Here is a 55,312-nt window from a genome sequence, read left to right on the forward strand (position 1 = left end):
CCCCGGTGCTCGTACCGGTCCGCGACTCGCCCGCCGAGGTGGTTGCCGACCGCCATGCCGAGGCCGAAGACGGCCAGGGCGACGGGGATGAGCGCGGCGTCCCGCCGCGCCGCGTCGGTGACGAAGGGGCCGATGAACGTGTAGACGGCGAAGATGCTGGAGATGCCGAGCGAGGCGACGGCGACCATCAGCCAGACGTTGATCCGGCGCAGGCCGTTCAGCTCGCTCCTGACGGGGCTGCCGTGCAGGTCGTCGGTACGGGGCAACCAGGCGACCAGTGCGATGCCGGCCAGCAGGCCGACGGCGACCACGGTCCAGTACATGACACGCCACCCGGCGTGCTGGCCGATGAAGGTACCGAGCGGCGACCCGGCGATGGTGGCGACGGTGAGTCCCCCCATCACGGTGGCGAACGCCTTGCCGCCCTTGCCCGGCCCGTACACGTACGCGGCGACGACCGCCCCGGCGCCGAAGAACGCCCCCTGCACGCTGCCCGCGACAAAGCGGAAGACGACGAGCAGCACGATGTTCGGCGCCAGCGCGGACAGCCCATTGCCCACCAGGAAGAGCACGACCAGGCCGAGCAGCAGCGTTCGCCGGTTGACCCGGGCGGCGAGCAGAGTGATCAGCGGAGAACCGATCACCACCCCGAAGGCGTAGGCGGTGATCGCGTACGTGGCGACCGGGATCGACACGTCCAGGTCGGCGGCGAAGAGCTGGATGATGCCGTTGCTGCCGAACTCGCCGGTGCCGATCGCGAAGGTGCCCAGTGCCAGCGCGAACAGAGCGAGCCTGGGGTTGACGGCGGGCTTCTCGGCGGAGGTGCGCCGTTTCTCCTCGGCGGCGCACTGGCCTTCGTACGCGCGGACGAACATGGTCAGCGGGCTGCGCGCTTGATGAGGCCGGCGGTCACGGCGGGTTGGGAGATCATCGCGACGTGCGAGGAACCGACCTCGCGCACCTGCGACCCGGCCCGCCGCGCCATGAACCGCTGCGCCTCGGCGGGCAGCACCTGGTCGTTCCTGGCGACGAGGTAGTAGGAGGGAATGGTCTTCCACGCCGGAGCTCCAGAGGGCTCCCCGAGCGTGCGCGCGTCAGCGGGCCGCTGGCCGGCGTGCATCAGGTCGGTGGTCGATTTCGGTACGTCACCGGCGAAGACGTCGTGGAAGAACTCCTTCTTGATGTAGCCGTCGACGAGGCCCTCACCGTAGGGGCGGAAGTCCAGCGCCGCCTCGTCGAGCTTGCTGCCGGGGAATTTCGTCTGCAGTTGCAGCAGCGAATCGCCCTCGTCGGGGGCGAACGCGGCCACGTAGACGAGTGCTTTCACGTTCGGGTTGCCGGCCGCGGCGTTCGTGGCGACGATCCCGCCGTAGGAGTGCGCAGCCACGACGATCGGGCCACTGAGGGTGGCGAGAACACTGGCCAGGTAGGCCGAGTCGGTGGCCACGCTGCGCAGCGGGTTCGCGGGCGCGATGACCGGATAGCCGTCGCGGATGAGCTTGGCGGCGACGTCGTTCCAGCCGGAAGCGTCGGCGAACGCGCCGTGCACAAGGACCACGGTGGGTTTGGGCTTGGCTTCCGTATGGGAATGTGCCTGCGCCTCGGACGTTCCCAGCAGCGTGCCGGTTACGACCGCGGCGGATCCGGCCAACACGGCTCGGCGAGTTGTCGTCATGATGTTGCACCTTTCACCTCGAATTGCGGTCAATGTTGATTCCGGGCACTTGACGATCACTGAACGAGCGATTCAATCGTCGTCCAGTACGCCGATCTAGCCTGCGGCCATGAAATCGGCGAAAAGCGCAAGCGCCCGGATCTGGGGCCTGCGCTTCCATCTGCTCTTCTACGTCCTGAGCAATCTGGCCCAGGTCATCGTGTGGTGGGTCTACGACCCCGGCCACTTTTTCTGGCCTCTGTGGTCGATCGTCTTCTGGGGCGTCGGGCTGGCCTTTCATTTCTGGGGTGTCTACTCGCCGCCCAAATCCAGAATCGAGTACTGAGCCGTGTCGTTCTTCGCCGAGTTCGTGCGCGCCCCCATGACGGTCGGGGCGGTCGTGCCGAGCGGTCCGGCGCTGGCCATGGCGGCGACGGCGGTGGTGCCCCGGACCGGTTCCCCGGTCGTGGTGGAACTCGGTCCGGGCACCGGCGCCTTCACCGGCGCCATCCAGCGGCGCCTCGCGGGTCGCGGCCGGCACATCGCCGTCGAGATCAACCCACGGTTCGCATGGCGGTTGGCCGAACTCCATCCGGCGGTCGACGTCGTGACCGCGGACGCGGCCGGCCTTGCCACGGTGCTGACGCAGCGCGGGCTCAACGAGGCCGATGTCGTGGTCAGCGGCCTTCCCTGGGCGGCGTTCACCGAGAACAGGCAGCATGACGTGCTGTCATCGGTGTCCGCCGCGCTGCCGCCGCACGGCGTGTTCACCACCTTCGCGTACGTGCACGCCCGATGGGCACCACCCGCGCGGGCGCTGCTGCGATCCCTGCGGTCACGCTTCGACGAGGTCGTCGTCAGCCGGACGGTGTGGGCCAACCTCCCACCCGCGCTGGTCTACTACTGCCGTCGCCCCAACACCCGCTGAGCGGTCAGGTCGGCGAGCAGTCACTCGTCGCGGTGTGCGAACGGGTGCGCCTCACGTTCGACGGACGACGTCCGGGCCCGTTCGGGAGCGGCTCGGACGGCGAGGAAAGGGCGCCGCTCGCCCGTATAAGCCACGGAGTCTTGATCGCGCTCCGCATCGTTGCGTTGTCTGGATCAGCCGACCTGGAGCAAAGGCAGGCTGCTCCGCACGGAATGCCAAAACTTGTCAGCATGCCCCAGAATGTCCGCCATGGATTCCCCCTTGGTTCTGGCCAGTCTGCCTTACGCTCTCGGCATCGTCATGCTCGGCCTGGGTCTCGGCCTGACCCTGGACGACTTCCGGCGGGTGGGCCAGTATCCGAAGGCGGCCGTGGTTGCGCTGCTGTGCCAGGTCGTGCTGCTGCCGGCGATCTGCTTCGGCCTGGTGGTGGCGTTCCGGCTCCCGCCGGAACTGGCGGTCGGGATGATGGTGGTCGCGGCGTCGCCCGGTGGCCCCACGGCCAACCTGTTCAGCCACCTGTTCGGCGGGAACGTCGCGCTGAATGTCACGCTCACCGCGGTCAACTCGGTGCTGGTTGTGGTCACCCTGCCGATCGTGGTGAACCTCTCGGCCGGGTACTTCCTCCCCGGCGGGGCCACCCTCGGGCTGCAGTTTGACAAGTTGCAGCAGGTCTTCGTGATGGTGCTCGGGCCGGTCGCGATCGGGATGCTCGTGCGCGCGCTGGCACCGCGGGTGGCGCAGCGGCTCAACCTCCCCGTCCGGGTGCTGTCAGTTGTGGTCCTGGTCACGGTCATCTCCGCCGTGCTGTACGGGGCGCGGGAGAACCTCGTCGACTATTTCGTCTCGGTCGGGCTGGCCGTGCTGGCTTTCAACATCGTGAGCCTGCTGATCGGCTACGGCGTGCCGCGCCTGGCCGGCGTCGACCACCGCGCGGCCACCGCGGCCGGGTTCGAGATCGGCATCCACAACACCGCGCTCGCCATCACGATCGCGCTGAGCCCGGCGCTGTTGAACAGTGCCGAGATCGCCATCCCGGGCGCGGTGTACGGCATTGTCATGTTCTTCACGGCGCCCGGGTTCGGCTGGTTGATCAGCCGTCGAACTCGGACGAGCTCCGCCCTGTGACCCTTCTCGGCCGTGCGGCCTGATGTCGTGACCTGACACCGAAGGCGGTTCCCCGCGACGGTGTCGCTCGTGCTGAGCAGTGCGATCAAAGCTCGGCAAGGAAGCTCTCTGCGCGGCGGGCGAAGAGGTGGGACTCACGTTCGTTGGACTGGTCGCGGGCCTTTTCCGCAGCGGCTCGTACGACTTCGGCGGGTTCGCCGCGGGCGTGGAGCAGGCGTGCCCGCAGCAGCAGCACAAGTCCTTCGGCGTAGCGTTGGCCGTAGGCCTCCAGTGCCTGGTCCGCTCGGTCGAGGGCGATGGCCGCCTTGTCCGGCCTACCGGCGGCCAACCACATCTCGGCGAGCAGTCCGTGGTGGTACGCGACGCCCCACCGCGGCGGGTCGACCAGCGTCCCGGCCACGAGCTGTTCGGCCTCCGCCGCGATACCGGCCGGGTCATCGCCGGTGAGGGCACGGGCCCAGTACCAGTTCAGCCGGATGTAGTGCTCCTGCTGGATGGCGGCACGGCCGGTGCCAACGGCCGTCCACCGGTCGATCGTGCGCATCACCCAGCCCGCGTCACCGGCCATCGAGGCGATGATGGTGATGTAGTAGGCCCAGGTCGCGACCGCATACGAGTCGTCGGGGCCGTTCCACTTGTCGATCATGACCCCCGCCGTCTCGACGTCACCATGTAGCGCCGTAATGACGGCCAGCCAGCCGGGCCACTCACCCGAGACGTCACGCCGGATCGGGGTCTCGCTGTGCGAGGAGACGACCCCGTCGAGAAGAGCGGGGTTGTTCTCGCTGAAGCACCGGTATGCCTCGCCGATGTTGCCGATGTCCCACTGGTGCAGGCCCCAGGCTTGCCGGCCGTACACTCGGACGACCAGATCGGAGGACGCCTCCCCTTGGTCGTACAGCCGGCGGACCAGACGAACGCGGTCCCACTCCAGGAAGGTGTAGGCCCCGAACAGGCGAGCGAAGAGGAGGCCCGCGGCCTCTACCTCCCGGCCGAGTTGGCGGGCCAGAAGTTCCGCACGCTCCAGCAGATCGAAGGTCGTGCCGCCGAACCCGGCTTGCCGACGCGGGGCGATGGCGAGGAGCGACAGGGCGGAGAGCTCGAGTTCCGGAAGCCCGGCGGTCCGCGCGATCTGGGCGGCAGATTCCAGGTGCCGATCTGCGGCGGCGAACGCGAGCTTGGCCGCCGCGCGACGACCTGCGCGCTTCAGCGCCTCTGCGATACGAACCGGGTCGGCGAGGTGCCTGGCGGCCCACAGGTGGAAGGCGAGGCGTTCGGTGATGGACTCGTCGTCCGCTTGGCTTTCTTCGAGCGCGTCCGCGACCCGCAGGTGCAGCCGGGTGGCACGCCCGTGCGCCATGGTCTCCGTGACCGATTCGCGAACCAGGTCGTGCGCGAAGCGCCACGAGAACGGGTCCTCCGGCTCCGATTCGAGCAGGCCGAGCGCGCGCAGCGGTTCGAGGCGTTCGAGACAGTCCGCGACGTCGGCACCGGCGGCGCGGGCGAGCAGGCTGAGGTCTACGTCGCGGCCGATCAGCGCCGCGACCTGCAAAAGGTCGCGAGCGTTGTCGTCGAGGCCGACCATCCGATCGCGGACGACGTCTCGCACGGTGGACGGCACCCCGGCCCGAGCCGATGCGTCACCGTCGCCGAGCGCGCCGCGGTCGCTGAGAAGCCGCGACAGTTCCCGGACGAAGAAAGGATTGCCGGCGGTGCGAACGTGGATGTTGCGGGCGATGTCCGTGCTGGGTTCGTGGCCGGTCTCGCGGCGGATGAGTTCGGCCACGTCGGTCAGGCTGAGCGGACCGAGCCGGATCCTGCGGTGGCTGGGCAGCCGGCTGGCCGCGGCCAGTGCCCGCGAAAGGTCGGAGCCGGGTGTCGGTGCGCGGTCGCGAAGGGCGCCGATGATCGCGGTTCCGGTGGGTAGCCGGCCCACCACGTGGCCGAACAGTTGGAGCGAAGCGGCATCGATCCATTGAAGATCGTCCATGACCAGCAACATCGGCCGTTCCGCCGAAGCCTGGCCGATAACAGTGACGACCTGCTCGAACAGGCGGAACTGGGCACGGCTGCCGGCAACCGGCGGCGCGGCGTCATCGTCTCCGGATTCGAGGAGACGACCGAGTTCGCCGGCCCGCCACTTCTCACGCGCCGACGCGGGCAGGCTGTCGAGGACAACGGTGAGCGCCTGCTCCCATGGCCACATCGATGGTGTTCCGTCGCCTTCCAAACTGGAAGCCCAGACGACGAGCGCGCCACGCCGGTCCGCGACGGCGGCGGCCTCCTCCAGCAGGCGCGTCTTCCCCGCGCCCGGTTCGCCTTCGACGATGGCGAGCCCGGTGCGGCCGGTGAGCGCCGCCTCGATGGCCTGCCGAAGCACGCCGAGTTCCTCGCCCCGGCCGACCAGTCCGGCTGCCTGCCTCGCCGGTGACCGGTCACCCTCACTCTCCGTGCTCGTCACCACCGGCGGCCTCGGGGTCTGCGTCAGGACGCGCAGGTGCGCGGCCTGCAGCGCCGGGCCGGGGTCGATGCCCAGCTCCTCGGCGAGGCGGTCACGGACCGCGTGGAACGCTGACAGCGCCTCCGCCTGCCGTCCAGCGGCGCCGAGCGCGGTGATGAGGCCGGCATGTACGGGTTCGTGGAACAGCGCCATCGACGCGGCCAACTGCAACGGCGGGATCACCCGCTCCGGTCGATGTAACGCCACGGCCAGTTCGGCCGCTGCCGTGCAGGCGGCGTGGAATTCGTCGTCGAGGGCGGCCAAGACCGGCATCGCGATCGATCCATAGGAAAGTCCGTCCCCCGCGGGTCCCTGCCAGAGGCCGAGCGCTGTGACGTAGTGGTCGAGCGCCACTTCGCGTGCTTGCTCGGCGAGGGCGGCCTGGGCGGCTTCGAGGAGTTCCCGGAACGTGACCAGGTCGAGCGTGCCGGGTCTGGCGCTGAACACGTACGCGTCGCCGCGTCGGTGCAGGTATGTACCGGCCGCCCGGGCGGGGACCGCGGGTTCGAGCACCCGCCGCAATGCCCCGATGTATTTCTGGATGATGTTGAGCGCGCTGGCGGGGGCGTCCTCGGCCCAGATCAGGTCGATCAATTCTCGCGTGCTGACCGGACGGCCCACGCGCGCCAGGAGCAGGGCCAACAGCTGCGCCTGCTGTCGGGGGCCGGCGTCCAGTTCGACGCCATCGCGCCACAGCCGCAACGGACCGAGGATCTGCAGGCGCAGCGAACCGGCGCCGACCAACAGACCTTCGCCGTCGGGCCTAACGGGATGGGCTGGCCCAGTCACGTCTGTCGACTCCCAGATGGGCATTGCAGATTTGTCCGCTTGCAACCCGTTTCGGGCCGCAGTGTGCACCGAGTCTACTGGTCCAGGATTGGTCGTAGAAGGTTCGGCGGACACGCCACCTCGAGCCGAGTTGAGTGAACGAGCGGAACGCCGGAAAGGCGTGATCGAGCACGTCTTCCGCCACACCCGTAATGGACCGAGATTCGTTCAGTAGTAGTCAAGTTCGCATTCGTATGTTGAGTCTGGGGCGGCGATGAGGCGCTTCTACGCTCGCCGTGACCTCCATGAAAGCGACGACCCGTCCGCGCAGGCACATGACCTGCCTCCGACACCAGCCCATGCGTAACCCGAGCCATAAGGAGCGTTGGATGCCGACTCGCGTGAACCGGCAGACCGTCGATCTATCCGCCTATCCCGACCTCATGGTCCTGTACCTCGGCATGCGGGTGAATCGTCTGTACGGGATCCGGACCTTCTTCAGCTTCGGCCGGAAGATCAGTGAGTCGGTCGCGGGCAAGCCGGAGGGGCTGCTGCTGCACGAGCCCGTGTACTACTCGTTCTTCCCGATGAACATGGGGATGCGCCAGTACTGGCGGGACCTGCCGTCGCTGCTCACCTTTGCCCGGTCCGAGCCGCATCGGGAGTGGTGGCTGGACTTCCTGCGGGACTCGGGCGGAACCGGTTTCTGGCACGAGACGTACTCGATCAGGGGCGGCATGGAGGCCGTCTACGACGACGTGCCCAAGCCGCTCGGGTTCGGACGGTTCGCCGGGATCCGGCGCGCTCGTGGACCCATGTTCGGTTCCGCGGCTCGCCTGGGACGCACCGAGCACGGCAGCCCGGTCCTGAGTGAGACGGACCTCTACGAGTCCTAGCCGCTCGGGCCACCGTCGATGACCACAGAGTGTCCGCCCTGTGACACCGACCGTCGGCAGAATGCCAAGGGAGCGATTCGAAAGGCCGCCGGCCTCGGCGATGTGCGCTTCCACGACCTGCGGCATACCTGCGTGACGCTCCTGCTCAACCTCGGAGTTCCGCCCCAGGTCGTCCGCGACATCGTCGGCCATAGCGACATCGAGGTGACCATGACCATCTACGCCCACGCCTCCCTCGATGAGAAACGCAAGGCTCTTGGGAAGCTTGGCGGAGTTCTCGACTGATCATCGAAGTGGTCGGCGGGGTATCAGTTTCGCCTGGTGCCCCGCTTTGCCCTGCGCTTCGACGAGGTCGTCATCAGTCGAGCCGAGTGGGCCAACGTCCCACCCGACGTCGTCTACTACTGCCGCCGCCCGTACGCGGCCTGCGCCGATCTCGATGCGTGACGCACGGCGTCAGGTCACGGAACAGGTCCGCCAAGCTCTCGCACCAGTTGCTCAGCCCGGCGGGTGAAGAGGTGAGCTCCCCGCTCGGCGGACAGCACACGTGCCCGCTCGGCGGCTGCCCGGGCCACCTCGACGCGGGCGCCTTCGGCCATCAGCAACCGGGCCCGCAGCAGGAACAGCAACCCCTCGGCGTAGCGCTCGCCGTAGGTTTCGACGACCCGGTCGGCGTGATTGAGGGCAACTGCGGCGGCGTCCGGTCTACCGGCGGCGAGCCACATCTCGCTGATAAGGCCGTACCAGGTGGCGAGGCCGGTGAGCGGCGGGTCGAGCAGCATCGCCGTCAGCAGCGTTTCGGCCTCGGCCGCGGCTCCGGCCGGGTCGAGGCCCGTCACGGCGCGCGCCCAGCACCGAATTATGCGGAGGTGCGCGCCGAAGAAGGCGAAGGAGAATCCGGGGTCCTCGGCGATGCCTCGTTCGGTGGCGCGCAGTGCCCAGGCGGGGTCGTCGGCGAGCGCCGCGATCACCGAGGCGAACGCCGCCCACAGTGTGATCGCGTACGGGTCGGAACCGGCGGCCTCCAACGTGTCGAGCACCGGCCTGGCCGTGTCAAGGTCTCCGTGCAGTGCGGAGATCTCCGCGTGCATCCCGGCCGCGATCAGGTGGAGATCGCGTCGCAGCGGAAACTCGCTGTAGCCGGCGATGTCTTCGAGCAGCGTGCGGTCCGACCGCCTCTGGTATTCGAACGCGCTGCCGATCTCGCCGATGGCCCACCGGTAGATAGCCCACGCGTGCAGGCCATAGGCGCGTAGGACGGGATCGGCCGACGCCTCGGTCTGTTCGAGGAACTGCCGCGCCAACCGTTTGGCGCGGTCGAGCTGCATTCCCTGGCAGTAGGCCGCCTGGCGGGACAGCAGGAAGTTGACGGCCTCCTCCTCGCGGCCGAGTTCGCGGGCCAGATGCTCGGCGCGTTCGAGGAGGTCGGTCGCGGAGCCGACGTATCCGGGCCCCATGCCGATGACAGCGGTGAGCTGTGACAGCGCGGACAGTTCGAGCTCGGCGAGACCCGCCGAGCGGGCCACCTGCGTCGCCGACCGGAGATGCTGTTCGGCCGCTTCGAGAGCGGATTTGGCGACCGCCCGGCGACCGGCACCAATGAGCGCGCTCGCGGTCCGGGACGGGTCCGCGAGGGGGCCGGCGGCCCAGAGATGGTGGGCGACGCGCTCGGCGACGGACTCGACGCTGCTTTCGGTGGCTTCCAGCGCGTCCGCCACGCGGAGATGCAGCCGGATCATCCGGTGCGGTGACGTGGCCGTAGCGACCGACTCGCGGACCAGGTCGTGTGCGAAACGCAGCGAGAACGGGTTCCCGGGAGTCGGCCCGAGCAGGCCGAGGTGGTCGACAGGCTCCAGCCGGTCGAGACAGGTCTGGGTGTCGAGCCCGGCAACGCGGGCGAGCAGGCCGAGGTCGACGTCGCGTCCGATGAGGGCCGCGGCTTGGAGCAGGTCGTGCGCCTCGTCGTCGAGGTGCGAGACGCGGTCGCGCACGACGTCCCGCACGGTCGACGGCACGGCCGCGTCCCCGCTGATGTAGCCCCCCGCGGCGAGCAGCCGGGACAGCTCTCGGACGAAGAACGGGTTGCCGGCCGTGCGCGCGTGGATGCTGCGCACGACGCCGTCCCCGAGGTCGCGGCCGGCCTCGCGGCGGACGAGTTCGGCGACCCCGGCCGGGCCCAGCGGGCCGAGGCGTATGCGGCGATGACCGGACACCCGGCTGGTCACCGCGAGCAGCCGGGACAACTCCGTCCCCGGCGTGGGGGCGCGGTCGCGGAGCGTGCCGATGATCGCGACGCCGCTCGGCAGCCGGACGGCCAAGTGACCGAACAGCTGCAGGGAAGCGACGTCGGCCCACTGGAGATCGTCGATAACGAGCACGACCGGCCGCGCGGCGGAGACCTCGCGGAGCAGCGCGACGACCCGTTCGAACAGGCGGAATTGGCCTCCGGCGTCGGCCTGCTCCGGCTCGGCCGGTGCCCGGTCGTCCGACTCGACGAGGTAGCCGAGCTCGCTGGTCAGCCACTTCTCGCGCGACGCCGGCGCCAGGGCGTCCAGGACCGTGCCGATGGCCCGCACCCACGGCCACATCGACGGTGCGCCGGCGTCCTCCAGGCAGTTGCCCCACACGACGTGTGCGCCTCGCCCGTGGGCCGCATCGGTCACTTCTTCGACCAGCCGTGTCTTGCCGACTCCCGGCTCGCCCTCCACCAGGACGAGCCCGGTGTGGCCGGCCAGAGCGGACTCCACCGCCTGCCACACCACAGCGAGCTCCTCGACCCGGCCGACAAGCCGGGCGGCCGCCAGCGGTGGCTGCCCGGCGTCAATCGGGTCGGCGGCGGCCTGCGGTGGCGGGACGCTGGAACCCAGCACCCACTGGTGGGCGGCCCGTAGCGCCTGACCGGGGTCGATGCCGAGTTCCTCAACCAGCCGCGCGCGGACCTGCAGGTAGGCGGACAACGCCTCGGCCTGGTGTCCGGCAGCCGCCAGGACCGTGACGAGGGCGGCCTGGACCGGCTCGTGCAGGGGGGCCAACGACGCGGCGAGGCGCAGGGGCTGGAGTATGCGCTCCGGCTGGCCCAGCGAGATCGCGAGCTCGGCCGCCGCGGTGCAGGCGTCGAAGAACTCGTGGTCGAGCGCGACGAACGTCGACATGGCGGTAGCCCCGTGATTCCAACCCTCGGCCGTGGACCCGCGCCACAGCCCGAGGGCGTCGACGTAGCAGGCGAGCGCAGCCGTCTGCCGCCCCTCGGCCACGGCGGCCCCGGCCGCCCTCACCCGGCGGCGGAACAGGACGAGATCGAGGGTCTCGGACTCGGCCACGAACAGGTAGCTGTTCCCCCGGCGCTGCAGATAGGACCCGCTCTCCCGCGCCGGCAGCGACGGTTCGAGGAGCCGGCGGAGCGCACCCACGTATTTCTGGACGATGTTGAGCGCGCTGGCCGGCACGTCGTCTTCCCAGATGAGGCCGATCAACTGGTTCGTGCTGACGGGCCGGCCGGCGTGGGCCAGCAGCAGCGCGAACAGGAAGGCCTGTTGCCGCGGGCCGGTATCCAGCTCGACGCCGTCCCGCCAGACCCGCAACGGACCGAGGACCTCGATCCGGAGGGCGCGCTCGTGAGCCACGGCATCGTCCTTCGCAATAATCCGCCGCAGTAGCCCACGGCGAAGTCAGGTTTGTGGATGGCGACGCCGAGGCCCGCCCCGTCAAGTATCCGGAACCGGGCCCAACCTTCAATAGATCGCTCCTCGCCACACCACCCCGGCACGTCTAGCTGGGCACACGCCACGACGCAGTCACGATCACCAGGCCAGCATTGATCAAATCCCGTTCCCATGCTTGGCGTGGGGAGCGGCGGATCCTGCTGTCGACGCTGAACGAGGTCGTCGGTGCGAGCCAGGACAAGCTCAGGGATGCCGCGCGGTACGCGGAGCGGTGGAAGCGACTCGGGGAGCGGCTGCATCCGCACGAGTACTACGAGTAGCCGCACGCAGGGGAGGTGTTCGCGGTCGCGCGTGGCGAGCGCCGGGTACGCAACCTCGCTGGCCGTGCGGAGGCGACGATCCGCGCCGGAGCCATGTTCTCTTGGTTTCGGGCAGTCGCGACCCGTCCGGCGATGGAGCTGCGGCGCGGTCCCGTGACGTGGCTGGCTCCTGGTAACGCTTGTTCGCTTGCCGGCGAACGGGAACGGCGTGAGGGGCGGTAACGGCTGGTATGGGATTCTGTGGCGTGGACTCGGTAACACTGCACGTGGCGGCACGCCGGTATCTAATAGAGCGCTACGACGAGTTGGCTGACCGGTACGTTGAGCTGCCCAACCAGGGGCGGGCGGTGGACGGGTATGACTACAGTCCCGAAGCCTGGCGCATCTTCCCTCGCTACAACGTGGTCGCAGCGATCCTGGAACAGGTGGAGCGGCTTGATCCAGACCGGCTGCCCGAGTTCTCCGGCCTCGTCGACGCTCTGGCAGAGGCGGCCGACACGGCCCAGTCACCGTTCACCCAGCCGGCGTCCCACGAGGTGGAGGCCAAGGCAATGGCTGAGGAACGTCGGCTGTTCCAGTCGACCCTGCATGGCTGGGTTACGCGGGGCGGTCTTCGGGTGACACCGTTGGCGTACCGGCGCGTGTTGACGCCTGCCGAGTCGGCCGAACGGCAGGAACAGCTGCAGCAGCGGTGGGGGCTGGTGGGCAGGTCGTGGCACCCGATGCTCGCCGAGCCAACCCCGCCCGACGCGCTCGTGCTGACGGAGGCATCGATGTGGGATGAGCAGGGACTCGCCCAGGTGCGCGCCACACTGCTCGAGATGAGCGGCAGCCGTGTGACAGAGCTACGCGAGTACGGCGCGGACTACCTCGTTGACGTGGAGATGTTTGCACCCCGGTACACGGGCGCCGAGGGCGTGTGGAGCGATGACGCGCTTACTTGGATCGCGTTCGCCTCCCACGAGGGAACCGTCGCCTTCGGTGGCCAACTCGCCGCCGCCCTCGAAGCGAAGTGGGTCGACCTCGACCGATGGTGCTGGTCAGCCTGAGCCGCTCCGGCTTCGATGGACGCTTGACCTTCTGATCCGTAGCCAGTTCGAGATCGTCTATGGACGACCACCACTGTCACGAATGGCTGCTCAGCGGCTCTTCCTGCTTGATCGGCTTCCAGGTTCGTACACCGGCGTCCAGGCACGTTGTTAGCAACAGCGTTAGCAAGATCCCCGGGCCAGCGCCTCTTCAGGCGACACGTCGGTCGGCGTTGACGTTCATGATCAGCCGAAACGCTGGATCACGGACACGAGCTCGCTCTGAGCCTTGGGAGCCCACCCGATCAACGCCACCACCACGGTGCCACGGGTCGATATGGAGGCTTCCCCATACCGCTAGGGTGTCGCGAAAACGGAGATCATCTTGTCGCGATTAGCCCAACTCGCATGGGCGACCGCCCTAGCCGCCGCAGCGTACTCGACCTGGAGCGCCTGGCAAGTCGAGTACGGGTCCTCCTATGCCGTCCTTGGCTGCGTGGGGTTCTTTGACACCGCTGGCTTTGGCCTCACCAGACTGGCGTCGGCACCCCTGGGGGACGCCTACGAGATCGCGGACCTGGCCCTCCTATGGGGCGTGCCCTCTATCCTCGTCCTCACAGGGTTCCTGATGTCGGCCGCCACCGGGAACGGAGCGATCATCGGTCGCCGGGTGGCCGGCCTGCTCGTCTTTCTCGCGATCGTCGGACCGGCCGCCCCTTCGTACATGGCTGAGGACGGCTGCTCGATGATCCCCGTCCTCAGCAGCGAATGGTTCGCGACCGTGGCGAGCGCCTACGGGCCTGCACAGTCGGCCCTCCTGCTCTCCGCGTTGCTGGTGCTGCTGGCCTCCCGAACCGTGAGGGACACTTGGCCGAGTGGGTTCGCCGAGCGCCGGGCGGTGGCGTTCACCTTCGATTACTTGATCTTCGTCGCCTTACTGAGTCTCTTAGAGGGAGGGCTCAGCAGTTTGGACTACGGCCTCCTGAACTGGTTCAGGGTCAACGAACCGACATCGCTGCTTGTCGCCGTGCCCGCGTTCTTTTACGTCCTGACGGGACGGACGTTCGGCAAGCGGCTGATGCGCATCCGCGTTGTCTCCGCCGACACCGGCCACTGGCCGGGTTGGCGCAGGGCCGCGGTCCGCGCGCTTGTCTTCCCTGTCCTGGTCTGCGTGCCACAGTGCGGGCTGGTCGTGTTCTTGGTGGACGTTCTGTGGTCGGTGGCCGACCCGGCCGCTCGCACCTTGCACGACCGCCTCGCTGGCACTCGGGTCGTGCGCGACCTGCTGTAACTGCGGCGCAGCGGCTCGCGGCACTCGACAAGCCGGCCTGACTCCCGATGATCCGCCTGAGCCGTCGTCCCCTCGCGGACCGGCCGCCCTTTCGGTCGGGGTTTCACGATCGCCCTCTCACCGCTGGTCGGCACCCGGGCCGTCTGTGTCCGCCCCGGCCTTAAATGGTGACATCGTGTTTCGATCTAGGCGCAGCATGAGCGCCTACTTGCAAACGGGAGCCAGTCACGACGTGAGGGCTCCTGCCCCTGGTCACGTGGCAGATGCGGGTTGGTGGCGTGTGATCGTGTGAGACGGTGTTGCTGTATTCGGCTGCTGTACACAGCGCTCTGCCCGGCGACCTGACCCGTCCTGATCCCGACGTCTGCCGTCTCCTTCGATCAGCTCGGTAGCCTGCTGGAGTGAATCTTGTGCAGCGTGCCGTTGGCGCGGTCGTCGGCTCGGCTGTGGGCGACGCGCTGGGCGCTCCATTCGAGTTTGGCCCGGCGGGAGCGTTCTCCTCCCGCTTTCCGGTACCGAGTGCCGGCGGCGAGATGAGTGGAGGCGGCGGCTGGGACGCCGGCGAGGCCACCGACGATACGCAGATGGCCGTTCACGTAGCCGAGTCGCTGCTGGAGTATGGCGGCTTGGACCTGCCGGATATCTTTGCCCGGTTCCAGCGGTGGGCGGCTGATGAGCCCAAAGACATCGGTTTGCAGACCGAAGACGTACTGACCCGCGGCCTGCCCTGGGACCAGGCCGCCGCCGCCCACTACCGGAGCAGCCATCGAGCCGCGGGTAACGGCGCGCTGATGCGAGCCACCCCGTCGGCGGTGTACTTCGCCCGCGACGGCCGGCAGGCCACCATGGACGCCGCTCGGCACGTCGCCGCCCTCACCCACGGCGACCCGGCGGCGTGGGAAGGCACCGCGATCTTTCACGACCTGATACGTGTCGCCCTGTACGGTGCGGACCCCTTGGACGAGCTCTCGCAGACCCTCAATGCCGTCCCACCCGACCATCGTCAGCGCTACACCGCCATCCTCGCAACCGGCTGGCATCCCGACCACGCCACCGAGTTCAACGGCGCCGTCTGGCCCTGTCTCGGCTCAGCCGTGTGGGCTCTGCGCACCACCCGCAGCTATGCGGATGCCATCCGCGCCGCCATCGACCTGGGCGGCGACACCGACACTGTCGCCGCGGTCACCGGTGGCCTGGCCGGAGCCGTGTACGGGCTGGCAGCAATTCCAGCCAACTGGACCGAGCCCTTACATGTTCCGCTACCCGGAAGCGGCGGCCGAACCCTACGCCTGCCCCACTTGCTCGATCTTGCTCGTAACCTCGCAGAGCGTCCGAGTACAGACTGACGACGGAGCCTGGTCCGCCAGAGCGTGACGACCTTCCGCTTTTCAGGCGGACCAATCACCCTGGTCCTCTTCTCCGTCCCGAGGTCAGCGGTGCCGTACGGCTGCCGCCGTGCGCTCATGGTGGCCGACGTTGTCGTCACGGTTGTCGTCAGCCTCATACCCCGTAGTCAGCGGTGAAGACTCGAAGCGTTCAGGGCATCTGGCGGTATCAGCATCCCCAACCCCCGCCGTCCGGGGAAGAGCTCACGTTTATGTCGTACTTCTCTCCCGTCGCATCCGGGAACTCCACCGAGAGGTCAATGTCTCTCCCACCGAAGGATTTGGTGAAGCAGCTCACCCCTTCACCGTCATCGTCCGGAGAGGGCGCCCACCCCTCCTTGATCGCGACGTCCCGGTAGAAGGACAGCGCGTCGGCTCGTGGGCCTGAAAGACGGTAGGTCTGCCAGACGGTCGTTATCCGGTCGTCGCTGTCGCAAGAGCTGCCGCGTCCTTCCTCCAGTGTTGCGCTTGCCGGATGAGCGTCGAGCACACTGAGCGTGGCCAGAGAATCAGCGAGCCGGTCGTCATCAGCGGTGCACCCATACGTCAACACCAGGAAAGCGATAGGAGCAATCGCAACGGCGCCGATCCCCACGCAGACAGCCACGATTACCGCGATCATCGACTGCTTCATGATCAGCAGCTTAGTGTTCCCGCATATTCGCTCAACAGGTATGCCTTGGCTATTCCTGAATGCACCATGATCATGATTCAGCCTGCGATCACTTCATTACGAGTCAACGGCACGTCCCAGGTCGGCAGGCTCATGCCCTGGTCAGATGGTAGATCCGGGTCGGTGAGATGTGATCGTGTAAGACGGTGTTGCTGTACGGGACTGCTGTGCAACAGAGCCAAGGGGTGTCAACGAGACCGCGTGGTCGGAGGCTCGTGAGGCCCAGCGTCAGGAGTCGCTCTCGCCTGTCACCCTCTTTTCGCCGATCGCCTCTTGTCGCTCATCGCCCATGTCACTTCGGTCGATGATGCGCCCGTAGGCCACGCGCCTCCAGTGGAACGCCATCCGACGCGAGTCGCCATATAGTCGGGCCACCAGGAACAGCGCCGATCGAGCGTGATGGGGTCGCATGGGGATCGAGGGGTCGTTCTGGCGTGCTATCGCGGTCTACCGCATCGCCTCCCTGGGCTACGCCGCACTGTTGCTGGCGAGCGCCGGCGGCTACCAGCGTCCCGTCGCGGGCTGGCTTGTCCTCGGCGTGATGGCGGTCTGGACCGCAGCCACCACCATCGCGTACTCGACCGCAAGAAACCGCCCTCTATTGGTGATAGACGTTTTTGTCACTCTCGGCTGCATGCTGGCCTCGCCGTACGTCCAAGGACCTGATGCCGGACCGGCGGGTGTGATGCCGGTCACGGCGACCTGGATCGGGGGACCTGTTCTCGCCTGGGCCGTGTACGGCGGGCGGCGGACGGGCGCGGTCGCAGCGGTCGTGCTGTCGCTCGGCGACCTATGGCTGCGAGGTCTGCACGGATTCGATTTCTCCGTCCCCGTCAACGGAGCCGTGCTGCTGATCCTCGCCGGAACCGTCGTCGGCCACGTGGCCCGGCTCACCAAACAGGCGGAAGAACGACTGCAACGGGCCGTTGAGATAGAGGCGGCTGGCCGAGAACGCGAGCGGCTCGCTCGCGGCATCCATGACTCTGTTCTTCAGGTACTGGCGCTGGTGCAACGCCGCGGGCTAGAGATCGGCGGGGAAGCCGCCGAGCTGGGACGGCTCGCCGGTGAGCAGGAAGCGGCAGTGCGCGAGATGATCCGTAGCCAGCCGACCATGGCTGAGCAGGACAGCGCGGGCCTCGTCGACGTGGGGGCCCATTTACGCCGGTACACCACGGCAATGGTCACCGTGTCGACGCCCGCGACCCCTTTGCCGCTCCCCGCCGGTCAGGCTCGCGAGGTTGTCGCGGCCGTGGGCGCGGCGCTCGACAACGTCCGGTGGCACTGCGGCGAAGACGCGAGGGCCTGGGTCTTCGCCGAGAACGACGGTGTCTCGATAACCATCACAGTGCGCGACGAGGGTCCCGGCATCCCTGCGGGACGCCTTTCGGAGGCGGAGGCAGAGGGCAGGCTCGGCATTGCGCAGTCCATCCGGGGCCGGATCGCCGGCCTCGGTGGCACCGTCAGTTTCACGTCCATGCCCGGCCAGGGAACCGAGGTCGATCTGGTCATCCCCGTCCTCGCACGGCCTCCTGCCCACGAATAGACCCACACCCTAGCGGGACCACGGGCAGGTTTACAGTTACGACATGACCAGCGCTCTGCGGGTGATGGTGGTGGACGACCACCCGATGTGGCGGGACGCAGTTGCCCGCGACCTGGAGAACGCCATGTACGAGGTGGTGGCGACCATGGGCGAGGGCCGCCAGGCGCTTCGCGTCGTCGCCGCCATACGCCCCGATGTAGTTATCCTCGACCTGCGGCTTCCTGACCTGTCCGGTGTGGAGGTGGCTAGAGGGCTGGCCGCATCCGACCACCCGCCCCGCGTACTGGTGCTGTCAGCGAGCGGTGAGCACGAAGACGTGCTCGAGGCGGTCAAGGCCGGGGCCTCCGGCTACCTGGTCAAGTCGGCGAGCCGGGAGGAGTTTCTCGACGCCGTCCGGCGCACAGCCGAAGGGGAACCGGTCTTCACCCCTGGTCTGGCCGGGCTGGTGCTCGGCGAGTATCGCCGCCTCGCCACGCAGAGACCTTCCAACGACGGGCCACACCTCACCGACCGGGAGACCGAGGTGCTGCGCCTCGTCGCCAAGGGCCTATCTTACAAACAGGTCGCCGAACGGCTGGTGCTCAGCCACCGGACCGTGCAGAACCACGTCCAGAACACCTTGAACAAGCTCCAGCTCCACAACCGGGCCGAGCTCGTCCGTTACGCGATCGAGCGGGGACTCGACGAGGCATAGGGCGACCGGAGGGACAGCTCAGAGACTGTCGACCTTGTAGGGGTCGTGCTCGGAGAGCAGTTTGTCAAGGCGCGCCTGGTCGACACGGCTTGACATGCTGCCGAGTTCCTGCCGATCGCGCACGCACTTGGCCAGGCCGAAGGCCGACGTCACCGTGTACAGCACGGCGACCGCGAGAAACGCACGAACCCAGGGATCGACCGGCAGAAAGACGATGCCGAGCGCCACGCTACCGAGCGCCACGCCGAAGGAGATGACACACTGCGCGAAGTAAGCGGCGGTCATGGCGGGCTGGAGTGGTTTGTTCATGCCATCAAGGGTCGGGCACCAGTCAGCCGGACGCCTGAGTACGCGTACCTGCCTTGTCTAAGTACATGAACCGAAGTGGACCCTCGTCAACGTCACGCCTGATGCCGGTCACGGATCCGAGCGGGAACGGTGAGCACCGGTCGCCAGTCACTCCACGACGCCAACAAGTTTCCACCAGCGTCCGAGGAGATAAGAAGAGGAAGCGTCCAACCAAATCTGAACCAACCTGAGGCAGCGCAGGTCGTAGCGGTTCAGCATCCATCAAAGGGCCGGGGTCGAGGCTTCCCCATCCAGTTGCCGTGACCCTCTACGCGATCACCAGCCTGTCCACCTGGCAGGCCGGTCCTGCCGACCTGGCCACCTGGATCCGCGGCCACTGGAGCATCGAAAACCGGCTCCACTACGTCCGCGACGTCACCTACGGTGAAGACCATTCCCAAGCCCACACCGGCAACGCGCCCCGTGTTCCATGCCGCTCAAGGTGAGGACGTAGTTGGGGCTGGTGGTCGTTGCGCGCCGTTTACGGGACATGTTCACCCAGTTGGCCAGCGTGCCTGCGTTGATTCCCAGCTCCCGAGCCACCTGCGCGACCGATTTATCGGTCTCCTCAACGATCCGGACCGCGCCGTCCCGGAAGTCCTGCTCGAACGTCCGTCGTGTTTCTGCCATCGCCGTTTCTCAAGGCGATGTCTCTACGTTACGAGGGGAAGCCCAATCACACCCGGCACCTCATATCCGGGTCCTTCGAGCTGACGGGAGCACCCGCCCATGAACTGAGAGAAGATCATCGCCCACCAGCAGGACCTGCTGACCAAGCTGCGCGGTCACCTCACGCAGATGCACGTCCCGACCTTCCTGACGGCCGACCACAGCGGCCAGCCCTGCCTGGAGATCACCGACCACAACGCCCGCACCCGCCGCGTCTACGTCCAGGTCGTCTTCTACTGGGGCGACCGGCCCGACGAGCGTACCTCGACGATTCACCTGCCGATGGCCGCCGAGGACATCGCCGCCGCGGTCCGGCGCGGCTGGCACGAGGGCGAGCAGGGCACGCTCAACATCAACCTGGGCAACATCTCCGGTGCGCACGGCCGCTGACGCATGACCGACGACATCGACGGGTGGTTGACCGGCAGGCAGGTCTACGACCGGATCGCCGAACGGCTCCGCGCGCAGATCGCCTCCGGTCACTACCCTCCGGCCGGCGCCCTGCCCTCGGAGGCGGCGCTGGCCCAGCGTTTTCACGTGGCCCGCAGTACGGTCCGGCGTGTACTGGCCATCCTGAAGGACGAAGGGCTGATCGACACGATGCCCGGCGCGGGACGCCGGGTGAAGAGCACCGAGCAGCAGGCGGCGCTGTACCGCTACCAGGCGATCGCCGCCGAGTTACGCGAGCGGATCACCACGGGCGCCCTGGAGGAGGGGACGGCTCTGCCGAGTGAGAGCACGCTGCGGCGGCAGCACGGGGCATCGCGCAACACCGTCCGCCACGCCCTGGCAGAACTGGAACGCGAGGGACTGGTCGTGACGCGACGCGGTAAGGGACGTTTCGTCCGCCCTGAAGTGTTTTGAGACGTCCTAGGACGTCTGGCGTCATCTCTGGAAAGGCTCTGGAAACGGTTTCTATGGTGAAGCGCATGGGACAAGCCGAATGGGCACGTGACCTGGCCCGGCAACTGCTGCAAGAAGCATTGCCGCGCCGGTGGGCGCACACCCAGGGAGTGGCCGCGCGCTCGATGTCGCTGGCGCCGATCCTCGGCGCGGAGGCCGACCTGCTGACCGCCGCGGCCTGGCTGCACGACATCGGATACTCACCCACGTTGGTCGACACGGGTTCTCACGCGCTGGACGGCGCCCGCTACCTGCGTGACGTCCACCAGGCCGACGACACGATCGTCCGGCTGGTGGCTCACCACACGTGCGCGGAGTACGAGGCGGCCGAGCGCGGCCTGCTGGACGTGCTGAACACCGAGTTCGACGAGGAACGCCCCGAGCTGGTCGAGGCGCTGACCTACTGCGACATGACCACCAGTCCGGACGGCTTGCCGGTCGAGGCGGAGGCCAGGCTGCTGGAGATCCATTCCCGGTACGGCCCCGAGCACCTGGTCAGCCGGTCGATCACGAAGGCGACTCCGTGCATCACCGCGGCCGTGCACGCCGTACAGGCCGCGTTGGAGCGAAGCTGACCTCTACGGCGGGAGCAATCCAGATCATTTTTCGGGGTCAGTAGCCGCGGCTTTCGGCCTTCCGGCGGATCTTCGCGCTGCCGTACTCCCCACGCCGCAGGCACCTCGGACACGGGCAGGGGACCCTGCCGTGAGCGTTGGGCATGTACCGCCAGCCGGTGACCCGGTTGACGCCGCGGACCCGGTGGATCTCCTTGGCGTCGATCGCCCGGGGGACGAAGACCTCATACCCTCGGGCGTCCTCGCATCCGGCGATCAAAGCAGCGGCCTCGGCGCTGGCGAGCTCGACAGGCTCATGGCCGTAGTGGCCGACACGGACCGGCTCGTCGTCGGGCAGCCGGAAGTCGACGGCGACCATCGTGCGCCGCCCGCCGCGCCGCAACTCCCGGCCCCACTGGTGGGTGAGCTGGTAGGAGGGCAGGATCGGCAGGCAGAACACCCCGGCCGTGCCCTCGTAGTCGCGGCTGCGGGCGCGCACGCCGGCCCGCCGTATCGAGCGGACGTCATCGGCCGAGGTGAGGTGCGTGAACAACGTCATCGGGCGCGCCCTCCGGGCGCCTTCTCCACCATGATCGGCACCTTACGGGCGCCCAGCAAGGCACGGCCACAGGTTTTGGCTCTGGTGCAAAGCCCGTCGGAAGCGGTGCGGTGGCCGCGGCAGCGGGTCAGCTCACCCCGCCCACGATGGCCTTACCCTCTCGTGCCGCCGCCGCGTAGAACGGCCCGAGGTCCTCAAACCCCTCATAAGCGCCCTCTGCCGCGTCCCGTCGAGTGGCGCCGAATCCCCATCCCTCGCTCATCAGGCCCTGCGCGATCGCCGTCACCTGGCCGGGATCGAGGACGAACGCCGGGCCGTAGTCGAACTCGTAGCCGTCCACGTCGTTCTCACCGGTCTCGCCGGTCGCCGCCGCGAGCCAGGGATAACACTCCCGCCACTGCGCACTCTCATGCTCGGCCTCGGCTCTGCCCTGTGCGATGGCATCGAGGGTTCGGTAGTCATCGCCGAACATGTCGGTTTCCGGCTGGAAGCCGACGGGCGCCTGCCCATCGTCGAAGAAGATCGCGCCGATCAGATCAGGGTCCGCCTGTACGGACTCCAGCAGCTCGACATCGATCTTCGCGAGGTTCAACCACATCGACACGATCATGAATGATAGCCGTGCGGACCCAGGCCGAGATACACCTGGCCGAGATCTACTTCCGGTACGGTCCCGGACATCTGGTCAACCGGTCGATTATCAAGGCGGCTCCGTACATCATCGCAACCCTGTACACCGCACAGGCCGTCCTGAAGGCGCGGACCTGACGTTACGCCGGACTGGCGTGGACGGCCAGGATGCGCCAGCCGTGTTCGTCGGTGCGCACCCAGGTGCGGGTGTAGCGCAAGCGTGAGGCGAACGGCGTGCCTGCGAATGTGCCTTCCAGCGTGCCCAGGAAGCAGGTGACGCCGGTGGTGCCCGCGACGAGCACGGTGAGGTCCTCCTGGACGAGCTTGGTCATGACCTGCCTGCGCGAGCGGTGGTTGTCGAGGTCGAGCTGCTTGGCCCGCGGGTGGCACGAGCCGTCCGGCGGTCCGGTGAAGATCAGCCGCTCGTCGAGCAGCCGGTCGAGCTCCTCGACGTCTCCGGCGAGCTGTGCTGCCTGCAGATGGCGTTCGGCCTCGTACAGCTCATCGGTGAAGGTGCGGTCGGTTACGAGGCTGTCTTCCAGGACGAGGGAATGTTCGGGGACGTGTGGGCGCGGGTGCCTCGGGTCGCCGTGCAGCCCGTCGGCGTGAGCGCGTTCACCCGATGTACGGCCCGGCGGCGGTGTCGAGGAAATGCCCGAGTCGCAGCCGCATCGACCGATCCATGGTCAACGCGTCGATCTCGTCGCGGGGCACCCAGCGCACCTCGCGGGACTCGTCGCTGGGTGTCGGCTCACCGCTGACCGGCCGGCCGTGCAGCACGATGGAGAACTCCTGGCGGGCCTCGCCGTTGGAGGTGTAGAGGATCACATGACGAGGGTCGGTGTAGGTGCCGACCAGGCCGGTGATCTCACACGTGATCCCGGTCTCCTCCAGCGTCTCCCGGATGGCCGCCTGCGGCAGGGACTCCCCCAGGTCGATCGCGCCACCGGGCACGGCCCAGTTGTCGTTGTCGCTACGGCGGATCATCAGGATGTCCCCGCCGTCGTTGACGACCACGACGTTCACGGACGGGACGAGGCTGTTGGGCGCGGGGGCGGAAAGGTCGTCGTAGAAGTCGATCCGGCGGGCCGTCATGAGTCAGGACTCTACCGGCCTGGCCCGCTCCCACACGGCCTCGAAGCTGTTGAGATACGTGGTCACCATGGTGCCGCCGGGCACCTTGCGCAGGTGCATGACCGGGGCGTTGGACGCGAAGGTTCCATAGACGTGGGTGTTGACCATGAGCTGGTCATCGGCGCGGTAGATGGAGTTGTACAGCACCGTGTGATGGAACCGGATCTCCACGTTCTCGTGCTCTCGCAGCGTTCGGTAGAACACGAGCGCGGTCTTGATCTGGGCGGCCATGCCGTCGTCGATGCCCTCGTCCGCGCCGCGCTGGGCGATCTCGGGTGAGTCGGGGTCGCCGAGCAGGATCCGCGCCCGCACTCCGGCGTCGGCCCTGTCGGCGAAGGTGCGCGCGATGCCGGTGTCCTGGGCGATGAAGATGCCGCTGTAGACCAGTATGTCGATCTCTTCCCGGGCCGCGGCGAACAGACGTCCCCAGGCGTCCTTGGGCACCGCCCAGCGGTGCGGGTAGACGGTGACGATCTCGCTTTCGGACACGGCGGCGACCTGTGTGGGGGTCAGCGCGTCCGGCCACAGGTAGGCCTCCTCGACGCCGAGGAGCCTGGCGACCGCGAAGCGATGCTTTCGGTACGGCGTGCGCCCCTGGGTGATCCACCGCTCCACGGTCTTGGCATCGACCCGAACGACTTCGGCCACCGCATCCACCGTGGTGCCGTGTTCGAGCAGGGCCGTCCGTAACCGTTCGTTCTCCATCTCACCTGCCTGTAAGAGGAAACGTCCAGGGATCCGGCAATCGTAGACCGGACGTCCCGAACATGTCCCGTCCTGTAGTGATCACGTCCTGACTCGTTGTCGCACCCTCGTAGCGCACGGCACCACCGGCAGCGACGAGAGGAGAGACGACAGTGATCAACCACATCCGGCCGATCGACGAGACCCCCGCCTGCGCGTGCGGCGCAGCTCTGGAGCAGGGACAGTTCCTCTGCCGTAAGCGCCGCGCCCGGGACCGGTGGCTCCGGCGTCAGGCGGCCCGGCGCCGGACCACCAAGCGGCGTGGGCAGACCCGGCGTCCGGCCAACCGCCGGCGGGGCATCGTCGAGGCGGGGGTGATCTGGGCGTGACCGCGATCCCCTTGATCATCGCCCTGATGCTCGGCGTCACCATACTGGTCGGCTATGTGCTGGTGCTGGTCGGGATGCGCCAGGAGGACCGGCGGATGCGCCTGGGTGAGGCACCTCCGAGCCCAGCGGCGGGTCTGGCCCGGCGGGTCACCGGCTGCCACGTGCGCGGATGAACCCGCTACTCCCCCTCCCCCCGATCCTCGCAGCCGGGGTTCCGGTGGATATGACGTTCCACGACCTGCGGCACGCCTTCGCCACCGCAGCCGGATCCACGTGAATGCCTCTCAGGGCTTCGATCTTCCTGAGAGGCTCCGCTACAGGTCAGGGCGGACGAGTCGGCCTGTAGGCCGGGTTTTGTCCTTCACGGATGTGAAGGGGCGACCATCCATCTAGGACCGCCGTTGCCGGCGGCCTCAAGCGGTCTACCCGCGCGACTCGGACGGGCAGCCCTCAAGCGTCGCGCGCGGGACGCTCCGGGGAGCGCCCCTTCTTGACCTTGCTCCGGGTGGGGTTTACCGAGCCGCCCACGTCACCGTGGGCGCTGGTGGTCTCTTACACCACCGTTTCACCCTTACCTCCCTGATGGGAGGCGGTCTGTTTTCTGTGGCACTGTCCCGCGGGTCACCCCGGGTCGGCGTTACCGACCACCCTGCCCTGTGGAGCCCGGACCTTCCTCGGCGGGCCTCCGAAGAGACCCGACGCGGCCGCCCGGCCGACTCGTCCGCCGTGTCTTCGAGTCTATCGGCTCCCAAGTGGTATCCAACCGAGTGGCAAGTCGCCTCCGGTGAAATATGGGGCAGGCGGCCGTCCGGCCGTCGATGTGAGGGTCGCCGGGTCAGCGCAGATGCGAGGTGTCGTTGAACGCCTTGACCACCGCCGGCCCGTCGGCGTAGTACTCGATCAGGGACAGGGCTGACAGGTCGAGATGCATGCGGTAGAGCGCGTCGGGGGGAGCCAGCAACGCGAACCGGATCAGCATCTTGATCGGCGTGACGTGCGAGATCGCGAGGATCGTCTTGCCTTCGTAACGCTCGACCAGCCGGTCCCCGGTCGCCTGGACCCGCCGCGCCGCCTCCTCGAAACTCTCCCCACTCGGCGGCGCGGCGGACGGGTCCGCCAGCCACGCGGCGAGTTCGTCCGGCCAGCGGCGCTGGATCTCGGTGAACGTGTGGCCCTCCCAGTCGCCGAAATTGGTCTCCTTGAGGCCTTCTTCGACGATCACCTCCAGCCCGAGCCGGGCGGCGACGATCTCGGCGGTGACGCGGGCACGCTTGAGCGGCGAGCTGACGACCACCTGGATGTCGTACGGCTTGCGCGACAGTTTGTCGGCGGCGGCATTCGCCTGGGCGATGCCGTTGGGGGTGAGCTCGGGGTCGCCCAGCCCGGAGAACCTGCGCTCCACCGAGAGCGGGGTCTCGCCGTGCCGCAGCAGGAGCAGCGAGGTCGCCACGGCCGTGGGCGCGCGCCAGCCGCTGCCGAGGGTCGCGGGCGTTGCCCTCTCCCCTTCTGAGGACACGGACAGGAGGTCGTCGGAGTCGAAAAGGGAGTCTTGCGTGGAGACGGCGGGGGCGGTGGCCCTCGCCTGGCTCCGGGAGGGCTCGGCGGCGGGGGTGCCGGGAAGCCCGATCCCCGAAGATCCGGAGGGACCCTCGGCCGAGGACCCGGCACCGACGGAGCCGTCAGCCGAGGACCCGGCTCCGAAGGAGCCTGCGGCGGAGGACCCGACCGCAAAGGACCCGGCCGCGGAGGACTCTCCGGGGCGCCAGGGGCGGCCCGCCGCCGCGGCGTCCATGGCCTCGTTGGCCAGACGGTCGGCGATCTTGTTCTGCTCCCTGGGGATCCACCGCCAGGTGACCTTCAGGCGCCGGGCCAGGGCCGCCGCCTCTATCGCGAGCGGCCGCAACCCCTCGTTTTTGATCTTCCAGCGACCGGCCATCTGCTCGATGACCAGCTTGGAGTCCATCCGGATCTCGACGACCGCCCCGTCGCCCGCCACAGCCAGCACCGACCGCAGGCCCGCGATCAACCCGCGGTACTCGGCGACGTTGTTGGTCTGGGTGCCGATCGCCTCGGCGGTCTCGGCCAGCACCTGGCCGTCGGCGGCGTCCTTGACCACGGCGCCGTAACCGGCGGGGCCGGGATTGCCCCGGGACCCGCCGTCGGCCTCGATCACGAAGGAGGTCACAGGCCGGACTCTGGGGTGCGGACCAGGATGCGGCGGCATTCCTCGCAACGGATGACCTCGTCGTGGGAGGCGGCCTTGATTCTGTTGATCTCGGCGATGGACAGGCTGGTGCGGCAGCCGAGGCAACGGGTGCCCTGCAGCATCGCCGCGCCCACCCCGAACTGCTCCTTGAGCTTGCCGTAGAGGCCGAGCAGGTCGGCCGGGATGTCGGAGACGACACCGGCGCGCTTGCCCTGAACCTCGGCGCCCTCCTTGTCGATCTCGGCGAAGGCGGCGTCCCTGCGGTCTTCGGCGAGGTCGCGGGTGGCGGTGAGCTGGTCGCGCTCGGCGACGAGCTTGGTGACCTGCTCGTCGGCCGCCTCACGGCGCTCCATGATCTCCAGCACGACCTCCTCCAGGTCGCTCTGGCGGCGGGTCAGGGAGGCGATCTCGGACTGAAGACTGGCCAGGTCCTTGGGAGAGGAAACCTGACCGGAGTCGAGGCGCTTCTGGTCACGCTCGGCTCGGATGCGGACCGAGTCGACGTCGGCCTCGGCCTTGACCTGCTCGCGGGCCAGGTCGCTCGCCTCGGTCTCGGCGGCGATCGTCTGGGTCGCGAGCCGGGCCACGCGGGCGGAGATCTCATCGATCTCGGCCAGCTCCGGCAGAGTGCGACGGCGATGGGCCAGCCGGTCAAGGGCGGCGTCGAGTTCGGCCAGATCGAGCAGGCGCTTCTGGGCTGCCGGGGCTGCTTTCACTTCAAATCCTCGCACTCTGCTGTTGTCTTCCAGGCGTCCGTGACCGTCTCGGATACGCGTGTCTCAACAGTATTCCCCTTCGCCGCCGACGCGGACGTCAGACGGTGTGCCGCGTCGGCCAGCCAGGGCCATTCGGTGGCCCAGTGGGCGGCGTCGATCAGCGCGGGCCCCTCGGAGGCCTCCATGAGGGAGGCCTCCATGAACTCGCTCGCCGGATGGTGGCGCAGGTCCGCGGTGAGGAAGACGTCCACTCCGGCGGCGCGGGCCGTGCCGAGGAGGGAGTCTCCCGATCCCCCGCTCACCGCGATCCGCTGGACCTGGCGGTCGAGGTCTCCGGCGACCCTCAGGCCGCCCGCCGTACGGGGAAGCCCGCGCGCGGCCTGCCGGGCGAACTCGCGGAGGGAGATCGGGGCGGGCAGCGAGCCGACGCGGCCGAGGCCGCGCCGGGGATCGTCCTGCGAAGGAGACAGGGGCGTCAGCGGGCCGGTCAGTCCCACGGCGCGGGCGAGCGCGTCGGAGACGCCGGGGTCGGCGACGTCGGCGTTGGTGTGGGCGGTGAAGAGGCCGACATCGTTCTTGATCAGTTTGTGGATCAGGCGGCCCTTGAAGGTGGTGGCCGCCACGCTGGTGGTGCCGCGCAGGTAGAGCGGATGGTGCGTGACGATCAGGTCGGCGCCCCACTCGATGGCCTCGTCGGCGACGACCGCCACCGGGTCCACGGCGAACAGGATCTTGCGCACCTGCGCGGAAGGGTCACCGCAGACAAGTCCGACCGCGTCCCACGACTCCGCCCATCTGGGGTCGTAGAACGATTCGAGCTCTTGGACGACGTCCGCAAGAATAGGCACGTGCGCAGAATACCGGCCTATTTCACGGCGCAGGCGGATCGCTTAGTGTAAGTGGATCCTGACACCCGGAGGGCTGGCGTATGAGTCCGACTGTCGCGATCATCGGTGCCGGGTTCGCCGGGCTGTGCATGGCCATCCGGCTACGGAAGGCGGGGATCGACTCCTACACGGTCTTCGAGAAGGGCCCCGGGGTCGGGGGCACCTGGCGGGACAACACCTACCCGGGGGCGGGATGCGACATCCCCTCGCACCTCTACTCCTACTCCTTCGAGAAATACTCCAGCTGGACCCGCCGCTATCCCGGGCAGCCGGAGATCCTCGGCTATCTGGAGATGTGCGCCGACAAGTACGGCCTGCGCCCGCGGATCCGGCTGAACACCGAGGTCACGGCCGCCGCCTTCGACGAGTCCCTGGGCAAGTGGCGGGTGCGCACCTCGGCCGGTGAGGAGCTCTTCGACGTGGTGGTGTCGGGGGTGGGGCAGCTCAACCGGCCCCACCTGCCCGACATCCCCGGGATGCCGGAATTCAAGGGCACGACCTTCCACTCCGCCCGCTGGGACCATTCCCAGGACCTGACCGGCAAGCGGGTGGCGGTGATCGGGAACGGGTCGTCGGCGGCGCAGCTCATCCCCCGGGTGGCCGAGGTGGCCGGGCGGGTGGACGTCTTCCAGCGCACCCCCAACTGGGTGATCCCCAAGCCGGACGCCGTCTTCGGCGACGTCGCCCGGAGCTCCTTCCGCCACGTGCCGTTCCTGCAGAGGTGCTACCGCGAGTGGATCTACCGGTACGCCGAGGGCACCCTCTACCGGGCCCTCGCGAGCGGGTGGAGCGCCGGGCTGCTGCGCAGGCGCGCCCTTGCGCACCTCCGCGCCCAGGTCCCCGACCCGGAGCTGCGCGCCAAGCTCACCCCCGGCTACCCGGTCGGCTGCAGGCGGATCATCATCGACAGCGGGTTCTATCCCGCGCTGACCCGTCCCAACGTGGACGTCGTCACCGACAGGATCGTCCGGATCACCCCCGAGGGCGTCGAGACCACCGCCGGGCTCCGCGAGGCGGACGTGATCATATACGCGACCGGGTTCCGGACCACCGACTTCCTGGCGCCCATCGACATCACCGGCCGGCAGGGGCGGCGTCTCAGCGAGGAGTGGAAGGACGGCGCCGAGGCCTACCTGGGCATCGCGGTTCCCCATTTCCCGAATCTGTTCCTGCTCTACGGGCCCAACACCAACCTCGGCCACAACTCGATCGTCTTCATGATCGAATGCCAGGTCGGCTATGTCATGGGCTGCCTGCCGTACCTCGTGGAGAGGGGGCCGATGGAGGTCAGGCCCGAGGCGATGGACGCGTGGCGGCGGAGCCTGGAGCGGGCCATGGGCGCCATGGTGTGGGAAGCGGGATGCACGAGCTGGTACAAGAACGCGGCGGGCCGGGTGACCAACAACTGGCCGGCGACGACGACGGTCTACCGGCGGATCACCAGGGCGCCCCGGCCGGCGGCGTTCCGCTTCGCCCGCTGACCCGGGCGACGACGCCGGGCTCCCGGCAGCGCGCCGGCGTCCTCGTTTCCTCCCCGGGACTGAAGTCCGGATCTCTGTTCTGGAAGGATTCGGATGTAGGACGACACCACTTGCGAAGAAGGGCCTGCCCGTGTCCGCTGACCTCCATCGTGACGCCGTGGTCGCCGATGCCCACAACGACCTGCTGATGGCCGTCTCGGCACGGCCTCCGCGGCAGTGGGCGTCGTTCTTCCGAGAAAGGTGGCTGCCGCAACTCCACGAGGGCGGAGTGGACCTGCAGGTGCTGCCGGTCTTCATCGATGATCAGTACCGGCCTGAGGGAGCGCTCCGGCAGACGCTCCGCATGATCGAGTGCGCGCACACGCTGGCCGAGGGCAACGCCGACGCGGTACGGCTGTGCACCGACGGCGCGCAGATCGACCAGGCTCTCTCCGACGGCAGGATCGCCCTGGTGCTGGCGCTGGAAAGCGCCCCCGGCCTGGACGCCTCCATCGAGCTGCTGCCCACCCTGTACCGGCTGGGCGTGCGGGTCGCCTCGATCGCGCACTGGGGCCGTACGGCCCTGGCCGACGGCAGCGGCGAGGACGCCACCGGGAGCAGGCTCACCGCGGCCGGGGTGGAGGCGCTCCGGGAGATGGAACGCCTCGGCATCATCTTCGACGTGTCGCACCTGAGCGCCTCCGGCGTGCAGCACGTGCTGGAGCTGGCGACCCGGCCGGTGATGGCCACCCACTCCTCGGCCCGGGCTCTGCGCGACCACCACCGCAACCTCACCGACGACCAGATCCGCGCCATCACCGCGACCGGCGGCGTGGTCTGCGTCAACTTCCTGGCCGGCTTCCTGTCCGACGACCCGGTCGGCTACACCGTGGACCGCCTGGTGGACCACATCGAGCACGTGGTGAGCGTCGGCGGGATCGACCACGTCGGCCTCGGCCCGGACTTCGTCCGCGAGGTCATGCACGACGTCACCCCGCCCTGCTGCGAGGGGTTCAGCTACAGCGGCGTCGACATCATGTCGACCCTCCCCGGCCTGGCGGGCCCCAGCGGGCTGCCCCTGGTCACCGACGCCCTGCTCAAACACGGCTTCGCCGACGACGAGGTCGTCAAAATCCTCGGTGACAACGTCCTGCGGCTGTTCCGCGCCGAGCTGGGAAGGCCCGCGTGAACCTCGACCGGATGCTCCAGGACCTGGAGGAGCTCGTCGTCTGCGAGTCGTTCTCCGCCGACCACGAGGCGGTGGCCCGAAGCGCCGGGGTCGTCGCCGATCAGGGCTACGGGAAGCTCGGCGCACGCCCCGAGACGATCGTGATCGACGGGGTCACCCACCTGCGGTGGGCCTTCGGCACGCCCCGGGTCCTGTTGGTCGGCCACCACGACACGGTCTGGCCGATCGGGACGCTGGAGCGACACCCCTGGTCGCTCGTGGACGGGATCGCCCGCGGACCGGGCGTGTTCGACATGAAGGCCGGGCTGGTCCAGATGTTCCACGCGCTGGCCGCGCTGCCGTCACTGGACGGGGTGTGCGTGCTGGTCACCGGGGACGAGGAGGTCGGCTCACGGTCCTCACGCGCGTTGATCGAGGAGTCGGCGCGCGGGTGCGCCGCCACGTTCGTGCTGGAGGCCGGCGCCGACGGCGGGGCGCTCAAGACCGCGCGGAAGGGCACCTCCAACTACGAGATCACCGTGTACGGCAAGGCGGCCCACGCGGGCCTGGAACCGCACAAGGGTGCCAACGCCGGGATCGAGCTGGCCCACCAGATCCTCGCGCTCAGCACGCTCGCCTCGACGGTGAACGACGGGGCGACGCTGAACGGGCTGGGCCCGACCACGGTCACGCCGACCGTGCTTTCGGGGGGCACCACGACCAACACCGTGCCCGCGCTGGCCAGCGTGGAGGTGGACGTGCGGGTGCCCACCACCGCGGCGCAGGCCCGGGTGGACGAGCTGATGCGGGTGCTCATTCCCCGGGTTCCGGGGACGCGCCTGGAGGTGAGCGGGGGGCCGAACCGGCCTCCGCTGGAGGAGGCGTCCTCGGCGCGCCTGTTCGAACTGGCCTGCCGGATCGCCAAGGATTCAGGTATGGAACCGCTGCGGGGAGTGGCCGTGGGCGGCGCCTCCGACGGGAACTTCACCGCCGGGATCGGCTGCCCGACGCTCGACGGGCTGGGAGCGGTGGGCGGCGGCGCGCACGCGGCGCACGAGCACGTGCTGGTCGCGGAGATGCCCGGCCGGGCGAGGCTGCTCAGCGGGCTGGTCGCCTCGGTGCTGGCGGGAGAAGTCCCATCGACCGGAGAAGTCTGGCCGACGGGAGAGACTTCGCGGGCCGGAGAGGACCCGCGGGCCGGAGAGGCTTCGCTCGCGGGAGAGGCTTCGGCGCCGGGGAGGGAAGACCGCGGATGACGGACTCTCCGCCGGGCGACGAGTGGGCCAAGGCCGCGGCCTGCGCGGGGGTCCGCATCACCGAGCTTTCCGAGCCCGGCGGCTTCGAGGACGTCTTCCGGCTGTTCGACGGCATCTGGCGTCCCGCTCCCGGCAACCCGCCCGTCACGGTGGAGCTCATGCGGGCGCTGTCGCACGCGGGCAACTACGTGGCCGGGGCCTACGAGGAAGACCGCCTGGTCGGCGCCTCGGTGGCGTTCTTCGCGGCCCCGCCCGGGCAGGTGCTGCACTCCCACGTCACCGGCGCCGTCTCCGGCCGGGGCGTCGGGTTCGCGCTCAAACTGCACCAGCGCGCCTGGGCGCTGGCCCGCGGCCTGGACCGGATCACCTGGACCTACGACCCGCTGGTCCGGCGCAACGCCCACTTCAACCTGACCAAGCTCGGCGCCCGGCCCGAGGAGTATCTGCCGTCCTTCTACGGGACCATGAACGACGCGATCAACGCCGGAGACGAATCCGACCGGGTGCTCGCCGTCTGGCACCTGTCGCAGCCCCACGTGCTGACCGCCATCCGGCAACGGCCGCGCCCGCCGCGGGTCCCACCGGAGGCGGTGGTCGCGCTGGCCGACCGAGACGACCGGCCGGTGCCGGGCCGGACCGACGCGCGGACGGTGCTGGTGGCGGTGCCCTCCGACATCGAGGCCCTGCGCCGCACCGATCCCGCGGCGGCCGGGGCCTGGCGGCGGGCCGTACGCGACACGCTGGGCGAGTTGATGCGGCAGGGCGCCCAGGTGACCGGGTTCACCGACCAGGGCCACTACATCGTGGAGCGAACCGGCTGACCGTACCTCGTGGAACGAACCCGCCGGCCGGCGACATCGGCGCGCGAAGCCCGGCGCCCGGCGACCACCCGGCAGTGGGCCCGCCGGCCGGTGGGGATCCGGCATCACACGGCACCATCCGGGCACCATCCTGGAAACGAACCGCCTGACCGGCGGCGCTATCGGAGGGAGAGGCGGCGCGGGCCGCACATCACCATGAAGATCAACGGAATCGAGTTGCGGCGGATCGCGATGCCGCTCACCGCACCGTTTCGCACCTCGTTCGGCACCGAAACCGAACGCGACGTGCTGCTCGTGCGCGCCGTCACCCCCGACGCCGAGGGCTGGGGCGAATGCGTGGCCATGTCCGAACCGCTCTACTCCCCCGAATACGTCGACGGCGCCGCCGAAACCCTGCGCCGCTTCCTCATCCCCGCCCTGCCCACCCACGTCGACGCCGACACCGTAAGCCGCGCCCTGCATCCCTTCAAGGGCCACCGCATGGCCAAAGCCGCCCTGGAAACCGCCGTCCTCGACGCCCAGCTGCGCGCCGGCGGCCAGTCCATGGCCTCCTTCCTGGGCGCCGCCCGCGACCGCGTGCCCTGCGGCGTCTCGGTCGGCATCATGAACTCCATCCCCGAACTGCTCGACGCCGTCGAGGGCTACCTGGCCGAGGGCTACCAGCGCATCAAACTCAAGATCGAGCCAGGCTGGGACCTCGCCCCGGTCCGCGCGGTCCGCGAGCGTTTCGGCCCCGACCTGCTCCTCCAGGTCGACGCCAACGCCGCCTACACCCTCGGCGACGGCCCCCACCTGGCCAAGCTCGACGTCTATGACCTGCTGCTCATCGAGCAGCCGCTGGCCAACGACGACCTGGTCCAGCACGCCCAGCTCGCCCGCCGTCTCGCCACCCCGCTCTGCCTGGACGAGTCCATCGACTCGGCCGAGCACGCCGCGGCCGCCATCACGCTGGGCGCCTGCTCCATCATCAACATCAAGCCCGGCCGGGTCGGCGGCTATCTGGAGGCCCGCCGCATCCACGATCTGGCCCGCGCGCACGGCGTCGCAGTCTGGTGCGGTGGCATGCTGGAGACCGGCATCGGCCGCGCGGCCAACGTCGCGCTGGCCGCGATGCCCGGCTTCACCCTGCCCGGTGACACCTCCGCCTCACGCCGCTACTACACCACCGACATCACCGCGCCCTTCGAACTGCGCGACGGCTGTCTCGACGTGCCCACCGGCCCCGGCATCGGCGTCGACCCCGTCCCGGACATCCTCGACGAGGTCACCACCTCCACCGAATGGATCACGATGTAAAGATCGCCCACCGGGCCGGCGACCGGCGACCTCCTATTCGGAGCCTCCGGACAGGTATTCCTCGCGGACCTTGGAGCGGGAGAGCTTCCCCGTGGGGGTGCGGGGCAGGTCGTCGCGGAACTCGATGACCTTGGGGTGCTTGAAGCGCGCGATGCGGGGGCCGAGGTGGTCCAGCAGTTCTCCCGGGGTGGGCCGGAAGCCGGGCGCCGGCTGGACGAGCGCGACCACGTTGTGGCCCCACTCCTCGTCGGGCACGCCGATCACCGCGACGTCGGCGACCGCCGGGTGCTCCAGCAGCGCCGCCTCGATCTCCGCGGGGTAGATGTTCACCCCGCCGGAGACGATCAGGTCGGTACGGCGGTCGCACAGGAACAGGAAGCCGTCCTTGTCCAGGAAACCGATGTCGCCGGGGGCGTACCACTCGCCACGCATGCTGGAGGCGGTCTTCGCCGGGTCCTTGCGGTACTGGAAGCCGCCGAGACCTGACTTGACGTAGATCATGCCGGGCTCGCCCGGCGGGAGTTCCTCGCCGTCGGCGTCGAGGATCTTCGCCTCGAAGCCCGGGGCGGGGCGGCCGACCGTGCCGGGGTGCTCCAGCCACTCACGTGGCTTGACGAAGAAGGCGATGGTCGACTCGGTGGAGCCGTAGTACTCGTACAGGACCGGGCCCCACCAGTCCATGATCTGCCTCTTGACCGCCACCGGGCAGGCCGCGCCGGTGTGGATCACCTGCCGGAGCGACGACACGTCATGCTTCCTCCGGACCTCCTCGGGCAGCCGCAGCATCCGGTGGAACATCGTCGGGACCATCATGGAGTTGGTCACCCGGTGCTTTTCGACCAGTTCCAGGATGCCGGCCGGTTCGAACCGGGGCGCGATCACCAGGGTGTGCCCCAGGTGCAGGGCGAACATGGTGTGCGCGCACGGCGAGGAGTGATACATCGGCGAGGTCACCAGGTGGACTTCCTCGCCCGGCCTAAGGTCGCAGACCTCGCCGAGGAACCAGGTGACGAGCGGTATCGCCGCCTCCGGCTCGGCACCGGACAGCGGCCGCTGCACGCCCTTGGGGAATCCGGTGGTGCCCGAGGTGTACCACATGACCGCGCCCGCCGACCTGTTGCCGGGGGCGGTCGCCGGTTGCCCCTCGGCCAGCTCGGCGACGCCGGTGAGCCTCCCGCCCACGGGATAGGACGGGTCGGCGGTCACGACCTTGGCGTCGCAGTCGGCCAGGATGTAGGCGACCTCCCCGGCGGCCAGGTGCCAGTTGACCGGCACGTAGTACAGCCCGATCTGCCCGGTGGCCATCAGCATGACCACCGCGTCGACGCCGTTGGGCAGCACTCCCGCGACCACGTCTCCCTCGGCGAGCCCGCGTGCCCGCAGCCCGTGCGAGACCTGGTTGACCCTGCCGAGCAGCTCGCCGAAGGTCGTCACGGTGCCGTCGGTGTCGATCACCGCCCGGCGGTCCGGGTCGGCCTCCGCGATCTGGTAGAAGCCGTGGAGCGTGCTGATGTCGGGCATGGAGTCCCTCCTTCGAAGAGCTCCGGCGAATCGCTTCAGAGCTCCAGCAGATCGGCCAGACGGGTTCGGTGGATCCGTGGCGGGCCGAGGAGCACCTCGTCCGCCTTGGCTCGCCTGTAGTAAAGGTGCGCGTCGTGCTCCCACGTGAAACCAATGCCGCCGTGAAGCAGCAGGTGATCGCGAGTCACCTCGAAACAGGCCCGGCCCACGTAGGCCTGGGCGAGCGCGGCGGCCACGGGCAGCTCGCCAGGGGCCTCGTCGGCCGCCCAGGCCGCGTAGCGCACGATCGACTCGGCCTGCTCCAGCTTGCAGTGCATGTCGGCGAGCTTGTGCTTGACCCCCTGATAGGAACCGATGAAGCGGCCGAAGGCCACCCTGATCTTGCTGTAGGCCACGATCGCGTCGAGCGAGGCTCGCATCACGCCGAGCTGTTCGGCGGCCACCGCCACCGCGAAGAGGTCCCGGGCCCGCGCCACGGCCGTCTCCGACGAGTCGACGAACCGCCATCCTCCCGGCTCCACCAGCGCCTGCCTGCGGGTCAGGTCCAGGGTGGCCAGCGGGGTGCGGGAGGCACTGAGAGAGATCTGGACCCCCGTATCCCTCGGCACCACGATCACATCGGCCTCGACGCCGTTGGGGGCCCGGTCGCCGTCGAGCACCACGGTCGCGATCGTGGTGCCGGCGGCGATGCCCGGCAGGAGTTCCTTCTCGCCCACCTCCGTCAGGAGGATCGCGGCGAGGGTCGTTGCCAGGAACGGGCCCGGCAGCAGCGCCGCGCCGGTCTCCTCCAGGACGACCGCGAGCTCCGCGTAGCCGGCTCCGGCTCCGCCGAACTCCTGCGGGACGATGAGACCGGCGAGGCCGAGCTCGCCAGTGAGGCGCCGGTAGACCTCTGGGTCGTAGCCGGTCTCGGATTCGGCGGCCTGGCGGACCGCGGGCAGCGGTGAGGCGGCCGCGAGAAAGGAGCGGACCGTGGCGCGCAGCTCCCGCTGCTCCTCAGTGAGCACGAGTTTCATCGAAGTCGCCCTTTCTGCGATGATCAGGCCGATCTTTCGACGGCACCCGGCCGTCGGCGGTCGTCCTCCGGCGCGCGGTCGGGCGGGCGGAAACCGGCGTCATGCCGAGCCTCCGCCCGTCTTCAGATCCTTGAACGGCACGGTCTTGTCCACTCGCGGCTCGGGCGGCAGGTTCAGCACCCGGTCGCCGATGATGTTGCGCATGATCTCGTTGGTGCCACCGCCGAGGGACAGGGCCGGGGCGAAGAGCAGCGAGCCCGCCAGCCGCCCGTCGTCCTCGTAGGCCACGGCCTCGGGACCGGCCAGCGAGGTGGCCAGGTCGGACTGGAACAGGACCAGCTCGGCGAGAAGCAGCTTGGCCGCGCTGCCCCGGGCGCCGGGGAAGATCCCGGCCTTGGTCTCCTGAGCGAGCCTCTGGTTGAACAGGGCGAGCGCGCGGGAGCGGATGTAGAGCTCGACGAGCTGGTCTCTCACCAGGGGGTCGCGGGTGTCCGCGGTGTGGCGCAGCGCCTCGAAGGCCACCGGGTTGTCCTTCTGACCGCTCATGCCGACGCCGCTGGAGATCGACAGGCGCTCGTGCAGGAGGGTCGTCACCGCGCAGCTCCAGCCGTCGTTGACCCGGCCGATCAGGTTGCCCGTGGGGATGTGCACGTCGTCGAAGAAGATCTCGTTGAAGTGGGCGCGACCGGTCATGTCCCTCAGCGGCCGGACGGTGACGCCGGGAGCGTGCATGTCGACGATGAACATCGACAGGCCCTTGTGCTTGGGCACGTCCACGTCGGTGCGGGCGAGCAGCAGGCCCCAGTCGGCGTGCTGGGCCACCGAGGTCCAGACCTTCTGGCCGTTGACCACCCAGCCGTCCTCGCTCTCGGTCGCGCGGGTCTGCAGGGCGGCGACGTCGCTGCCGGCGCCGGGCTCGGAGAACAGCTGGCACCAGATCTCCTCGCCCCGCAGCAGCGGCCGGACATGGCGTGCCTTCTGCTCGGGGGTGCCGAGGTCGACCAGGGTCGGCCCGCACATGCCAAGCCCGATGGAGAACACGTAGGTCGGCAGCGTGAAATCCTTGGCCTCTTCGGCGAAGGCCCGTTCCTCGGCCTGGCTGAGCCCCTGCCCGCCCCATTCGGACGGCCAGGCGATCCCCGAATAACCCGCGTCGTAGAGCTTCGCCATGAAGGTTTTCGCGGCGGCGAGCCCGTCGGGATCGGGGCTGCCCTCGGTCCCGACGTCCCGGGCGTTGGCCTCCAGCCAGTTCCGGGCCCGCCTCCGGTACTCCTCAAGATTCATATCCGCTCCAATCAGCGCGCACTTACTCTAACCAGCGCCGCATCAGGCGTACAGAGCAATGATCTACGGCGGATGGTGAGGTGATCTTTGCCCCGGCTTGGCCATGAATTGCCAGGAAGCGGCAATGAATCTGCCTAATGTGATCGTCTGGTCACAGGGGGAGATTGCCGTGATCGCTCAAGGCAGGTGGTCAGTCCGAACCCGGCTGACGCTGATCGCCGTCACCGTCGCCGCCCTGTGCGGCCTCACCCTCACCCTGGCCACGACGCTCTCCCTGTACAACCTGGCAGGCCGTTTCCGGACGGACGAGGTGGCCAGCACCACCCTTGAGGTCATCAACCTCACCAAGCAGGGACGGCTGCCCGCCGTACTGCCGCAGGGGAAGGTCGCCGGCGTCCAGGTCATCGACGCGTCCGGCGAGGTCGTCGCGGCGACCCCGAACCTGAAGGGCGCGCCCCCGATAGCGGCCCTCGTCCCTCCGAAGGGGCAGGTCCGGACCACGGCGACGACCTGCCGCCTCCCGCGGTTCCCCGGCAGGTGCATGGTCGTCGTGGCCTTCCGGGTCCACCAGCCGGACGGTGACTGGGTCATCTACTCCGTCGACGACGTCGTGCCCTGGTACGCCCATCCGGGGTTGTTCGCCCTGCTCCTGGGCGGTTCCCTGGCACTCGTGGCGGTGGCCGGGTTCGGCGCCTACCACATGGTGACCAGGGCGCTGGCCCCGGTGAACGCGATCAGGAGCGAGCTGGCGGAGATCACCGCGACCGACCTCGGCCGCCGGGTGCCGGTGCCGGAGGCGTGGGACGAGGTCAGGGGGCTGGCCGAGACGATCAACGAGACCCTGGACCGGCTGGAGAGCGCCGCGGAGCGGCAGCGCAGGTTCGCCTCCGACGCCTCCCACGACCTGCGCAGCCCGCTCACCGCCATGCGCGCCCAGGTGGAGGAGGCGCTGCACTATCCCGAGGACACCGACTGGAAGGCCAAGGCCCACGCGATGCTCGCCAGCCTGGACCGGCTCCAGGCGATCGTCTCCGATCTGCTGGAGCTGGCCAGGCTCGATTCCGGCGCCCCCGGGAGCGAGGAACCGGTCGACCTGGCCGAGCTGGTCAACGACGAGCTGGACCGCCGCAGGCGCTCCGTCGAGGTGGTGCGGGAGCTGGAACCGGGCGTCACGGTGATCGGCGACCGGCTCCGGCTGGTGCGGCTGCTGACGAACCTGCTGGACAACGCCGAGCGGCACGCCACCTCGCGGGTCACGGTGAAGGTGATGGAGGACAACGGCACGGCCGTGCTGGAGGTGCTCGACGACGGCGGCGGAATCGCCCCCGAGCAGCGGGAGGTGGTCTTCGGCCGGTTCACCCGGCTGGACGCCTCGCGCAACCGGGACGCCGGAGGCACCGGGCTGGGCCTGCCCATCGCCAGGGAGATCGCCGAAGCGCACAACGGAACCCTGACGCTGGAGGACAGCACGCAGGGCGCACGTTTCGTATTGCGTCTGCCCGTGAGCCGCTAGGGTTCCCATGTGGCACGGGGATTTGGGCGACTACGCCGCGAAGATCTGCTCAGGACCGCATGCGATGTCATAGCGCTCCAGGGTTTCGGTCACACACGGACGGCGGACATCGCGCAGGCCGCCGGGGTCAGCCAGGCGTTGCTCTTCTACCACTTCGAGACCAAGGACAAGCTGTTCGCGCAGGCCTTCGCCTATGCGGCCGAACGCGACCTGGAAGGGCTCACCAAGCTGGAGGAGTCGAGCGGTTCCCCCCTGGAGCGGCTGCGGGCCCTGCTCAAGATCTACTCCCCTGTCGGCAGGTCCAAGTCGTGGGCGCTGTGGATCGACGCCTGGGCCGAGTCGATGCGCAACGCCGAGCTGGAGGAGATGTCCCGCAGGATCGACCTGCGCTGGAAGCAGGCGCTACGCACGATCATCGAGGAGGGCGTCGAGGCGGGAGACTTCAGCTGCCCCGACCCCGACGGCTCGACCTGGCGGATCGTCTCGCTCATCGACGGCCTGTCCACCCAGGCGACCGTGCACAGGCGCGTTCTGACCCGGGCCCGGCTGGCCGAACTGGTCCGTACGGCTACCGCCGGCGAGCTGGGCCTGCCCGCGGACGCGCTCTCCTGAGCAGCCCGCCGGGCAGCGCCCTCCCGAGCAGCCTGCCGGGCAGGACGACCAGAAGCATGGCCAGGGCGATCAGCCCTCCGCCGAGGAGGACGCCCCAGGTGAGCGGCTCGCCGTACAGCGTGACGGCCAGGAGGGTCACCCAGAGCGGCTGGGCCGACAGGATCACGGCGGCGGGCACCGGCGGGACGTGGACCTGGCCGAAGGACCGGGCCAGGAACCCCAGGGCGCAGGCCACGATCGACAGGTGGCCGAGGATCGCCCAGTCGCCCGGCGTCCGGGGCAGGGTGAGGCCGTCCGGCGCGGCGAGGATGCCCGTCATCAGCGCGATGGTGCCGAGCTGGATGACCGCGACCGCGTAGGCGTCCCGGCGCGCCCCGGCGAAGTTGCCCAGCACCAGCGTGTGCGCCGAGTACAGCACGGCCGACAGCAGGGTGGCGGCCAGCGCGGGCAGATGGATCTCGCCGCCGCCCCCTCTCATCACGGCGAAGGCCGTCATCGCGACCGTCGCCAGCAGCACCGCGACCCAGGTGCGCCCCGAGACCCTGGCGCGGAGCAGGATCAGCCCGAGGATCGGGGTGATCACCACGTACGAGCCGACGGTGAACCCCGAGACCGACGAGGGGAGGTCGTGCAACGCGACCGCCTGGGCGGTCTGGCCCACCCCGAACAACAGGCCGAGCAGGATGCCGGTCAGCCAGGTGCTCTCGGGCAGCCCCCGCAGGCAGCGCGGGCGGAGCGCGACCAGGACGACCATCGCGATGCCGTACCGCTCGGTGAGCAGGTCGGCCACCGGCATGCGGACGATGAGATCTTTCATCAGCGGGAAAGCCGACCCCCACGCGGCGCTGACGAACAACAGAAGCACGGCTCCCATGAAGGGTCGAGGAGCGAAAACCGCTGCCATACCCCGAAGGATTCCATCACCGCGGGCGACCGGCGGATCACTCATCGGGCGGGGAGTGGTCTGAATACAACCCTGAGTTAAGGACGTCACACCGGCGTGAGAGACCTCATACCCTCGCGGGGACTTCCCTCACTATTAGATGATTCGTACAATTACGGGGCGAGACATCCGATGGGAGTGCAGATGACACCCGCTCCGAACACCACCGCGGACAGAGAGAACGACCAGTCGGTCACGGAGAGGCGCGCCTACGAGGCGGTCATCGAGCGCCTGTCCAAGGCCTCGGTCGACAAGCACTGGGAGCCCTACGTCGACATTCCCTGGGACGACGAGGACTTCCTGATCCACCAGGACGATCCGCGCTGGGAGCTGCCGGGGATCGACAAGCTGGGCGGCCACGCGTGGTACCGCGCCCAGACACCCGAGGTCCGCGCCAGGATCGGGCTGTGGCGGGTGGCGACCGCCATGAAGATCGGCCTGCAGTTCGAGAACCTGCTCAAGCGCGGCCTGCTGAACTACGCCTACCGGTTGCCCAACGGCTCCCCCGAGTTCCGTTACGTCTACCACGAGACCATCGAAGAGGGACATCACGGGATGATGTTCCAGGAGTTCGTGAATCGCACGAAGCTTCCAATAAAGGGGATGCCGGGGCCGCTGAGCCTGCTCTCCCAGATCACTCCCTGGATTCCGCTGATCTCCACCGAGCTGTTCTTCATTTTCGTGCTCGGCGGCGAGGACCCGATCGACCACGTGCAACGCAAAGCCCTCAGGCAGGGCCAGATCCAGCACCCCCTGGAAGAGGTCATCATGCGGATCCACATCGCGGAGGAGGCCAGGCACATCTCCTTCGCTCGGCACTACCTGCGCCGCCGGGTCCCGCGGATGCCCGCCTACCGCCGCTTCGCGCTGGGAATCGCCTCCCCGATCATCCTGGGCATCATGGCCCGGATCATGCTGTCGCCCCCCGGGTCGATGATCAAGGCGTTCCGGATTCCTGAGCACGTCGTCAAGGAGGTCTACGTCGACAACCCCGAGGCGGCCGGAGAGATCCGCGACTCGGTGGGCAGGACCCGCGAGCTCTGCGCCGAGCTGGGCATGACGAACCCGATCCAGCGCGGGGTCTGGAAGGCGATGGGCATCTGGGCGGCGCCGGCCAGGACCGCGGGCCGATGAGGACGGCGATCGTGACGGGCGGCGCGTCCGGCATCGGCCTGGCCATCTGCCGCGAGCTCGGCAGGCGCGGCGTGCACGTCGTGATCGCCGACCTGGACGGCGCCGGGGCCGAGCGGGCCGCCAAGGAACTCGGCTGCTCGGCTGCCGCCCTGGACGTCACCGACGCGCAGGCCGTGCGGGATCTGGTCACGGACGTCGCGGCCGGGAAGGGCCAGCTGGACTTCATGTTCAACAACGCCGGGATCGCGGTCGGCGGCACCGCCGACGAGCTCACCCTCGACCACTGGAACCGCACGATCGATGTGAACCTGCGCGGCGTGGTCCACGGCGTCCACGCCGCCTATCCGATCATGATGCGGCAGGGTTTCGGTCACATCGTGAACACCGCCTCCATGGCGGGCCTCGTCCCCGCTCCCCTGATGACCCCGTACACGGCGACCAAGCACGCGGTGGTCGGGCTGTCACTCGCCCTGCGGGCCGAGGCGTCCGGGCACGGTGTGAGGGTGAGCGTGGTCTGCCCGGGCTTCACCGACACCCCGCTGCTCGACCACGCCAACCCCGGCCTGCCGCAGACCGCGACCGGCAGGGGCGCCCGGCGGTCGGCGACCCGGGCCCAGGGCCGGCTCTACTCCGCCGACTCGCTGGCGGGCGACATCATGAGGGGCCTGTCCCGCGACCGGGCGCTGATCGTGGCCCCGGCCTCGGGGCGGATGGCCTGGCGCGGCGTACGGCTTTCGCCCGCGCTCGCCGTCCGGGTGGCCGCGCTCGCCGTACGACGCCTGGGCGGACGCTGACGGAGCGGGCCTCGTGGGCCGAGGTCTCCTCCGGGCCCGGCGGGGCCCGTGCGATGCTGAGCCATGACTGATCGACACGCGATTGCCGTCACGCGCTGGCGGGGCCGGAGCTCCGCCGCCCCCGCGGGGCTGTCCGAACTGCTGGCCGCCTACCACCTGCAGACCGAGGCCGAGAAGGGCACGGAGGTCGCCGGCGTGGCGGAGCTTCCGGAACGATACCGGGCGGAGGTCCTGGACCCGCGGGCCGCGTTCGCCGGCGACGCCGTGCTGATGGCCTCGACCGGGGACACGGCCGTGGGCTGCGTGGTGGTGGCGGCGCCGCGCGAGGGACGGGCGGAGATCAAGCGGCTGTGGGTGAACCCGGTGTCGCGCGGCCACGGCGTCGCGTCCGCCCTGGTGCGTGCCGCGCTGGACCACGCCCGGGAAGCCGGTGCCGGCACGGTCCGGCTGTCGGTGTGGGACTGGCGGACGAACGCCATCGCCCTGTACGAGAAGCTCGGGTTCACCGTCACGGACTCATGGGACGACCGGGACCGGCTGGTGTGCATGGAGCACCCTGTCTGACCGGCCTCCCGGTGGCCGCGGATCTCCCCGGAAGGCGGAGATGGGAACATGGCCAGGTCATGACGAACACAACGGAAGGCAAAGATCGGTGAGGCGGCTACTCACGGTCCTGCTGTTCGCGTGCGCCGCGCTCCTCGGCGTGGTCACCCCCGCGCAGGCCCACAACGTGCTGATCGGCAGCGACCCCAAGGACGGCGCCCAGCTCGCCACCGGTCCCGAGAAGATCACACTCACCTTCGACCAGCCGGTGCGGCAGGGCTTCGCGCAGATCAGCCTGACCGGTCCCGACGGGACCCGCTGGGAGGACGGCAAGACAGCCGTCAACGGCGAGAAGGTCAGCGTCGCGGTCAGGCCCCTGGGTCCGGCCGGGCAGTACGTCGTGGGATATCGCATCCTGTCCTCCGACGGCCACCCGGTGGCCAGCAAGGTCACCTTCACCCTGACCACCGCGGGCCCGGGTACGGCGTCGCAGCCTGCCCCCGCCTCCTCTGCCGTCGCGTCACAGGCACCCGATCTGAGCGCCCAGGCCGCCGAGGCCTCCCAGAACGGCGGAGCCGGGATGGCCGTGCTGTGGATCGCCGCCGCCCTCGTCGTGCTGGGCGGAGCCACCATCGTGGCGATGCGCCGTACCAAGGGGCAGGGAACCTCCGGATGACCGCGACCATCGAGCGTGCCCCCGAGTCGGGCACCGTCAGGAAGCTGCTGGCCGGGGGGCTCGTTTCGGGCGCCGTGCTCGCCGTGCTGGCCGCGACGGCCTTCACCGCCCAGGAGGCGGTGCCGGGGATCGCCGTACCCGGCCCGCTCGTGGAGTACGGCCTGCCGGCGCTGCGGGTGCTGCTGGATCTGGCGGCGGTGGCCGTGGTCGGCCTGAGCGTGCTGCCCAGGATGCTCGGGTTCGACGACCCGGAGCGGACCGAGCCGGTGATGCGCCGGGCACGGCCGCTGGCGGTGACGTTCGCGTGGGCGTGGGCGGTGCTGGCGCTGGTCGTCATCGTCTTCCAGACGGCCGAGCTGAACCCCGGATCGCTCCCGACTCCGGGAATGATCGCCGACTATGTCGACAGCGTCGGCGCGGGTCAGGGGATGCTCTTCAGCGCCGCCTGCGCGCTCACCTACGCCGGAATCGGGCTTCTGGCCGTGCGGTTCGGCGAGAAGGTCCCCGCCGAGCTGCGGATCGTGATCGCCTTCTTCGGCCTGCTGCCGATCCCGGTCACCGGCCACGCGGTGGACTCGGTCTGGCACGACCCCATCATGATCTCGATGGAACTGCACGTGATGGGCTCGGCGGCCTGGACCGGCGGGCTACTGATGATCATCTCGCTGGTGGCCGGAGACCGCGAGCTGCTGGCCTGGGTCCTGCCGAAGTTCTCCAGGCTGGCGACCCTGGCGCTGGTCCTGGTCAGCGTCTCCGGTCTGGTGAACGGCCTGGCCACGATGGCCCTCACCCCGGGGGTGGAGCTGCCCGGCGCGGTGTTCACCAGCGACTACGGGCTGCTCGTGGTGGCCAAGACCGTGTGTGTGGCGCTGCTGATCCCGTTCGCCGCCCACATCCGCTTCCGCCTGCTGCCGCGCATCGCCGCGCGGGAGGGGACCGCGGTCGCCGCGTGGGCGGCGGCGGAGATCACCGTGATGGGGCTGGCCTACGGCGTCGCGGTGGCGCTGACCACGGCCTCCATGTCCTGAGCGCGGAGCCTGTGACGGTTGAGGGCCCACTCGCCGCCCAGCCACAGGGCGGCGAGCATGAGGCCGCCGATCAGCATGGTCATGGGCGACACCAGGGGCGGGGAGGCGAACACCGCGTTCTGGAGGCGGAGCGCCTGGTCCACGAAGAGGGTGGCCGCGAGCGAACCGACCAGCGCCCGGACCGCCGGTATCCGGATCAGGAAGGCCAGGTCGACGGCGAGCGCTCCGGCGATCAGGAAGACCGGCACCGCCGAACGCGGGAAGTCCACGGCCGCGAGGAGCGGCCAGATCAGCGCGCGGAAGGCGATGTAGACGCCGGCCACGGCCGTGGCGGAGAACATCCGGCCGACCATCGCGCGGGCGAAGACGAACACGATCATGGCCGCGGCCGCGGCGTAGAGCGGATACACCTGGTCGGGCACCGGCAGCGAGAAGTTGACCACCATCTGCCGGTCCACCGCGCGGCCCATCTGGTCGGCGGCGAACTGCAGCAGGATGGGCTCGGCCTCCGGCTGGCCCCGGTCCCAGGCGGCGATGCCGAACACGCCGTACTCCTGGTGCTCGGCCGGGAACCAGACGTTCTCGAACAGGAACACGAAGAGTCCGCCGAGGACCATCGTCCGCGTCCGCCCGGGCTTCGCGCCCATGAACCAGCCCCGGATCACACCGCAGATCATGAGGAACGTGCCGATGTAGAGCATCATGTGGGAGGGGCTCCACGAGGTGATGTCGAGCCCGTTGATGCGGTGGTTGATCAGGTCCAGCGGCACCGCGATCAGGAAGATCGTGGTGCCCCAGGCGATGAGGCGCTGCGCCGCCTTGTCCACGCCGTACCCGGTGTAGAGGTGGACGATCGTGAGCCCGAGGGCGATCGCCGTACCGACGCTGTTGAGCAGGTGCGGCGGCGCCAGATCGTCACGGAGCCACTTGAAGTGCCAGGAGACGTCCCAGGACGCCCCGAGCACCTTGAAGGAGAAGGCCACCAGCCAGCCGAAGTAGAGGACTCGGAAAAGATCGTCTGGGGTCTCCCGGCCGGCCTTCCCCCGGGTCCAGTAGGGCAGAGCCCACTCGACGACCGTAGTGGCTCTTTGTCTCAGGCTTTGGACTGGCTTCACGCGTCGAAATGATGCCCGGCCTTTACCTTAGTCCGCAATCGGGGACATCCCTTAGGCATCGGCAGGCATCGGCATTGCTTGGCCCTTCCTGTCTGGAATGATTGCCCGCTATGGGAGCTTTTGTGCGGGACGGCGGCCCGGACGACGCCGAGGATGTGCTGCGTATCAAAAACGAGACGTGGAAGACGGCTTACCAGGGACTTCTTCCGCAGGACTTCCTCGACGACCTCCGGGTCGAGCCCCGCGCCGTGGAGGTCTGGCGGGGAAGGCTCGCCGACGACGCCTTGCACGCCATGATCGGCGAGGTGGACGGCGAGGCCGCCGGGTTCAGCCTGTTCGGCTCCGCCCGTGACGAAGGACTCACCGGCGGGGAGATCTACGCGATCTACGTGCTCAGCTCGCACTGGTCCACCGGGCTGGGCCTGGCCCTGATGGAGCGGTCCACAGCCCGGCTGCGGGAGATGGGGCACGCGGACGTGGGGCTCTGGGTCCTGGAGGGCAACACCCGCGCCCGCCGGTTCTACGAGCGCTTCGGGTTCACCCCCTCCGGGCGGACCCAGGACGTGGAGGGCATGCCGTTCCCGGTCCCGGAGGTGCACTACCGGCTCTCCCTCACACCGGCGAGCGCCTAGAAGTCCGCAGGTCACCGGGGCCGTGAACGGTCTCAGGACTCTCTCAGCTCCCATCAGTAAGCTCGCGGCATGAAGCTCACGGGGAGGCGGACCACCTGGATCGCGGTGGTCACCGCGGTCGTCATCGGTGTCGCGGCCTGGCTGCTGTGGCCGTCGGCCCCGCCGGTGCGGGCCCAGGATCAGATGATCCCGGTGCTCGACGGGCCCGGCGACGATCAGCGGGTCACGCTCGACGCGACCTTCTTCCCGCCCGCCGGGGGCGGCAGGGCCCCGGCCGTCCTGCTCGCGCACGGCTTCGGCGGCAGCAAGCAGAGCGTCCGGGACGCGGCGGTACGGCTGGCGCGGGAGGGCTACGCCGTACTGACCTGGTCGGCGCGGGGATTCGGCCGCTCCACGGGGCAGATCGCGCTCAACTCCCCCGACTACGAGGTCAAGGACGTCCGCCAGCTCGTCGACTGGGTGGCCAGGCGGCCCGAAGTCCGGCTCGACGCGACCGGCGACCCGCGGGTGGGCATCGCCGGCGGCTCCTACGGCGGGGCCATCGCGCTCATGGCCGCCGCGCACGACAGCCGGATCGACGCGATCGTCCCCCAGATCACCTGGCATGACCTGGCCGACGCGCTGTTCCCCAACGCCACCGGCCAGGGGCCGGGCAACGGCGTGTTCAAACGGATGTGGGCCGGGCTGTTCTTCAACCGGGGTGGTTCCGCGCTGAACGCCCGCCTGGGCGAACCGGCCGACCGCACCGCCCAGCCCGCCCCGCCGCCGACCGCGCAGGAGGTCCGGTGCGGCCGGTTCCTGCCGGAGATCTGCGACATGTACCAGCAGGTGGCCGAGACCGGCCGGCCGACCCCGAGCGCGATCGGCACCCTGCGCAGATCCAGCCCGATCTCCGTACCCGGCAGGATCAGGATTCCGACGCTGCTGCTCCAGGGACAGCGCGACTCGCTGTTCACCCTGGCTCAGGCGGACGCCAACGCCAGGGCCGTCGCCGCCACCGGGGCCCCGGTCGGCGTCGGCTGGTTCGACGGCGGCCACGACGGCGGCAACGGCGAGGCCGACTGGCTCCACGAGCAGACCCTCGGCTGGTTCGACCGCTATCTGAAGAGGACCGCCGGCTCCGCGCGGGTGAACGCCCCGTTCACCGTCACCCGCGACGGCGGCCGGGACCCGGGCACCCGCCGCCCGGTCCAGCTGCACGCCACCGCGGACGGCTATCCGGGCCTGTCCGGCACCGGCCAGACCTCGGTGCCGCTCAGCGGCCCCGACCAGCGGGTGGCCAACCCGCCGGGCGGGTCCCCCGCCTCGATCTCCGCCGTCCCCGGTTTCGGCGGCCTCGCGGGCGGGGCCGGGAACCTGAACGTGTCCGTCGACATGGCCGGGCAGAGCGCCGGCTTCGACTCCGCCCCCCTCACCGCCCCGCTCCAGGTCACCGGCGGCTCCACCGTCAAGGTGCGGGTGCGCGCCGAGACCGGCCCGGGTGAGGCGACGCTGTTCGCCAAGCTCTACGACATCGCGGGCGACACCCAGGCGCCGCTCCTGCCCGAGGGGCTCGCCGCCCCCGTCAGGATCACTCTTCCCGAGGGCGGTTCCGGCGAGGCCGTGGTCACCCTGCCCGCCATCGACCACCGCTTCGACGTCGGGCACCGGCTGCGCGTCACCTTCACCACGACCGATCTCGGCTACAGCACCCCCGCCGCCCCGGCCGTCTACACGATCGGCCTGGTGACGCCGGCCGTGACCGTGCCGACCGACACCGCCCTGCGCACCCCGGCGAGCGGCCCCGCCTGGTGGACCTGGACGCTGCCGCTGGTCTCCCTCCTCCTCGCGGCGGCCGTGCTGCTCGCCGGACGCCGGCGCGACAAGCATGAGCACGACCCCTCCCTCGACACCGTGCCCCTGCGGATCGACGGCCTGACCAAGGCCTACGGCAACGGCGAGCTGGCCGTGGACGACCTGTCCTTCACCGTCGAGCACGGCCAGGTGCTCGGCCTTCTCGGTCCCAACGGCGCGGGCAAGACCACCACCCTGCGAATGCTGATGGGCCTGATCCGCCCCGACGCGGGCGAGATCCGGATCTTCGGTCACCGGATCGTCCCCGGCGCCCCGGTCCTATCCCGGCTGGGCTCGTTCGTCGAGGGCCCCGGTTTCCTGCCGCACCTGACCGGCCGGGCCAACCTGGAGCTCTACTGGAAGGCGACGGGCCGCCCCGCCGAGGACGCCCACTTCGCCGAGGCCCTGGAGATCGCCGGGCTCGGCGACGCGCTGGAACGCGCCGTGCGCACCTACTCCCAGGGCATGCGCCAGCGCCTGGCCATCGCCCAGGCCATGCTCGGCCTGCCCGATCTGCTGGTCCTGGACGAGCCCGCCAACGGCCTCGACCCGCCCCAGATCCGCGAGATGCGGGAGGTCCTGATCTCCTACGCCGCGCGGGGCCGTACCGTCATCGTCTCCAGTCACCTGCTCGCCGAGGTCGAGCAGACCTGCAGCCACGTGGTGGTCATGCACCGCGGGCGCCTTGTCACGGCCGGGCCGGTGAGCGACCTGCTGCGCAGCCGTACCTCCTCCAACGGCTCGGGCACCCGCCTGGAGGACGTCTTCCTGGACCTGATCGGAGACAAGACATGAGCGGCGCCAACGGCTCCGGTGCGGCTGTCGCCAAAAGCCCGGCGGGCCGCGGCTCCACGGGGAACGGCTCGGCGCCCGGTTACCTGCCGGGGCGCACGCTACCGCTCGCCGTGGAGTTCGTCCGGCAGTTCAGGCGGCGCCGCACGCTGGTCATGCTCGGCCTGCTGCTCGCGCTGCCGTGGATCCTCGTCGCCGCGTTCAAGATCGGTGCCGGGTCCGGCCAGCCGGGCTCCACGCTGCGCGTCTCCGACCTGGCGACCGAGGGCGGGCTGAACTTCGCCGCGTTCGCGCTGTCGGTGTCCGCCGGTTTCCTGCTGGTCGTCGCGGTGGCGCTGTTCTGCGGCGACACCGTGGCGGGCGAGGCCAGCTGGTCCTCGCTGCGTTACCTGCTGGCCGCCCCGATCCCCCGTGACCGGCTCCTGCGGCAGAAGCTGATCGTCGCGATGGGCTACTCGGCGGCGGCGGTGATCTGCCTGCCGCTGATGGCGCTGCTGGCCGGGACCCTGGCCTTCGGGTGGAGCGACATCCGGGTGCCCGGCACCGGCGAGACCATCGCCGCGCTGGACGCGCTGCCCCGGTTCGGCGTCGTGATCGCCTACGCCCTGGTCAGCCAGTTCGTGGTCGCCTCTCTGGCCTTCCTGCTCTCGGTCGGCACCGACTCCCCGCTCGGTGCGGTCGGCGGGGCCGTCGGCCTCGTGATCGTGAGCAACATCCTGCAGGCGGTGGAGACGCTCGGCCCGCTCCGGGAGTTTCTTCCGACATTCTGGAACACGGCGTGGCTGGACGCTCTCGCCCCGCAACCCGACTACAGCGGCATGATCAAGGGCGTGGCCGTCTCGGTCACCTACTCGGCGATCCTGGTCGCGCTCGCCTTCCGCAGGTTCCGGCGCAAGGACGTCGTGTCGTAGCCCGGTGTGCGCCCGGTGTGCCGGCCGGGTCCCGAGACGGGCGGCGGCGTTTCGCGCCGGGCGACCGCGGTGCGCGGAGAGGCCCGCGGAGCGCGGGGAGGCCCGCGGAGCGCGGGGAGGCCCGCGGAGCGCGCCCTAGTCCCAGTGGGGCGGGCGCTCCTCAAGGAGCCTGGCGTCGTCGTCCGCTTCGCGCCACTCGCCCCATCCCAGATCGGTGTCGTCACTGGTCTGGTCGGGCAGGATCGGCAGGCCCTCGTCGGAGAGGTCCACGGGGCGCAGGTCGTCAGGTTCGTTCAACATCACTCGTACATGCTAGCCACCGGCATGCCGAGCCATTCCCTTGGCGGAAGAAAGGCGGGAGAAAGGAGTCATTTCCTCCTCGGGGGAAAGCTCATCGCCATGCGCAGCCGACGCAAAGGACAGCCAAGGGTCTAGACGGTACGATGCGGAAGCAGGTGTCAGCTACCCCCCGTGAGGCGGCCATGGCAACGCCATCAGGATGGCGGCGAGACGGCAATCTCCCCAACGAGCTCACCAGCTTCGTGGGACGCACCAGGCTGTTGACCACGCTCCGGCAGCGGCTCCGCGAACACCGCCTGGTCACCGTGACCGGCATCGGGGGCGTCGGCAAATCCCGCACGGCGCTGCGCATCGCGCACCTGATGCGCGGTCAGTTCAAGGACGGCGTCTGGTTCGCCGACCTGGCCCGGTTGCAGGACTCCGGAATGGTGCGGCACACGATCACCTCCGCCCTCGGGATCGCCGACCAGTCGTCCCGCTCGGCGGACGAGACGCTGGTCGAGTGGCTGGGCGATCGCGAGATCCTGCTGATCATCGACACCTGCGAGCACCTGGTCGACGCCTGCGCCGCGCTGTTCGAAGACCTGCTGAGCAACGCCGGCGGCCTGACCATCCTGGCGACCAGCCGCCAGTCGCTGAACGCCAGAGGCGAGCACACGGTCACCATCCCGCCGCTGGCCGTCCCCGGCGACTCGCCCGGGGAGGATGTCTTCAGCAACGAGGCCGTGCAGCTCTTCGTCGCACGGGCGAGCGCGGTGGTGCCCAACTTCGTGCTCGACGAGCACAACATCGGCCCGGTGGCGGAGCTCTGCCGCCGCCTCGACGGCATCCCGCTCGCCATCGAGCTGGCCGCGGTCCGGATGCGGGCGCTGTCGGTGGAGCAGATCCTCGACCTGCTGGCCGACCGGTTCAGCCTGCTCGCGGGCGCCAGCCGTACGGCCCTGCCCCGCCACCAGACGCTGCGCGCCGCGATCGGCTGGAGCCACGAGCTGTGCGAGCCCGCCGAACGGCTTCTGTGGGCCCGGTTGTCGGTCTTCGCCGGCGACTTCGAGCTGGACGCCGCCCGCTACGTCTGCTCCGGGGACAACCTGCCGGGCGAGGACATCATGGACCTCGTCTCCAGCCTGGTGGAGAAGTCCATCCTGCTGAGCGACGGCACGCCCTCGGGTCACCGCTACCGGCTGATCGACACCCTGCGCCAGTACGGCGAGGAGTGGCTGGAGAAGCTGGGCGAGACCGGCCGGGTCCGGGAGAAGCATCGGGACTACTACCTGCAGCTCGCCACACGCAGCGAGGAGGCCTGGTCGGGGCCGCGCCAGGTCTACTGGTTCGTACGGATGCGGCACGAGCACGACAACATCCGCGTCGCGCTCGACCACTGCCTGCGCAATCCGGGCGAGGCGCAGACGGGGCTGAAGCTGCTGTCGTCGCTGTGGTTCATGTGGGTGGCCTGCGGGTTCGCCCGCGAGGGCAGGCTCTATCTGGAGAAGACCCTGGAGCTGGTCCCCCAGCCGAGCCCGGAGCGGTGCAAGGCGCTGTGGGTGCTCTCCTATATCCACAGCGCGCAGGGCAACATCTCCGGCGCCATCGAGGCGGCCGAGCAGTGCAGTTCGGACGCCGTCCGAGTTGGCGACTCCGGCGCCGTCATCCTGGCCACCAAGATGCTCGGCACGGCGGCGTTCCTCCAGGGTGACGTGCAGAAGGCCAGTGCGCTGCTCGGCGTCGCGATCGAGTTCCACAAGAGCGGCCGGGAGCTCAACCCGGGACTGCTGCCTTCGATCGTCGAGCTGTCGATGGTGCTGCTCATGCAGAACGATCCGGCCGAGGCCGAGGTGCTGTTGCGCGACTGCGTCGAGGTCTGCACCCAGCGCGGCGAGCTGTGGCTGCGCTCGTACGCCATCTACGCGCTGGCCAGCGTCTACCAGGCGATGGGTCTCGGGTCCAAGGCCATGGCCAATGCGCGCGAGTCGCTCCGGATCAAGCGCTACTTCCACGACGTGCTCGGCATCGGCCTGGCGATCGAAGTGGTGGCCAAGCAGGCTCTGGAAGACGGGCAGCCCCTGCTCGCGGCACGGCTGCTGGGCGCCGGCCAGGCGAACTGGCGCACCTTCGGGATGCCCCAGATGAACTCACCGTTCTTCAACACCGAGCACGATCGATGCGTCAAGGAGTGCAGGCGCATCCTCGGCGAGCAGGCACACGAAGCGGCGTTCTCGCAGGGCAGGAAGCTGAATCTGGAGGAGCTGATCGAGCTCGCACTCGGCGATCAGGATGACGACCCGCTTCCCCGGATCTGATCAGTGGGCTGAAGGCTGCTGGGCCACTTGCTGCCAGGAAACCGTGTAGCGGGAGCTGGTCAGCGAATAGTCGACGCTCCCGCTGATCCAGAACTCCAGGCCGCGCACGTAGGCAAGCACCGCCTCCGAGCCGAGCGCCTCCAGCGAGGGGCGCACGGCCACCATGTCGGCGATGGCCTGGTTGCGCATCTCCCCGATTTCCTCCATCGCCTGCTGCTTGGAATAGCTCCGGTGTGCGGCCAACACATTCACCAGGTTGTTGCGGCAGTTGCCGCTGACGCTCTCCTTCGCGTATGAGATGAGGTCGTTGTCCCAGACGACGACGTCATTGGCGCTTTCCGTGATCGCGCGTATTCCGGGATGGCGCCACTCGTCGACGGTCAGGGGGCGGCCGCTGGCGATGTCGATGAGAGCGAAAACGGTGAGCATGGCCCCGGTGCGCCTCCGCATGAAAATGTATTCCTCCAGGGGAGGCACCACCTCGTCCTCCCGGTTCGCCGCCTCCCACACCTGGGCGAACAGATAGTCCTTGGTGACGCCGCGCCAGCGGTCGAGCTGGTCGTCACCTGCGCAGGCAGCGATCCTGCCCTTGATCTCCAGCAGGGACCTGGCGAACACGTCGTCCACGTGGGAGCCGACGTCGAGGTCTTCCAGGACGGCGTAGAACTGCGGCAGTGCGCGCGCGATCTCCGCGGCGCGCCTGTCCGACTCGCAGAAGGCGTCGTCGAAGGCGAACAGCCACACGCACCAGTCGGTCACCAGGCGAAGCAGGTGATGCTCGGCATAGGGGTATGTCCGGGCGGACAGCCAGCCGTATTTCGCCTGCCTGTAGCGCTCCACCGTCTCGGCGTCGCTCAGCAATTCCGAGTCGACGAGCCATTCCAGGGTCTCTTTGTCGACCTGCTCCACGTAGGGATTCACCCTGCTCGGGAAGGGGCAGGGAAGCGGGGGAAGCCGAAGAGCCCGATCGAACTTGTCCGTAGTAGTAGTTCCCACCCGACAAGAATGGCCGAACGCTGAGTGATTTCATATATACGTCAAAGTAACGACGCATCCTGAATAACGATTAATGCCCGAACCATTTCGGGCACTCGTCCTGTCCGGACATCCGGGCCGCGCCCGTCGCCGGGGGATCCCCTCGTCCGGGCCCGCGCCGGCCCCGAGGAGCGCCCGGACCGCCCCGGGCTCCTTCTCCCCGACCGCACCGGCGGACGAACTCCTCAGACTCAGGGTCAGGCTGCGTGGAACCCGTTGTGCCCCTATAGGGTGCCCAGTGATTGCCGTGGACGGGCGGAATTCACCGGGTGCCCCACGGGTTCATGTGAAGAGACGACCGACGAAAGGCTGGAACACGGTGTTCGACCCGACGGATCTCTACCGGTTCAGCGGAGACGTCCCTGAGCTGACCGATCCGGTGCTGCTCTACCACTTCGACGGGTTCGTGGACGCGGGCGGCGCCGGACGGCTCGCCATCGGCCACCTCCTCGACGAACTGGAGCACCGGGTCGTCGCGACCTTCGACGTGGACCGCCTGCTCGACTACCGGTCCCGGCGGCCGATCATGACGTTCGACACCGACCGATGGGTCGGCGTCGAGAGTCCCGAGATCGTCCTGCGCCTCGCCCACGACACCGCGGGAACTCCGTTCCTGCTGCTCAGCGGCCCTGAGCCGGATCGCGAGTGGGAGCTGTTCACCGCCGCCCTCGACACCCTTGTCACCCGGTTGGGCGTGAGCAGGCTGGTGACCGTCCACGGCATCCCGATGGCCGCCCCGCACACCCGCCCGCTGGGAATGACGAGTCACGCCAGCCGCCCCGAGCTCATCGGCGGCCAGACCAGCGCCTTCGGCAAGGTCCAGGTGCCGGGCAGTGTGGCGGGGCTGATCGAGTTCCGGCTCGGGGCCAAGGGGCACGACGCGCTGGGTTACGCCGTGCACGTCCCGCACTACCTCGCCCAGGCGGAATATCCGGCGGCCGCGGTGACCGCGCTGGAGGCGGTCACCAAGGGCACCGGCCTGGTGTTCCCGCTGGAGGGCCTGCGCGAGGCCGCCGAGAGGACCAACGTCGAGATCGCCGAGCAGATCGCGGCCTCCCAGGAGCTGTCCACCGCCATCACCGGGCTCGAACAGCAATACGACGCGTTCGCCGCCGGCTCCGAGCGCGAGAACCTGATGGCCGAACCCTCCGAGATGCCGACCGGCGACGAGCTCGCAGCACAGTTC

At 69.3% G+C, this 55,312-nt stretch carries 58 protein-coding genes and 1 other RNA gene (2 of these 59 only partly in view); 36 read left to right on the forward strand and 23 right to left on the reverse strand.

Going from position 1 to position 55,312, the window contains the following annotated elements:
- Positions 1–875 carry the 5' end (the start) of an MFS transporter gene (locus ACFY2X_RS13340; protein WP_389937102.1) on the reverse strand. The gene continues 1,951 nt to the left of window position 1, outside the view, so 875 of the gene's 2,826 nt are visible here — the first part of the coding sequence; it begins with the start codon at positions 873–875; its stop codon lies off the left edge, out of view.
- Between the two features lie 2 nt (positions 876–877).
- On the reverse strand, positions 878–1,675 hold the full coding sequence (locus ACFY2X_RS13345; RefSeq protein ID WP_389937104.1) for an alpha/beta fold hydrolase: 798 nt from the start codon (positions 1,673–1,675) through the stop codon (positions 878–880).
- 109 nt (positions 1,676–1,784) lie between these two features.
- Between ACFY2X_RS13345 and ACFY2X_RS13350 the strand changes: the two genes are divergently transcribed.
- The 3 genes from ACFY2X_RS13350 (at position 1,785) to ACFY2X_RS13360 (ending at position 3,707) form a co-directional block, all read left to right on the forward strand.
- On the forward strand, positions 1,785–2,000 hold the full coding sequence (locus ACFY2X_RS13350) for a 2TM domain-containing protein (protein WP_389937107.1): 216 nt from the start codon (positions 1,785–1,787) through the stop codon (positions 1,998–2,000).
- 3 nt (positions 2,001–2,003) lie between these two features.
- Positions 2,004–2,582 (forward strand): class I SAM-dependent methyltransferase, encoded by a 579-nt coding sequence (locus ACFY2X_RS13355; RefSeq protein ID WP_389937109.1) that lies wholly within the window; start codon positions 2,004–2,006, stop codon positions 2,580–2,582.
- 249 nt (positions 2,583–2,831) lie between these two features.
- Complete coding sequence (locus ACFY2X_RS13360; protein WP_389937111.1) at positions 2,832–3,707, forward strand: bile acid:sodium symporter family protein; 876 nt, start codon at positions 2,832–2,834, stop codon at positions 3,705–3,707.
- A gap of 85 nt (positions 3,708–3,792) precedes the next feature.
- Here the strand turns inward: ACFY2X_RS13360 and ACFY2X_RS13365 are convergent, their stop codons facing one another.
- Positions 3,793–6,996 carry an ATP-binding protein gene (locus ACFY2X_RS13365; protein ID WP_389937113.1) on the reverse strand — a complete coding sequence of 1,068 codons (3,204 nt, stop codon included), beginning with the start codon at positions 6,994–6,996 and terminating at the stop codon, positions 3,793–3,795.
- Between the two features lie 368 nt (positions 6,997–7,364).
- Between ACFY2X_RS13365 and ACFY2X_RS13370 the strand changes: the two genes are divergently transcribed.
- The 3 genes from ACFY2X_RS13370 to ACFY2X_RS13380 are packed head-to-tail and all read left to right on the forward strand — an operon-like array spanning position 7,365 to position 8,318.
- A complete protein-coding gene (locus tag ACFY2X_RS13370; protein ID WP_389937114.1) occupies positions 7,365–7,871 on the forward strand; it encodes a monooxygenase family protein in 507 nt (168 codons plus the stop codon).
- An 18-nt stretch (positions 7,872–7,889) separates the two neighbouring features.
- Positions 7,890–8,156, forward strand: a complete 267-nt coding sequence (locus tag ACFY2X_RS13375; RefSeq protein ID WP_389937117.1) for a tyrosine-type recombinase/integrase — start codon at positions 7,890–7,892, stop codon at positions 8,154–8,156.
- Between the two features lie 36 nt (positions 8,157–8,192).
- A complete protein-coding gene (locus tag ACFY2X_RS13380) occupies positions 8,193–8,318 on the forward strand; it encodes a hypothetical protein (RefSeq protein WP_389937120.1) in 126 nt (41 codons plus the stop codon).
- Between the two features lie 14 nt (positions 8,319–8,332).
- On the opposite strand, the gene ACFY2X_RS13385 is transcribed toward ACFY2X_RS13380, so the two are convergent.
- Complete coding sequence (locus tag ACFY2X_RS13385) at positions 8,333–11,494, reverse strand: BTAD domain-containing putative transcriptional regulator (protein WP_389937124.1); 3,162 nt, start codon at positions 11,492–11,494, stop codon at positions 8,333–8,335.
- A gap of 191 nt (positions 11,495–11,685) precedes the next feature.
- Here ACFY2X_RS13385 and ACFY2X_RS13390 point away from each other — a divergent pair, with 191 nt between their 5' ends.
- The 4 genes from ACFY2X_RS13390 to ACFY2X_RS13405 all read left to right on the forward strand — a co-directional run bounded on the left by ACFY2X_RS13390 (position 11,686) and on the right by ACFY2X_RS13405 (position 15,518).
- Complete coding sequence (locus ACFY2X_RS13390; protein ID WP_389937127.1) at positions 11,686–11,853, forward strand: hypothetical protein; 168 nt, start codon at positions 11,686–11,688, stop codon at positions 11,851–11,853.
- Between the two features lie 245 nt (positions 11,854–12,098).
- Positions 12,099–12,902, forward strand: coding sequence for a hypothetical protein (locus tag ACFY2X_RS13395; RefSeq protein WP_389937129.1), 804 nt, complete (start codon positions 12,099–12,101; stop codon positions 12,900–12,902).
- 364 nt (positions 12,903–13,266) lie between these two features.
- Positions 13,267–14,172: an RDD family protein gene (locus ACFY2X_RS13400; protein WP_389937132.1), complete on the forward strand. Its 906-nt coding sequence runs from the start codon at positions 13,267–13,269 to the stop codon at positions 14,170–14,172.
- Between the two features lie 401 nt (positions 14,173–14,573).
- Positions 14,574–15,518: an ADP-ribosylglycohydrolase family protein gene (locus tag ACFY2X_RS13405; RefSeq protein WP_389937134.1), complete on the forward strand. Its 945-nt coding sequence runs from the start codon at positions 14,574–14,576 to the stop codon at positions 15,516–15,518.
- Between the two features lie 208 nt (positions 15,519–15,726).
- On the opposite strand, the gene ACFY2X_RS13410 is transcribed toward ACFY2X_RS13405, so the two are convergent.
- Positions 15,727–16,191 carry a hypothetical protein gene (locus ACFY2X_RS13410; RefSeq protein WP_389937137.1) on the reverse strand — a complete coding sequence of 155 codons (465 nt, stop codon included), beginning with the start codon at positions 16,189–16,191 and terminating at the stop codon, positions 15,727–15,729.
- A gap of 448 nt (positions 16,192–16,639) precedes the next feature.
- Here ACFY2X_RS13410 and macS point away from each other — a divergent pair, with 448 nt between their 5' ends.
- Positions 16,640–17,773, forward strand: coding sequence for a MacS family sensor histidine kinase (macS, locus tag ACFY2X_RS13415; RefSeq protein ID WP_389937139.1), 1,134 nt, complete (start codon positions 16,640–16,642; stop codon positions 17,771–17,773).
- 43 nt (positions 17,774–17,816) lie between these two features.
- Entirely contained in the window at positions 17,817–18,467 is a 651-nt protein-coding gene (locus tag ACFY2X_RS13420) for a response regulator (protein WP_389937141.1), read from the forward strand.
- 18 nt (positions 18,468–18,485) lie between these two features.
- On the opposite strand, the gene ACFY2X_RS13425 is transcribed toward ACFY2X_RS13420, so the two are convergent.
- A complete protein-coding gene (locus ACFY2X_RS13425; RefSeq protein ID WP_389937144.1) occupies positions 18,486–18,776 on the reverse strand; it encodes a YiaA/YiaB family inner membrane protein in 291 nt (96 codons plus the stop codon).
- A 299-nt stretch (positions 18,777–19,075) separates the two neighbouring features.
- Between ACFY2X_RS13425 and ACFY2X_RS13430 the strand changes: the two genes are divergently transcribed.
- Entirely contained in the window at positions 19,076–19,261 is a 186-nt protein-coding gene (locus ACFY2X_RS13430) for a hypothetical protein (protein WP_389937699.1), read from the forward strand.
- Here the strand turns inward: ACFY2X_RS13430 and ACFY2X_RS13435 are convergent.
- On the reverse strand, positions 19,191–19,445 hold the full coding sequence (locus ACFY2X_RS13435) for a transposase (protein ID WP_389937146.1): 255 nt from the start codon (positions 19,443–19,445) through the stop codon (positions 19,191–19,193). The genes ACFY2X_RS13430 and ACFY2X_RS13435 overlap by 71 nt on opposite strands.
- Before the next feature lie 168 nt (positions 19,446–19,613).
- On the opposite strand from ACFY2X_RS13435, the gene ACFY2X_RS13440 reads away from it, so the two are divergent.
- The 3 genes from ACFY2X_RS13440 to ACFY2X_RS13450 all read left to right on the forward strand — a co-directional run bounded on the left by ACFY2X_RS13440 (position 19,614) and on the right by ACFY2X_RS13450 (position 20,962).
- Positions 19,614–19,874 carry a hypothetical protein gene (locus ACFY2X_RS13440; RefSeq protein WP_389937149.1) on the forward strand — a complete coding sequence of 87 codons (261 nt, stop codon included), beginning with the start codon at positions 19,614–19,616 and terminating at the stop codon, positions 19,872–19,874.
- A gap of 3 nt (positions 19,875–19,877) precedes the next feature.
- On the forward strand, positions 19,878–20,348 hold the full coding sequence (locus ACFY2X_RS13445) for a GntR family transcriptional regulator (RefSeq protein WP_389937152.1): 471 nt from the start codon (positions 19,878–19,880) through the stop codon (positions 20,346–20,348).
- Positions 20,349–20,413: 65 nt separating this feature from the next.
- A complete protein-coding gene (locus ACFY2X_RS13450) occupies positions 20,414–20,962 on the forward strand; it encodes an HD domain-containing protein (protein WP_389937155.1) in 549 nt (182 codons plus the stop codon).
- 37 nt (positions 20,963–20,999) lie between these two features.
- Here ACFY2X_RS13450 and ACFY2X_RS13455 read toward each other — a convergent pair whose 3' ends face one another.
- Together ACFY2X_RS13455 and ACFY2X_RS13460 are read right to left on the reverse strand one after the other, a co-directional pair.
- A complete protein-coding gene (locus tag ACFY2X_RS13455) occupies positions 21,000–21,500 on the reverse strand; it encodes a hypothetical protein (RefSeq protein ID WP_389937158.1) in 501 nt (166 codons plus the stop codon).
- Positions 21,501–21,627: 127 nt separating this feature from the next.
- A complete protein-coding gene (locus ACFY2X_RS13460; RefSeq protein WP_389937160.1) occupies positions 21,628–22,104 on the reverse strand; it encodes a hypothetical protein in 477 nt (158 codons plus the stop codon).
- A gap of 8 nt (positions 22,105–22,112) precedes the next feature.
- On the opposite strand from ACFY2X_RS13460, the gene ACFY2X_RS13465 reads away from it, so the two are divergent.
- A complete protein-coding gene (locus tag ACFY2X_RS13465; RefSeq protein WP_389937163.1) occupies positions 22,113–22,268 on the forward strand; it encodes a hypothetical protein in 156 nt (51 codons plus the stop codon).
- Positions 22,269–22,270: 2 nt separating this feature from the next.
- Here the strand turns inward: ACFY2X_RS13465 and ACFY2X_RS13470 are convergent, their stop codons facing one another.
- From ACFY2X_RS13470 to ACFY2X_RS13480, 3 genes are read right to left on the reverse strand one after another with little or no spacing between them, the layout of a single operon-like run.
- On the reverse strand, positions 22,271–22,810 hold the full coding sequence (locus ACFY2X_RS13470; protein ID WP_389937684.1) for a nuclear transport factor 2 family protein: 540 nt from the start codon (positions 22,808–22,810) through the stop codon (positions 22,271–22,273).
- Entirely contained in the window at positions 22,746–23,225 is a 480-nt protein-coding gene (locus ACFY2X_RS13475) for an NUDIX hydrolase (RefSeq protein ID WP_389937165.1), read from the reverse strand. The genes ACFY2X_RS13470 and ACFY2X_RS13475 overlap by 65 nt, the downstream gene beginning before the upstream one ends.
- A gap of 3 nt (positions 23,226–23,228) precedes the next feature.
- Positions 23,229–23,969 (reverse strand): XRE family transcriptional regulator, encoded by a 741-nt coding sequence (locus tag ACFY2X_RS13480; protein WP_389937168.1) that lies wholly within the window; start codon positions 23,967–23,969, stop codon positions 23,229–23,231.
- A gap of 152 nt (positions 23,970–24,121) precedes the next feature.
- Here ACFY2X_RS13480 and ACFY2X_RS13485 point away from each other — a divergent pair, with 152 nt between their 5' ends.
- Positions 24,122–24,337 carry a hypothetical protein gene (locus tag ACFY2X_RS13485; protein WP_389937171.1) on the forward strand — a complete coding sequence of 72 codons (216 nt, stop codon included), beginning with the start codon at positions 24,122–24,124 and terminating at the stop codon, positions 24,335–24,337.
- Positions 24,334–24,510, forward strand: coding sequence for a hypothetical protein (locus ACFY2X_RS13490; protein WP_389937174.1), 177 nt, complete (start codon positions 24,334–24,336; stop codon positions 24,508–24,510). Before ACFY2X_RS13485 ends, ACFY2X_RS13490 begins: the two co-directional genes overlap by 4 nt.
- Positions 24,511–24,664: 154 nt before the next feature.
- On the opposite strand, the gene rnpB is transcribed toward ACFY2X_RS13490, so the two are convergent.
- The 4 genes from rnpB to ACFY2X_RS13510 all read right to left on the reverse strand — a co-directional run bounded on the left by rnpB (position 24,665) and on the right by ACFY2X_RS13510 (position 28,107).
- An RNA gene (rnpB, locus tag ACFY2X_RS13495) (RNase P RNA component class A) lies at positions 24,665–25,057 on the reverse strand.
- Between the two features lie 115 nt (positions 25,058–25,172).
- On the reverse strand, positions 25,173–26,522 hold the full coding sequence (locus ACFY2X_RS13500; RefSeq protein WP_389937177.1) for a bifunctional RNase H/acid phosphatase: 1,350 nt from the start codon (positions 26,520–26,522) through the stop codon (positions 25,173–25,175).
- Positions 26,519–27,259 (reverse strand): zinc ribbon domain-containing protein, encoded by a 741-nt coding sequence (locus ACFY2X_RS13505; RefSeq protein ID WP_389937180.1) that lies wholly within the window; start codon positions 27,257–27,259, stop codon positions 26,519–26,521. Before ACFY2X_RS13505 ends, ACFY2X_RS13500 begins: the two co-directional genes overlap by 4 nt.
- The gene (locus ACFY2X_RS13510; RefSeq protein ID WP_389937183.1) at positions 27,256–28,107 is read right to left on the reverse strand and encodes a Nif3-like dinuclear metal center hexameric protein; all 852 of its coding nucleotides are present in this window, start codon (positions 28,105–28,107) and stop codon (positions 27,256–27,258) included. Before ACFY2X_RS13510 ends, ACFY2X_RS13505 begins: the two co-directional genes overlap by 4 nt.
- Before the next feature lie 80 nt (positions 28,108–28,187).
- On the opposite strand from ACFY2X_RS13510, the gene ACFY2X_RS13515 reads away from it, so the two are divergent.
- The 5 genes from ACFY2X_RS13515 (at position 28,188) to menC (ending at position 34,147) form a co-directional block, all read left to right on the forward strand.
- The gene (locus ACFY2X_RS13515) at positions 28,188–29,627 is read left to right on the forward strand and encodes a flavin-containing monooxygenase (protein WP_389937186.1); all 1,440 of its coding nucleotides are present in this window, start codon (positions 28,188–28,190) and stop codon (positions 29,625–29,627) included.
- A 130-nt stretch (positions 29,628–29,757) separates the two neighbouring features.
- Positions 29,758–30,795: a dipeptidase gene (locus ACFY2X_RS13520; protein ID WP_389937189.1), complete on the forward strand. Its 1,038-nt coding sequence runs from the start codon at positions 29,758–29,760 to the stop codon at positions 30,793–30,795.
- The gene (locus tag ACFY2X_RS13525; protein WP_389937192.1) at positions 30,792–32,030 is read left to right on the forward strand and encodes a M20 family metallopeptidase; all 1,239 of its coding nucleotides are present in this window, start codon (positions 30,792–30,794) and stop codon (positions 32,028–32,030) included. Before ACFY2X_RS13520 ends, ACFY2X_RS13525 begins: the two co-directional genes overlap by 4 nt.
- A complete protein-coding gene (locus tag ACFY2X_RS13530) occupies positions 32,027–32,851 on the forward strand; it encodes a GNAT family N-acetyltransferase (protein ID WP_389937195.1) in 825 nt (274 codons plus the stop codon). The genes ACFY2X_RS13525 and ACFY2X_RS13530 overlap by 4 nt, the downstream gene beginning before the upstream one ends.
- A gap of 195 nt (positions 32,852–33,046) precedes the next feature.
- Positions 33,047–34,147 carry an o-succinylbenzoate synthase gene (gene menC, locus ACFY2X_RS13535; RefSeq protein ID WP_389937198.1) on the forward strand — a complete coding sequence of 367 codons (1,101 nt, stop codon included), beginning with the start codon at positions 33,047–33,049 and terminating at the stop codon, positions 34,145–34,147.
- 33 nt (positions 34,148–34,180) lie between these two features.
- On the opposite strand, the gene ACFY2X_RS13540 is transcribed toward menC, so the two are convergent.
- The 3 genes from ACFY2X_RS13540 to ACFY2X_RS13550 all read right to left on the reverse strand — a co-directional run bounded on the left by ACFY2X_RS13540 (position 34,181) and on the right by ACFY2X_RS13550 (position 37,968).
- The gene (locus ACFY2X_RS13540) at positions 34,181–35,668 is read right to left on the reverse strand and encodes an AMP-binding protein (protein WP_389937201.1); all 1,488 of its coding nucleotides are present in this window, start codon (positions 35,666–35,668) and stop codon (positions 34,181–34,183) included.
- A gap of 35 nt (positions 35,669–35,703) precedes the next feature.
- Positions 35,704–36,684, reverse strand: coding sequence for an acyl-CoA dehydrogenase family protein (locus ACFY2X_RS13545; RefSeq protein WP_389937203.1), 981 nt, complete (start codon positions 36,682–36,684; stop codon positions 35,704–35,706).
- A 99-nt stretch (positions 36,685–36,783) separates the two neighbouring features.
- Positions 36,784–37,968: an acyl-CoA dehydrogenase family protein gene (locus tag ACFY2X_RS13550; protein WP_389937206.1), complete on the reverse strand. Its 1,185-nt coding sequence runs from the start codon at positions 37,966–37,968 to the stop codon at positions 36,784–36,786.
- Positions 37,969–38,092: 124 nt separating this feature from the next.
- On the opposite strand from ACFY2X_RS13550, the gene ACFY2X_RS13555 reads away from it, so the two are divergent.
- Both ACFY2X_RS13555 and ACFY2X_RS13560 read left to right on the forward strand, forming a co-directional pair.
- Positions 38,093–39,481 (forward strand): sensor histidine kinase, encoded by a 1,389-nt coding sequence (locus tag ACFY2X_RS13555; protein WP_389937209.1) that lies wholly within the window; start codon positions 38,093–38,095, stop codon positions 39,479–39,481.
- A 9-nt stretch (positions 39,482–39,490) separates the two neighbouring features.
- Positions 39,491–40,093: a TetR/AcrR family transcriptional regulator gene (locus ACFY2X_RS13560; RefSeq protein WP_389937211.1), complete on the forward strand. Its 603-nt coding sequence runs from the start codon at positions 39,491–39,493 to the stop codon at positions 40,091–40,093.
- Here ACFY2X_RS13560 and ACFY2X_RS13565 read toward each other — a convergent pair.
- The gene (locus ACFY2X_RS13565; RefSeq protein WP_389937214.1) at positions 40,050–40,958 is read right to left on the reverse strand and encodes a DMT family transporter; all 909 of its coding nucleotides are present in this window, start codon (positions 40,956–40,958) and stop codon (positions 40,050–40,052) included. The two genes, ACFY2X_RS13560 and ACFY2X_RS13565, sit on opposite strands and share 44 nt — an antisense overlap.
- A gap of 222 nt (positions 40,959–41,180) precedes the next feature.
- Here ACFY2X_RS13565 and ACFY2X_RS13570 point away from each other — a divergent pair, with 222 nt between their 5' ends.
- The 5 genes from ACFY2X_RS13570 to ACFY2X_RS13590 all read left to right on the forward strand — a co-directional run bounded on the left by ACFY2X_RS13570 (position 41,181) and on the right by ACFY2X_RS13590 (position 45,211).
- Positions 41,181–42,170, forward strand: coding sequence for a diiron oxygenase (locus tag ACFY2X_RS13570; RefSeq protein ID WP_389937216.1), 990 nt, complete (start codon positions 41,181–41,183; stop codon positions 42,168–42,170).
- Positions 42,167–42,964 (forward strand): SDR family oxidoreductase, encoded by a 798-nt coding sequence (locus ACFY2X_RS13575; RefSeq protein WP_389937219.1) that lies wholly within the window; start codon positions 42,167–42,169, stop codon positions 42,962–42,964. The genes ACFY2X_RS13570 and ACFY2X_RS13575 overlap by 4 nt, the downstream gene beginning before the upstream one ends.
- Before the next feature lie 63 nt (positions 42,965–43,027).
- Positions 43,028–43,528, forward strand: coding sequence for a GNAT family N-acetyltransferase (locus ACFY2X_RS13580; protein ID WP_389937221.1), 501 nt, complete (start codon positions 43,028–43,030; stop codon positions 43,526–43,528).
- An 88-nt stretch (positions 43,529–43,616) separates the two neighbouring features.
- On the forward strand, positions 43,617–44,183 hold the full coding sequence (locus tag ACFY2X_RS13585; RefSeq protein ID WP_389937224.1) for a copper resistance protein CopC: 567 nt from the start codon (positions 43,617–43,619) through the stop codon (positions 44,181–44,183).
- Entirely contained in the window at positions 44,180–45,211 is a 1,032-nt protein-coding gene (locus ACFY2X_RS13590) for a copper resistance D family protein (RefSeq protein ID WP_389937227.1), read from the forward strand. Before ACFY2X_RS13585 ends, ACFY2X_RS13590 begins: the two co-directional genes overlap by 4 nt.
- Here the strand turns inward: ACFY2X_RS13590 and ACFY2X_RS13595 are convergent.
- Positions 45,169–46,326, reverse strand: coding sequence for a hypothetical protein (locus ACFY2X_RS13595; RefSeq protein WP_389937230.1), 1,158 nt, complete (start codon positions 46,324–46,326; stop codon positions 45,169–45,171). The genes ACFY2X_RS13590 and ACFY2X_RS13595 overlap by 43 nt on opposite strands.
- Positions 46,327–46,436: 110 nt before the next feature.
- Here ACFY2X_RS13595 and ACFY2X_RS13600 point away from each other — a divergent pair, with 110 nt between their 5' ends.
- The 3 genes from ACFY2X_RS13600 to ACFY2X_RS13610 all read left to right on the forward strand — a co-directional run bounded on the left by ACFY2X_RS13600 (position 46,437) and on the right by ACFY2X_RS13610 (position 50,494).
- Complete coding sequence (locus ACFY2X_RS13600; RefSeq protein ID WP_389937233.1) at positions 46,437–46,958, forward strand: GNAT family N-acetyltransferase; 522 nt, start codon at positions 46,437–46,439, stop codon at positions 46,956–46,958.
- Positions 46,959–47,027: 69 nt separating this feature from the next.
- Entirely contained in the window at positions 47,028–49,586 is a 2,559-nt protein-coding gene (locus ACFY2X_RS13605) for a CocE/NonD family hydrolase (protein ID WP_389937236.1), read from the forward strand.
- Positions 49,583–50,494 (forward strand): ABC transporter permease, encoded by a 912-nt coding sequence (locus ACFY2X_RS13610; RefSeq protein WP_389937238.1) that lies wholly within the window; start codon positions 49,583–49,585, stop codon positions 50,492–50,494. The genes ACFY2X_RS13605 and ACFY2X_RS13610 overlap by 4 nt, the downstream gene beginning before the upstream one ends.
- Before the next feature lie 135 nt (positions 50,495–50,629).
- On the opposite strand, the gene ACFY2X_RS13615 is transcribed toward ACFY2X_RS13610, so the two are convergent.
- Entirely contained in the window at positions 50,630–50,797 is a 168-nt protein-coding gene (locus tag ACFY2X_RS13615; protein ID WP_389937702.1) for a hypothetical protein, read from the reverse strand.
- Positions 50,798–50,976: 179 nt separating this feature from the next.
- On the opposite strand from ACFY2X_RS13615, the gene ACFY2X_RS13620 reads away from it, so the two are divergent.
- Positions 50,977–53,091 carry an ATP-binding protein gene (locus ACFY2X_RS13620; protein ID WP_389937241.1) on the forward strand — a complete coding sequence of 705 codons (2,115 nt, stop codon included), beginning with the start codon at positions 50,977–50,979 and terminating at the stop codon, positions 53,089–53,091.
- On the opposite strand, the gene ACFY2X_RS13625 is transcribed toward ACFY2X_RS13620, so the two are convergent.
- Positions 53,092–54,000, reverse strand: coding sequence for a 4-epi-cubebol synthase (locus ACFY2X_RS13625; protein ID WP_389937244.1), 909 nt, complete (start codon positions 53,998–54,000; stop codon positions 53,092–53,094).
- Positions 54,001–54,445: 445 nt separating this feature from the next.
- Between ACFY2X_RS13625 and ACFY2X_RS13630 the strand changes: the two genes are divergently transcribed.
- Positions 54,446–55,312: the 5' portion of a proteasome assembly chaperone family protein gene (locus ACFY2X_RS13630; RefSeq protein WP_389937247.1), read on the forward strand. 42 nt of this gene lie beyond the right edge of the window; 867 of the gene's 909 nt are visible here — the first part of the coding sequence; its start codon is at positions 54,446–54,448; the stop codon falls past the right edge of the window.

It is taken from the genome of Streptosporangium sp. NPDC000396, assembly GCF_042898655.1.
Taxonomy (GTDB): Bacteria; Actinomycetota; Actinomycetes; order Streptosporangiales; family Streptosporangiaceae; genus Streptosporangium.

Coding starts and splice junctions, on each gene's coding strand:
- ACFY2X_RS13370 (WP_389937114.1), top strand. CDS start 7,365: ATGCCGACTCGCGTGAACCGGCAGACCGTCGATCTATCCGCCTATCCC.
- ACFY2X_RS13440 (WP_389937149.1), top strand. CDS start 19,614: ATGCACGTCCCGACCTTCCTGACGGCCGACCACAGCGGCCAGCCCTGC.
- ACFY2X_RS13570 (WP_389937216.1), top strand. CDS start 41,181: ATGACACCCGCTCCGAACACCACCGCGGACAGAGAGAACGACCAGTCG.
- ACFY2X_RS13610 (WP_389937238.1), top strand. CDS start 49,583: ATGAGCGGCGCCAACGGCTCCGGTGCGGCTGTCGCCAAAAGCCCGGCG.
- ACFY2X_RS13445 (WP_389937152.1), top strand. CDS start 19,878: ATGACCGACGACATCGACGGGTGGTTGACCGGCAGGCAGGTCTACGAC.
- ACFY2X_RS13620 (WP_389937241.1), top strand. CDS start 50,977: ATGGCAACGCCATCAGGATGGCGGCGAGACGGCAATCTCCCCAACGAG.
- menC (WP_389937198.1), top strand. CDS start 33,047: ATGAAGATCAACGGAATCGAGTTGCGGCGGATCGCGATGCCGCTCACC.
- ACFY2X_RS13540 (WP_389937201.1), bottom strand. CDS start 35,668: ATGCCCGACATCAGCACGCTCCACGGCTTCTACCAGATCGCGGAGGCC.
- ACFY2X_RS13345 (WP_389937104.1), bottom strand. CDS start 1,675: ATGACGACAACTCGCCGAGCCGTGTTGGCCGGATCCGCCGCGGTCGTA.
- ACFY2X_RS13465 (WP_389937163.1), top strand. CDS start 22,113: ATGATAGCCGTGCGGACCCAGGCCGAGATACACCTGGCCGAGATCTAC.
- ACFY2X_RS13530 (WP_389937195.1), top strand. CDS start 32,027: ATGACGGACTCTCCGCCGGGCGACGAGTGGGCCAAGGCCGCGGCCTGC.
- macS (WP_389937139.1), top strand. CDS start 16,640: ATGGGGATCGAGGGGTCGTTCTGGCGTGCTATCGCGGTCTACCGCATC.
- ACFY2X_RS13590 (WP_389937227.1), top strand. CDS start 44,180: ATGACCGCGACCATCGAGCGTGCCCCCGAGTCGGGCACCGTCAGGAAG.
- ACFY2X_RS13605 (WP_389937236.1), top strand. CDS start 47,028: ATGAAGCTCACGGGGAGGCGGACCACCTGGATCGCGGTGGTCACCGCG.
- ACFY2X_RS13435 (WP_389937146.1), bottom strand. CDS start 19,445: ATGGCAGAAACACGACGGACGTTCGAGCAGGACTTCCGGGACGGCGCG.
- ACFY2X_RS13375 (WP_389937117.1), top strand. CDS start 7,890: ATGACCACAGAGTGTCCGCCCTGTGACACCGACCGTCGGCAGAATGCC.
- ACFY2X_RS13360 (WP_389937111.1), top strand. CDS start 2,832: ATGGATTCCCCCTTGGTTCTGGCCAGTCTGCCTTACGCTCTCGGCATC.
- ACFY2X_RS13480 (WP_389937168.1), bottom strand. CDS start 23,969: ATGGAGAACGAACGGTTACGGACGGCCCTGCTCGAACACGGCACCACG.
- ACFY2X_RS13425 (WP_389937144.1), bottom strand. CDS start 18,776: ATGAACAAACCACTCCAGCCCGCCATGACCGCCGCTTACTTCGCGCAG.
- ACFY2X_RS13420 (WP_389937141.1), top strand. CDS start 17,817: ATGACCAGCGCTCTGCGGGTGATGGTGGTGGACGACCACCCGATGTGG.
- ACFY2X_RS13600 (WP_389937233.1), top strand. CDS start 46,437: ATGGGAGCTTTTGTGCGGGACGGCGGCCCGGACGACGCCGAGGATGTG.
- ACFY2X_RS13545 (WP_389937203.1), bottom strand. CDS start 36,684: ATGAAACTCGTGCTCACTGAGGAGCAGCGGGAGCTGCGCGCCACGGTC.
- ACFY2X_RS13515 (WP_389937186.1), top strand. CDS start 28,188: ATGAGTCCGACTGTCGCGATCATCGGTGCCGGGTTCGCCGGGCTGTGC.
- ACFY2X_RS13350 (WP_389937107.1), top strand. CDS start 1,785: ATGAAATCGGCGAAAAGCGCAAGCGCCCGGATCTGGGGCCTGCGCTTC.
- ACFY2X_RS13455 (WP_389937158.1), bottom strand. CDS start 21,500: ATGACGTTGTTCACGCACCTCACCTCGGCCGATGACGTCCGCTCGATA.
- ACFY2X_RS13575 (WP_389937219.1), top strand. CDS start 42,167: ATGAGGACGGCGATCGTGACGGGCGGCGCGTCCGGCATCGGCCTGGCC.
- ACFY2X_RS13450 (WP_389937155.1), top strand. CDS start 20,414: ATGGGACAAGCCGAATGGGCACGTGACCTGGCCCGGCAACTGCTGCAA.
- ACFY2X_RS13580 (WP_389937221.1), top strand. CDS start 43,028: ATGACTGATCGACACGCGATTGCCGTCACGCGCTGGCGGGGCCGGAGC.
- ACFY2X_RS13550 (WP_389937206.1), bottom strand. CDS start 37,968: ATGAATCTTGAGGAGTACCGGAGGCGGGCCCGGAACTGGCTGGAGGCC.
- ACFY2X_RS13410 (WP_389937137.1), bottom strand. CDS start 16,191: ATGAAGCAGTCGATGATCGCGGTAATCGTGGCTGTCTGCGTGGGGATC.
- ACFY2X_RS13555 (WP_389937209.1), top strand. CDS start 38,093: ATGAATCTGCCTAATGTGATCGTCTGGTCACAGGGGGAGATTGCCGTG.
- ACFY2X_RS13475 (WP_389937165.1), bottom strand. CDS start 23,225: ATGACGGCCCGCCGGATCGACTTCTACGACGACCTTTCCGCCCCCGCG.